Source organism: Roseospira goensis, assembly GCF_014197795.1.
In the GTDB taxonomy this organism is placed as follows: Bacteria; Pseudomonadota; Alphaproteobacteria; order Rhodospirillales; family Rhodospirillaceae; genus Rhodospira; species Rhodospira goensis.
On record NZ_JACIGI010000008.1, the window covers coordinates 56,912 to 113,873 of the forward strand.

51 protein-coding genes (2 of these 51 cut by a window edge) are annotated in these 56,962 nt (G+C 71.8%); 19 read left to right on the forward strand and 32 right to left on the reverse strand.

Annotated features, from left to right (window positions below; all coding sequences use genetic code 11):
• Both GGD88_RS06475 and GGD88_RS06480 read left to right on the forward strand, forming a co-directional pair.
• Positions 1-301, forward strand: partial view of an alpha/beta fold hydrolase gene (locus tag GGD88_RS06475; RefSeq protein ID WP_246423610.1) — the end only. The gene continues 1,040 nt to the left of window position 1, outside the view; only the last 301 of its 1,341 coding nucleotides appear in the window; its start codon lies beyond the left edge, outside the window; it ends in the stop codon at positions 299-301.
• Between the two features lie 200 nt (positions 302-501).
• Positions 502-1,674 carry an acetyl-CoA C-acetyltransferase gene (locus GGD88_RS06480; RefSeq protein ID WP_184433047.1) on the forward strand — a complete coding sequence of 391 codons (1,173 nt, stop codon included), beginning with the start codon at positions 502-504 and terminating at the stop codon, positions 1,672-1,674.
• Between the two features lie 157 nt (positions 1,675-1,831).
• On the opposite strand, the gene lpxB is transcribed toward GGD88_RS06480, so the two are convergent.
• From lpxB to dnaE, 15 genes are all read right to left on the reverse strand, one after another.
• Positions 1,832-3,928 (reverse strand): lipid-A-disaccharide synthase, encoded by a 2,097-nt coding sequence (gene lpxB, locus GGD88_RS19280; protein ID WP_343056296.1) that lies wholly within the window; start codon positions 3,926-3,928, stop codon positions 1,832-1,834.
• 13 nt (positions 3,929-3,941) lie between these two features.
• Positions 3,942-4,748: an acyl-ACP--UDP-N-acetylglucosamine O-acyltransferase gene (gene lpxA / locus GGD88_RS06490; RefSeq protein ID WP_184433050.1), complete on the reverse strand. Its 807-nt coding sequence runs from the start codon at positions 4,746-4,748 to the stop codon at positions 3,942-3,944.
• Between the two features lie 120 nt (positions 4,749-4,868).
• On the reverse strand, positions 4,869-5,339 hold the full coding sequence (fabZ, locus tag GGD88_RS06495) for a 3-hydroxyacyl-ACP dehydratase FabZ (protein WP_184433053.1): 471 nt from the start codon (positions 5,337-5,339) through the stop codon (positions 4,869-4,871).
• 196 nt (positions 5,340-5,535) lie between these two features.
• On the reverse strand, positions 5,536-6,150 hold the full coding sequence (locus tag GGD88_RS06500) for an OmpH/Skp family outer membrane protein (protein WP_184433056.1): 615 nt from the start codon (positions 6,148-6,150) through the stop codon (positions 5,536-5,538).
• A gap of 493 nt (positions 6,151-6,643) precedes the next feature.
• Complete coding sequence (gene bamA / locus GGD88_RS06505; RefSeq protein ID WP_184433059.1) at positions 6,644-8,902, reverse strand: outer membrane protein assembly factor BamA; 2,259 nt, start codon at positions 8,900-8,902, stop codon at positions 6,644-6,646.
• A gap of 113 nt (positions 8,903-9,015) precedes the next feature.
• A complete protein-coding gene (rseP, locus tag GGD88_RS06510; protein ID WP_343056297.1) occupies positions 9,016-10,107 on the reverse strand; it encodes an RIP metalloprotease RseP in 1,092 nt (363 codons plus the stop codon).
• Between the two features lie 114 nt (positions 10,108-10,221).
• Entirely contained in the window at positions 10,222-11,439 is a 1,218-nt protein-coding gene (locus GGD88_RS06515) for a 1-deoxy-D-xylulose-5-phosphate reductoisomerase (RefSeq protein ID WP_184433062.1), read from the reverse strand.
• A 65-nt stretch (positions 11,440-11,504) separates the two neighbouring features.
• The gene (locus tag GGD88_RS06520; RefSeq protein ID WP_184433065.1) at positions 11,505-12,308 is read right to left on the reverse strand and encodes a phosphatidate cytidylyltransferase; all 804 of its coding nucleotides are present in this window, start codon (positions 12,306-12,308) and stop codon (positions 11,505-11,507) included.
• Positions 12,309-12,325: 17 nt separating this feature from the next.
• A complete protein-coding gene (locus GGD88_RS06525) occupies positions 12,326-13,063 on the reverse strand; it encodes an isoprenyl transferase (RefSeq protein ID WP_184433068.1) in 738 nt (245 codons plus the stop codon).
• A 59-nt stretch (positions 13,064-13,122) separates the two neighbouring features.
• Positions 13,123-13,644, reverse strand: coding sequence for a ribosome recycling factor (gene frr, locus GGD88_RS06530; protein WP_221237038.1), 522 nt, complete (start codon positions 13,642-13,644; stop codon positions 13,123-13,125).
• 55 nt (positions 13,645-13,699) lie between these two features.
• Positions 13,700-14,563 carry a UMP kinase gene (gene pyrH, locus GGD88_RS06535; RefSeq protein WP_184433073.1) on the reverse strand — a complete coding sequence of 288 codons (864 nt, stop codon included), beginning with the start codon at positions 14,561-14,563 and terminating at the stop codon, positions 13,700-13,702.
• A gap of 131 nt (positions 14,564-14,694) precedes the next feature.
• The gene (gene tsf, locus GGD88_RS06540) at positions 14,695-15,621 is read right to left on the reverse strand and encodes a translation elongation factor Ts (protein WP_184433075.1); all 927 of its coding nucleotides are present in this window, start codon (positions 15,619-15,621) and stop codon (positions 14,695-14,697) included.
• Between the two features lie 385 nt (positions 15,622-16,006).
• On the reverse strand, positions 16,007-16,855 hold the full coding sequence (gene rpsB, locus GGD88_RS06545; protein ID WP_184433077.1) for a 30S ribosomal protein S2: 849 nt from the start codon (positions 16,853-16,855) through the stop codon (positions 16,007-16,009).
• Between the two features lie 234 nt (positions 16,856-17,089).
• Positions 17,090-18,337, reverse strand: coding sequence for a tetratricopeptide repeat protein (locus GGD88_RS06550; RefSeq protein ID WP_184433080.1), 1,248 nt, complete (start codon positions 18,335-18,337; stop codon positions 17,090-17,092).
• 2 nt (positions 18,338-18,339) lie between these two features.
• Positions 18,340-21,807 (reverse strand): DNA polymerase III subunit alpha, encoded by a 3,468-nt coding sequence (gene dnaE / locus GGD88_RS06555; protein ID WP_184433081.1) that lies wholly within the window; start codon positions 21,805-21,807, stop codon positions 18,340-18,342.
• Between the two features lie 161 nt (positions 21,808-21,968).
• On the opposite strand from dnaE, the gene GGD88_RS06560 reads away from it, so the two are divergent.
• Positions 21,969-23,492, forward strand: coding sequence for a transporter substrate-binding domain-containing protein (locus GGD88_RS06560; protein WP_184433083.1), 1,524 nt, complete (start codon positions 21,969-21,971; stop codon positions 23,490-23,492).
• Between the two features lie 150 nt (positions 23,493-23,642).
• The gene (locus GGD88_RS06565) at positions 23,643-24,083 is read left to right on the forward strand and encodes a hypothetical protein (protein WP_184433086.1); all 441 of its coding nucleotides are present in this window, start codon (positions 23,643-23,645) and stop codon (positions 24,081-24,083) included.
• 35 nt (positions 24,084-24,118) lie between these two features.
• On the opposite strand, the gene GGD88_RS06570 is transcribed toward GGD88_RS06565, so the two are convergent.
• From GGD88_RS06570 to GGD88_RS06590, 5 genes are all read right to left on the reverse strand, one after another.
• Positions 24,119-24,505: a MarR family transcriptional regulator gene (locus GGD88_RS06570; protein WP_221237036.1), complete on the reverse strand. Its 387-nt coding sequence runs from the start codon at positions 24,503-24,505 to the stop codon at positions 24,119-24,121.
• Between the two features lie 191 nt (positions 24,506-24,696).
• Positions 24,697-25,407 (reverse strand): ABC transporter ATP-binding protein, encoded by a 711-nt coding sequence (locus GGD88_RS06575; RefSeq protein WP_184433091.1) that lies wholly within the window; start codon positions 25,405-25,407, stop codon positions 24,697-24,699.
• The gene (locus GGD88_RS06580) at positions 25,404-26,156 is read right to left on the reverse strand and encodes an ABC transporter ATP-binding protein (RefSeq protein WP_343056298.1); all 753 of its coding nucleotides are present in this window, start codon (positions 26,154-26,156) and stop codon (positions 25,404-25,406) included. Before GGD88_RS06580 ends, GGD88_RS06575 begins: the two co-directional genes overlap by 4 nt.
• Before the next feature lie 4 nt (positions 26,157-26,160).
• Positions 26,161-28,032 (reverse strand): ABC transporter permease, encoded by a 1,872-nt coding sequence (locus GGD88_RS06585; protein ID WP_184433094.1) that lies wholly within the window; start codon positions 28,030-28,032, stop codon positions 26,161-26,163.
• A gap of 17 nt (positions 28,033-28,049) precedes the next feature.
• Positions 28,050-29,300, reverse strand: a complete 1,251-nt coding sequence (locus GGD88_RS06590) for an ABC transporter substrate-binding protein (RefSeq protein ID WP_184433096.1) — start codon at positions 29,298-29,300, stop codon at positions 28,050-28,052.
• 280 nt (positions 29,301-29,580) lie between these two features.
• Between GGD88_RS06590 and GGD88_RS06595 the strand changes: the two genes are divergently transcribed.
• Together GGD88_RS06595 and GGD88_RS06600 are read left to right on the forward strand one after the other, a co-directional pair.
• Positions 29,581-31,017, forward strand: coding sequence for a DegQ family serine endoprotease (locus GGD88_RS06595; protein ID WP_184433098.1), 1,437 nt, complete (start codon positions 29,581-29,583; stop codon positions 31,015-31,017).
• Positions 31,014-32,390, forward strand: coding sequence for a replication-associated recombination protein A (locus tag GGD88_RS06600; protein ID WP_184433100.1), 1,377 nt, complete (start codon positions 31,014-31,016; stop codon positions 32,388-32,390). The genes GGD88_RS06595 and GGD88_RS06600 overlap by 4 nt, the downstream gene beginning before the upstream one ends.
• Positions 32,391-32,668: 278 nt before the next feature.
• Here the strand turns inward: GGD88_RS06600 and GGD88_RS06605 are convergent, their stop codons facing one another.
• Entirely contained in the window at positions 32,669-32,815 is a 147-nt protein-coding gene (locus GGD88_RS06605) for a DUF3096 domain-containing protein (protein WP_184433102.1), read from the reverse strand.
• A gap of 81 nt (positions 32,816-32,896) precedes the next feature.
• On the reverse strand, positions 32,897-33,700 hold the full coding sequence (locus GGD88_RS06610; protein ID WP_184433104.1) for an SDR family NAD(P)-dependent oxidoreductase: 804 nt from the start codon (positions 33,698-33,700) through the stop codon (positions 32,897-32,899).
• Positions 33,701-33,784: 84 nt separating this feature from the next.
• On the opposite strand from GGD88_RS06610, the gene GGD88_RS06615 reads away from it, so the two are divergent.
• The 3 genes from GGD88_RS06615 (at position 33,785) to GGD88_RS06625 (ending at position 36,197) form a co-directional block, all read left to right on the forward strand.
• Complete coding sequence (locus GGD88_RS06615) at positions 33,785-34,426, forward strand: SOS response-associated peptidase (protein ID WP_184433106.1); 642 nt, start codon at positions 33,785-33,787, stop codon at positions 34,424-34,426.
• 107 nt (positions 34,427-34,533) lie between these two features.
• Positions 34,534-35,967, forward strand: a complete 1,434-nt coding sequence (tldD, locus tag GGD88_RS06620; RefSeq protein WP_184433108.1) for a metalloprotease TldD — start codon at positions 34,534-34,536, stop codon at positions 35,965-35,967.
• 50 nt (positions 35,968-36,017) lie between these two features.
• Positions 36,018-36,197, forward strand: a complete 180-nt coding sequence (locus GGD88_RS06625) for a hypothetical protein (RefSeq protein WP_184433110.1) — start codon at positions 36,018-36,020, stop codon at positions 36,195-36,197.
• A gap of 142 nt (positions 36,198-36,339) precedes the next feature.
• On the opposite strand, the gene ggt is transcribed toward GGD88_RS06625, so the two are convergent.
• From ggt to GGD88_RS06645, 4 genes are all read right to left on the reverse strand, one after another.
• Positions 36,340-38,118 carry a gamma-glutamyltransferase gene (gene ggt, locus GGD88_RS06630; protein ID WP_184433113.1) on the reverse strand — a complete coding sequence of 593 codons (1,779 nt, stop codon included), beginning with the start codon at positions 38,116-38,118 and terminating at the stop codon, positions 36,340-36,342.
• Between the two features lie 276 nt (positions 38,119-38,394).
• Positions 38,395-40,308 carry an SLC13 family permease gene (locus GGD88_RS06635; protein ID WP_246423611.1) on the reverse strand — a complete coding sequence of 638 codons (1,914 nt, stop codon included), beginning with the start codon at positions 40,306-40,308 and terminating at the stop codon, positions 38,395-38,397.
• A gap of 310 nt (positions 40,309-40,618) precedes the next feature.
• Positions 40,619-41,335, reverse strand: coding sequence for an alanyl-tRNA editing protein (locus GGD88_RS06640; RefSeq protein WP_184433116.1), 717 nt, complete (start codon positions 41,333-41,335; stop codon positions 40,619-40,621).
• Positions 41,336-41,352: 17 nt separating this feature from the next.
• On the reverse strand, positions 41,353-42,369 hold the full coding sequence (locus GGD88_RS06645; RefSeq protein ID WP_184433119.1) for a threonine dehydratase: 1,017 nt from the start codon (positions 42,367-42,369) through the stop codon (positions 41,353-41,355).
• A gap of 178 nt (positions 42,370-42,547) precedes the next feature.
• On the opposite strand from GGD88_RS06645, the gene GGD88_RS06650 reads away from it, so the two are divergent.
• From GGD88_RS06650 to GGD88_RS06670, 5 genes are all read left to right on the forward strand, one after another.
• Entirely contained in the window at positions 42,548-44,008 is a 1,461-nt protein-coding gene (locus tag GGD88_RS06650) for an aminotransferase-like domain-containing protein (RefSeq protein WP_184433123.1), read from the forward strand.
• An 88-nt stretch (positions 44,009-44,096) separates the two neighbouring features.
• Entirely contained in the window at positions 44,097-44,564 is a 468-nt protein-coding gene (locus tag GGD88_RS06655) for a DUF3429 domain-containing protein (RefSeq protein ID WP_184433125.1), read from the forward strand.
• Between the two features lie 7 nt (positions 44,565-44,571).
• Positions 44,572-46,167: a cryptochrome/photolyase family protein gene (locus GGD88_RS06660; RefSeq protein ID WP_184433128.1), complete on the forward strand. Its 1,596-nt coding sequence runs from the start codon at positions 44,572-44,574 to the stop codon at positions 46,165-46,167.
• Positions 46,168-46,342: 175 nt separating this feature from the next.
• Complete coding sequence (locus GGD88_RS19130) at positions 46,343-46,756, forward strand: DUF4168 domain-containing protein (RefSeq protein WP_184433131.1); 414 nt, start codon at positions 46,343-46,345, stop codon at positions 46,754-46,756.
• A gap of 32 nt (positions 46,757-46,788) precedes the next feature.
• Positions 46,789-47,250 carry a hypothetical protein gene (locus tag GGD88_RS06670; RefSeq protein ID WP_184433134.1) on the forward strand — a complete coding sequence of 154 codons (462 nt, stop codon included), beginning with the start codon at positions 46,789-46,791 and terminating at the stop codon, positions 47,248-47,250.
• A gap of 20 nt (positions 47,251-47,270) precedes the next feature.
• Here the strand turns inward: GGD88_RS06670 and GGD88_RS06675 are convergent, their stop codons facing one another.
• The 5 genes from GGD88_RS06675 to GGD88_RS19365 all read right to left on the reverse strand — a co-directional run bounded on the left by GGD88_RS06675 (position 47,271) and on the right by GGD88_RS19365 (position 50,849).
• Positions 47,271-48,299, reverse strand: coding sequence for a sodium:calcium antiporter (locus tag GGD88_RS06675; RefSeq protein WP_184433137.1), 1,029 nt, complete (start codon positions 48,297-48,299; stop codon positions 47,271-47,273).
• Positions 48,300-48,405: 106 nt separating this feature from the next.
• Positions 48,406-49,353 carry an OmpA family protein gene (locus GGD88_RS06680; RefSeq protein WP_184433140.1) on the reverse strand — a complete coding sequence of 316 codons (948 nt, stop codon included), beginning with the start codon at positions 49,351-49,353 and terminating at the stop codon, positions 48,406-48,408.
• Between the two features lie 183 nt (positions 49,354-49,536).
• Positions 49,537-49,776 carry a hypothetical protein gene (locus GGD88_RS06685; protein WP_184433143.1) on the reverse strand — a complete coding sequence of 80 codons (240 nt, stop codon included), beginning with the start codon at positions 49,774-49,776 and terminating at the stop codon, positions 49,537-49,539.
• A gap of 157 nt (positions 49,777-49,933) precedes the next feature.
• On the reverse strand, positions 49,934-50,506 hold the full coding sequence (locus tag GGD88_RS06690; RefSeq protein WP_184433146.1) for a sigma-70 family RNA polymerase sigma factor: 573 nt from the start codon (positions 50,504-50,506) through the stop codon (positions 49,934-49,936).
• A gap of 43 nt (positions 50,507-50,549) precedes the next feature.
• Positions 50,550-50,849 (reverse strand): NepR family anti-sigma factor, encoded by a 300-nt coding sequence (locus GGD88_RS19365; protein ID WP_425502576.1) that lies wholly within the window; start codon positions 50,847-50,849, stop codon positions 50,550-50,552.
• A gap of 372 nt (positions 50,850-51,221) precedes the next feature.
• On the opposite strand from GGD88_RS19365, the gene GGD88_RS06700 reads away from it, so the two are divergent.
• The 5 genes from GGD88_RS06700 (at position 51,222) to GGD88_RS06720 (ending at position 56,387) form a co-directional block, all read left to right on the forward strand.
• Complete coding sequence (locus GGD88_RS06700) at positions 51,222-51,938, forward strand: PRC-barrel domain-containing protein (RefSeq protein ID WP_184433151.1); 717 nt, start codon at positions 51,222-51,224, stop codon at positions 51,936-51,938.
• Between the two features lie 48 nt (positions 51,939-51,986).
• Complete coding sequence (locus GGD88_RS06705; protein WP_184433155.1) at positions 51,987-52,475, forward strand: phosphate-starvation-inducible protein PsiE; 489 nt, start codon at positions 51,987-51,989, stop codon at positions 52,473-52,475.
• A 97-nt stretch (positions 52,476-52,572) separates the two neighbouring features.
• Positions 52,573-53,538 (forward strand): ArgK/MeaB family GTPase, encoded by a 966-nt coding sequence (locus tag GGD88_RS06710; protein ID WP_184433158.1) that lies wholly within the window; start codon positions 52,573-52,575, stop codon positions 53,536-53,538.
• On the forward strand, positions 53,535-55,106 hold the full coding sequence (locus tag GGD88_RS06715; RefSeq protein WP_184433162.1) for a glycosyltransferase family 39 protein: 1,572 nt from the start codon (positions 53,535-53,537) through the stop codon (positions 55,104-55,106). Before GGD88_RS06710 ends, GGD88_RS06715 begins: the two co-directional genes overlap by 4 nt.
• Before the next feature lie 129 nt (positions 55,107-55,235).
• A complete protein-coding gene (locus GGD88_RS06720; RefSeq protein ID WP_184433166.1) occupies positions 55,236-56,387 on the forward strand; it encodes an ATP phosphoribosyltransferase regulatory subunit in 1,152 nt (383 codons plus the stop codon).
• A gap of 7 nt (positions 56,388-56,394) precedes the next feature.
• Here the strand turns inward: GGD88_RS06720 and GGD88_RS06725 are convergent, their stop codons facing one another.
• Positions 56,395-56,962, reverse strand: partial view of a LysR family transcriptional regulator gene (locus GGD88_RS06725; protein WP_184433169.1) — the 3' portion only. Its footprint extends 353 nt past the window's final position; 568 of the gene's 921 nt are visible here — the last part of the coding sequence; its start codon lies beyond the right edge, outside the window; the stop codon is at positions 56,395-56,397.

The window sequence follows — 56,962 nt, forward strand, 5'->3', positions numbered from 1 at the left end:
GGCGCGGGAGACACTGCGCGGCTGGTACGGCGCCAACACCACCGCGCGCGGGCAATGGTGTATCGCCGGCCAGCCGGTGCGGCCCGAATCGGTGACCCTGCCGGCCCTGGTGGTGGTGCCGCAGCGCGACCGCATCGTGCCCAGTGGATCGGCGCGGGCGCTGGCGGCGGCGCTGCCGGCGGCGGAGGTGCGCGAGCCGCCGCTCGGGCACGTCGGCATGATCACCGGCCGGCGGGCGGTGGCACAGGTGCATGATCCTCTCGTGCGATGGGTCTTGCGGACCGCCCGGGCAAAGGCTTAGGTGGAAGATACGGTTTTCCGATCCGCCTCGTACCTCTATAACGATGGTCAAGTGTGGCGCGCGCGACCCATCCTGACGCGGCTCCCGCCGGCTCGCGGTTCGAGGCGGATCGGACGGGGCGGGATGCAGCCGGTCTCGACAGCGGCGCGGAATGTCGCGGGGGCGGGCGCCACCAGGGAGGTCCAAAGGAGACTGAAACCATGTCCGATATTGTGATCGCTGGTGCCGCGCGGACGCCCGTCGGTACCTTCAATGGCTCCTTGTCGTCCGTTCCGGCGCATTACCTCGGTGAGGTGGCGATCCGGGAAGTGCTCAACCGGGCCAAGGTCGAGCCCGGTGAGGTCTCCGAAGTCATCATGGGCCAGATCCTGGCCTCCGGGGCCGGCCAGAACCCGGCCCGCCAGGCGTCCGTCAACGCCGGGATTCCGGTCGAGGTGACCGCCTACGGCATCAACCAGCTTTGCGGCTCCGGGCTGCGCACGGTGGCGCTGGGCTATCAGTCCATCCTGACCGGGGATTGCGACATCGTCGTGGCCGGCGGTCACGAGAGCATGAGCCAGGCGCCCCACCTGGCGCACATGCGGAACGGCACCCGCATGGGCTCGATCGAGTTGCAGGACAGCATGCTGCGCGACGGCCTGATGGACGTGTTCAACGGCTATCACATGGGCATGACGGCCGAGAACATCGCCCAGCGCTGGCAGATCACCCGCGACGAGCAGGACGAGTTCGCGGCGGCCTCGCAGCAGAAGGCCGAGGCCGCGCAGAAGGCCGACCGGTTCCAGGAGGAGATCACCCCGGTCACGATCAAGACCCGCAAGGGCGAGGTCGTGGTCAACAAGGACGAACACCCGACCCACGGCACCACCAAGGAGGGCCTGGGCAAGCTGCGGGCGGCGTTCCGCAAGGATGGCACGGTGACCGCCGGCAACGCCAGCGGCATCAACGACGGCGGGGCTGCCGTGGTGCTGATGACCGATGCCAACGCCGCCAAGCGCGGCGTCACCCCGCTGGCCCGCATCGTCTCCTGGGCCACCTGCGGCGTCGAGCCGGAGATCATGGGCACCGGGCCGATCCCGGCCAGCCGCAAGGCGCTGGAGAAAGCCGGCTGGACCGTCGACGACCTGGACCTGATCGAGGCCAACGAGGCGTTCGCCGCCCAGGCGCTGTCCGTGAACAAGGAACTGGGCTGGGATACCAGCAAGGTGAACGTCAACGGCGGCGCCATCGCGCTGGGCCACCCCATCGGCGCCTCGGGTGCCCGCGTGCTGGTCTCCCTGCTGCACGAGATGCAGAAGCGCGACGCCAAGAAGGGCCTGGTGACGCTGTGCATCGGCGGTGGCATGGGCATTGCCATGTGCGTCGAGCGGTAGGCCACGGCCGCCCGTCCGCAGCGCGCATGATCCGGACCCGGCCGGGGGCGACGTCGCCCCCGGCCGGTGCCTTTTGAGGGGGGAAGCCGGAGGCGCCGTCGGCGTTGGGCGGCCGCTTCGCGCGCGGCACCGCCCCCGCCGGCTTGGCCCCGCGGCTCTATGGCTTCAGGACCCGGGCGATGACCTCGGCGGCCTTGTCGCTGGGCGCAACGCCTTCAGTCCCGACCAGCCGGTGTCGCGCCGCCTTCAAGTCGTCGCGCTGGCGGGTTGCGGCCGCATCGCCGTCGAGGAGCGGCGCCACCGCCGCCGCGAGCGCGGCCGGGGTACAGGCGCCCTGGAGCAACTCGGGCACCACGGCCCGGTCCATCAGGATGTTGACCGGCCCGGCATGGCGTAGCGACGTCAGCGCCCGGAACAGGGCCGCCGACAGCGGGTTGACGCGATAGGCGAGGACGTGCGGGACGTCCGCCATGGCCAGCTCCAGGCTCACCGTCCCGGAGGCTGCCAGGGCGGCGGTGGCGGCGGCGAAGGCGTCGTGCCGGGCGGCGGCGCCACGCACGACCGTGGTCGGCACCGGCCAGTCCGCGATCGCGGCCGTCACCGTGTCGACCACGGTCGCCACCGTCGGCACCACGACGCGCAGGCCCGGCCGCTCGGCGGCCAGACGCGCCACGGCGGCGCGGAACACCGGCAGCAGGCGGCCGACCTCGGTGCGTCGGCTGCCCGGCAGCACCACGAGCACGGGGGCGGCGGAAGGGATGCCGTGCATCGCCCGGAAGCCGGGGCCGTCGCCGGCGTCGGCGCCGGATTCCACCACGGCATGGCCAACGTGGGTACAGGCGAGGCCCAGCGGCGAGAAATAGGCGCATTCGAACGGCCACAGCGTCAGCAGATGGTCGACGCGGGCGGCGACGGCGTGCTTGCGGGTCTCCTTCCACGCCCACACCATCGGGGCCACGTAGTGGACGCGCGGGACGGTGGAGCCGCGCGCCTTCAGCGCCCGGGCGACGCGCCCGGTGAAGCCCCAGGAGTCCACGGTCACGACCACGGCGGGCCGGCTGGCCTCGATGTCGGCCACGGTTTCGGCGATGCGCCGTTTCAGGGCCAGGGCGCGCGGCAGCACCTCGAAGAAGCCCATGATCGCCAGTTCGCGCTGGTCCAGGCGGCTGACCAAGCCTAGTTCGGCCATGGCCTCGCCGCCGATGCCCGCGAACCGCACCCGCCCGTCCAGGCGCCGCCGCAGGGCGGCCATCAGGCGCGCGCTGAGGGCGTCACCAGAGGGCTCGCCGGCGATGACATAGACCAGCGGCCCCGCCTCGTCGTCCGCTGCCGCCGTCTCTGCTCCATCGGCGGCGGGGGGGGCCGCAGCGGGGGCGGCCGGCGGGTCGATCTCGTCGCGGGTCACGCCGACCAGGAACAGCCCCAGCGCATCGGCCTGCGCGGCCATCTCCTCCGGCGCCAGGACCAGCGTGGCGCCCGCCTCGTAGGCGATGCCGCGCAGCCCGGCGGCATGGGCCATGCCAACGGTCTCGGGTCCGAGCGTGGGCAGGTCGGCGCGCCGGTCCTGGCCCGGCTTGCAGCGCTTGACCAGCACACCGCCGGGGCCGTGGCGGCGCAGGCCGGTGCAGCGGTCGAGCAGCGCATCGGTGCCCTCGACGGCCTCGACGCCCAGGACCACCCCCTGTTGCACCACCACGGACTGGCCGACGTCCGCGGCGCCCAGGGCCCCGGCGACGGCCCAGCCTCGGTGGATGTCGGTCCACGCCGCGTCGTCGGGCGCGGTGACGCCCTGCACCCCGGGCGAGCCGAGCGCCTCGCCCAGCAGCGCGTGGACCGGATGCACGCGCAGGCCCTCGGCCTCCATCTGGCGGATGACGGCGCGCAGCAGGCCGTCGTCCCCCAGTGCCCGCATGCCGACACGGGCCACGAAGCGGGTGGTGTAGGCGTCCGGCCATAGACTGGTCAGGCTGGGCCGGCGGACGCCGCCGGCCAGCACCAGGTCGCGCACACCGTGCCGGCGCAGGTAGGCCAGCGCGGCGCCGCCCTGGCCCAGGCGCAGAGTCACGCTGGGCAGGCCGAGCGCGGCATAGGCGGCCGGGTCGCCGTGGTCGCGGATGACGATGACGTGCAGCGGCCGGCCGTCCGCGACACAGCGGGCGGCCACGCGCCGGGGCAGGTCGCCGCGTCCGGCGATCAGCGCCAGTGGCGTGGCGGGGTCCGGGGGCGAGGGCCGCGCCGGGTCGAGCGGGGCCATGGCCGCCGGCCGGTCAGGTGAGGTCGGCGCCGGCCCGGGCCGGCCGGCACAGGCCGCGCGCCGAGGCGCCCCGCACGAAGTCCAGCACCTCCATGACCGGTGCAATGCCCTCGAAGGTGGCCGCGACCTCTTCCGCCTTGTCGGCGATGACGCCGTTGTCCTCGAACAGCATGCGATAGGCCGAACGCAGCGCCTGGATGTCCTCGCGCGAGAAGCCCCGCCGTTTGAGGCCGACCAGATTCAGGCCGTTGAGGCGCGCCCGGTTGCCCATCACGTTGCCGAACGGGATCACGTCGGTCTCGACGCCGGAGACCCCGCCCACCATGGCGTGCCGGCCGACCCGGACGAACTGGTGCACGGCACTGCCGCCGCCCAGGATGGCGTGGTCGCCGATCTGGATGTGCCCGGCCAGCAGCACGTTGTTGGCCAGGATGACGCCGTCGCCGATCTGGCAATCGTGCGCGACGTGGCAGCCGACCATGAACAGGCCGCCGTCGCCAACCTGCGTGAGGCCACCGCCGCCGGCCGTGCCGGGGTTCATGGTCACGTGCTCGCGAATGGTGTTGTCGGCGCCGATGCGCAGCTCGGTGCGTTCGCCGCGGTACTTCAAGTCCTGCGGTGGCAGGCCGAGCGTGGTGAACGGAAAGACCCGGGTGCGCCCCCCGATGCGGGTCCGGCCATCGACGACGACGTGAGAGAGGAGCGTAACGCCGGCCTCCAGGGTGACGTCCGGGCCGACCGTGCAGTAGGGGCCGATCGTGACGTCATCGGCGACGGTGGCGGCGGGGTCGACGAGGGCCGAGGGATGGATGGACGCCATGGGTGAGAACGATCCCGGCAAGGGTGGGGGAGGCGGCCGGCCGGTCCTGCGGCGCGGCGCGCTCGTGGGCGTCGCGCGAGGTGGGTCCGGCCGCGCGGCCGGCGGGGCGCGGCAGCCGCCTCAGTCGTCGAGGATCATGGCCGAGAAGGTCGCGTCCGCCACGACGGTGTCGTTGACGGTGCCCTGGCCGGTGAACTTCCACACGCTGCCGCGGTTGCGCTGCTTGGTGACGCGCAGCAGGAGCTGATCCCCGGGCAGCACGGGCTTGCGGAACCGGGCCTGATCCACGCTCATGAAGTAGACATGCTTGCCTTCGGACTCGTGGCCAAGCGTCGCGACCACCAGGACCGCCGCGGTCTGGGCCATGGCCTCGATGACCAGGACGCCCGGCATCACCGCCATGTTGGGGAAGTGGCCCTGAAAATGAGGCTCGTTGCTGGTGACGTTCTTGACGCCCACGGCACTGTGGTCCAGATGCACATCCACGACCCGGTCCACCATCAGGAACGGGTAGCGATGGGGGATCATATCACGCACACGGTCGGCCTCGATGACCATGCTTTCGTCCTGGACCTTGCCGAAGTCGTCCATCCCGCTCAAACCTTCCTCGTATCCCCCGGTTTGGGTCCGGGGACTGTCCCATGGTTCTCCAGCGCGCGGCCTGTCGAGAACCAGGCCGTGGGCGAGCCGGGCCGCCGGCCCGCCACCGTCCTTCATCGCCGCGCCCACCATATATCAGTCGCCGATCAAGACAAGCCTGCGGCCCCCGCTCCCGCCGCGATCTGCCCTAGTTGGCGCCCGCCTGGCCGCTCGCGGACAGCGTGGACGGATCGGGGAAGTCGATCGACGGTAGGCGTTCGTTGAGCCGGGTCAGCACGGCGTCCGTCATTTCCATGCGCGGATCGAACAGCGGCACCTGGGAGCGGTAGAGCACCAGGTTGATGCCGCGCTCCGCCGCCACCTCGTCGGCGATGGCGGTCACCATCTGCTGGAATTCCGACAGGGCGATCGAAAGGGCGCGCTCCAGCTTGCGGCGGCGCTCGCCCACCCGCTGCTCGAAGGCTGCAACCTTGCCGCGAAAGGCCCGGGCACGCTCTTCCATCTCGGGGGTCGGCGTCTGGTTGGGGCCGATCGCCAGGGTGCGCTGTTCCTCGCGCAGCTTCTGTTCCTCGGCGGCGGTTTCCTTGTTGTAGGTCTCCAGATACGCCTGCCGGTCGCGATCCACCCCCTGCGCGGCGGTGGACTCGCGCTGGATTCGCTGCATGTCGATGATCCCGATGGCCGCGTTCGGAAACGACTCCTGGGCGCGGGCATGGAGCGGCGGCAGCATGGCGGCCAGCGCCAGCGCGATCAGCAGGGCCGCCAGCGGCCGGCGCGGGACAGGAAACGACGGATGCATCATCACCTCGGATCGACGGGGGTTCGACGGGGAGTCAACGGTGTGGGGGTGGGTGTGGGGGTGTCGGGCCGGCGGGACCGCGGCAGCCCGCCGCCGCGGCACTGTAGAGCCGATGGTTCGAAATTGGAACCGCGCGTTACAGCCGATTGCGACAAACCGGACTCGTGGCGCGAGTTCGGTATGTCGCAATAGAGCGGAACGCCCGAATACGGACTCGCATGGTGATTTCGAATTCGGGCGTTCCGCTCTGAAACCAACAGATCGCGCCGATTCACGCTCGAAATCGGCCCCACCCCGGTGGTTCCGACTTCGAGCGATCGGCGCTAATCGGCTGCGACTCTTCCATTTCGCGCGGAGTCACGTGATCAATCTGGACCATGGCGTGATTCAGTTCGATCACGATCTGCTGATCTGCTGTGGGTCCCCGTGCGCGCATGAGCCACGGCGGGACGGTCCAGCCGGGCGGGGGCGGGCGCCGGAGGGATGCGGCCGCGGCTCAGAAGCGGGATCCGAAGCTGATCCGGAACAGCTCTTCCTCGTCGTAGGACTGCTTGAGGATCGGGGTCGCAACCTCGACGTTGACGGGCCCGAGCGGGGAGGACCAGAGGACACCGATGCCGATCGACCCGCGCAGCGCGACGTCGTGGTCCAGGTCCTCGTCCGGGATGCCGTCCGGCTCGCCCGACAGACCCCAGTCGGTGAACACCTTGGCCCCCAGCCCCAACTCCTCAGGCAGGCCGAGGGGGAACCGGACCTCCAGGCTGCCGTCGGCCATCCAGTTGCCGCCGAGGGCATCGTCCGTGGCCGTGTCGCGCGGCGCAGCGCCCGAGGGCGCGAAACCGCGCAGGTTGTTGCCGCCCAGGAAATAGCGGTGGCGGATCGAGACGTCCTCGCCCAGTCCGAGGATGTAGCCCACATGGCCGCGCACCCCGACCACCCATTCGGGACTCCAGTTCATCTCGTCGCCGAGCGGATAGTGGTAGGAGGCGTCCACGTCGGTGCGCAGGAAGCGGGCATCGCCGCCCAGCCCGGCCAGGTCGTTGGCGATCTGGAGGCGGTAGCCTTCGGTCGGGATCAGGCGGGAATCGCGCGTGTCGTAGGTGAGCGAGTGCCCGATCATGGACAGCACCTCGACGCCTTCCTGCTCCTTGATGAACAGGGATGCGTCGTCCTCGACGTCGAAGATGTCCTGGCGTTGCAGCGTGTACTTGAAGTCGTGGCGCCAGCGGCTCGAATAGCGGTAGCCGAAGCGCAGCGAGGCGCCTTGCAGACGCACCTGGTGGGAGCTTTCGTCCTCCAGGTCGCGCTCGATCGCGAACAGGTCGAAGCCGGCGGAGATCGGCCGATCCAGGAAGTACGGTTCGGTGAAGCTCAAATCCAGCTCGGTCCGGCGCTCGGCCCAGCTCAGGCGGGCCGATAGGTCCTGACCCCGGCCCAGGAGGTTGCGCTCCCGCACGCCGACCTCGACCATGGCGCCCAGGTTCGACGACCAGCCGACGCCGAACGACAACTCGCCGGTGGACTGCTCCTCGACCTCGACGTTGATGACCGTGCGGTCGGGCTTGTCGATGACCGGTTCGTTGGTCACCTCGACGGTCTCGAAGAAGCCCAAGTCGCGGATGCGCTGACGCGAGCGGCGCAGCTTGGCGGAGTTGAAGGCGTCGCCCTCGACGAGCTGGATCTCGCGGCGGATGACCTCGTCGAGGGTGCGCACGTTGCCCTCGATCTCGATGCGCTCGACGAACACCCGCGGTCCTTCGCGCACGTCGAAGGTGAGGTTGATGACGTTGGCCTCGCGGTCGCGCTCCACCTGCGGGCGCACATCCACAAAGGCGTAGCCGAGCGCCCCCACGCTCTGGGTGATGTTCTGGACCGTCTCCTCGATGCGCTCGGCATCGTACCAGTCGCCTTCCTCGATCTCCAGGGACGGCCGCAGCAACTCGGGCGTCAGGTCCTCCAGCGAGGTCTGGATGTCGACACTGCCGACGCGGTAGCGGTCGCCCTCGTCCACGGTGAAGGTGATGAAGAAGCTCTCGCGGGCCGGCGTCAGCTCGGCGACGGCCGAGCGCACCTCGAAGTCGGCATAGCCGTTCGACAGGTAGAATCGGCGCAGCAGTTCGCGGTCGAAGGTCAGGCGATCCGGATCGAAGGTGTCGGAGCTGCTGAGCAGGCGGTACCAGCGTTCTTCCTTGGTGGCGATGACCTCGCGCAGGCTGGAGTCGCTGAAGGCCGTGTTGCCCACGAAGGTGATGCGACGCACGTAGGTTGCGGGGCCTTCGTCGATCTCGAACACCAGGTCGACCCGGTTCTGCGGCAGTTCGATGATCTTCGGGTCCACGGCCACGGCGTAGCGGCCGGAGCGGCGGTAGACCTCCAGGATCCGCTTGACGTCCTCCTGGACCTTGGCCCGGGTGTAGACCACGCGGGGGCGGAGTTGCACCTCGCGCGCCAGGGTTTCGTTCTCGATGCGCTTGTTTCCCTCGAAGGCGACCCGGTTGATGATCGGGTTCTCGACCACGACCACGACCAGATCGTTGCCCTCGCGGCGCAGCGATACGTCGGCGAACAGGCCGGTGCCGAACAGCGCCTTCAGCGACTGGTCGATCGCCTCTCTGTCGAACGAATCGCCTTCCGTGACGCGCAGGTAGGTGCGGATGGTGTCGGGTTCGATGCGCTGCGCGCCCTCGACCAGAATGCGTTCAACGACAGGCGTTCCCTGGGCGCGCACCAGTCCGGTGCCGCCGATCAGGGTCATGACGACCACCGCCACCGCAAGCAGCAGCGGGGAGAGACCTGTGCACCGCGCTCTCAACGCATCCCCCCAAAAACTAAGGTGACACCTGAATATATTCTCTTAATTCTCTGGCGTCACCCGTTTATTAGGCGTACGAGATCGTTCCAGGTCACGAACACCATCAGGCCGACGATGAACGCCAGGCCGAGCCGGAAGCCGTATTCCTGGGCGCGTTCCCCCAGGGGTTCCCCCCGGACCGCCTCGATGGCGTAGAACACCAGATGGCCGCCGTCCAGGACCGGGATCGGCAGCAGGTTGATGAGCCCCAGATTGACGGACAGGAACGCGGTGAACAACAGCAAGCTGATGACGCCCAGTTCCGCGACCTGCCCCGACATTTGCGCGATGCGCACCGGACCCCCGAGGTCCTCGGTGCCGCGCTCGCCCGAGATCATCTGTCCAACGGTCACGACCGTTGCCTCGACAAGCTGATAGGCCTGACCGAACGCGGTCCCCACCGCTTCGATCGGCCCCAACTGGACGATGTCCTGTTCGCTGGCGCTGGCGGTGATGCCCAGCACCGCCTGGCGCCGCACCTCGCCGAGCGCGTCCTCCACCTCCTGGATGCGCGGCGTCGCGGTCAGGGTCAGCGTCTCCGCGCCGCGCTCGACCGTCAGGGTGAGGGTGGCGCCGTTGGTCAGGGGAATCCGGTGCTGAAGGTCCTCGAACCGCTGCACCGGCTCGCCATCCACGGCGACGATGCGGTCGCCGGGCTCCAGGCCGGCCTCCGCGGCCGCGCTGTCGGGCTGCACCGACGCCACCACCGGCGGCGTCACAGCCTGACCGATGGCCCCGTAGACCGCCGCGAAGACGGCAATGGCGAACACCAGGTTGGCCGCCGGCCCGGCGAACACGATGGCGATACGCTGCCAGACCGACTTGTGATGGAACGAGACCGCCTTTTCGGCCGGCGTCATGTCCTGCCCGTCGGCGGTGGCGCTGCTGGCGTCGCTGTCGCCGAAAAACTTGACGTAGCCGCCGAGCGGGATGGCCGCGAACTTCCAGCGTGTGCCGTGGCGGTCGTTGAATCCGACCAGCTCGGGGCCGAAGCCGATGGAGAACACGTCGACGCGCACCTTGTTCCAGCGCGCGACCAGGAAGTGTCCCATCTCATGCACGAACACGACGATGGTCAGGACGACCAGAAAGGCAATGACGGTCAACACGGCGATGGGCTCTTTCCTTGGAGCGGCGGTGGAGCGGCGTTTGGCACCCCGCCGCGTGAGCGCCACCCATGATGGCGCCCATGATGGCGCCCATGTATGGCGCAGGACGACGGATCAGGCCGCCAGGGCGCCGATCAGGTCGGTGCAGACGGCGCGCGCCTCGCGGTCGGCCTCCAGCACGTCCTGGAGGCTAGAGAGCGGGCCGCCGCCGGACATGCGGTCGACCGTGCGCGCGACCAGCGACGTGATGTCCAGGAACCCGATGCGGCGCCCCAGGAACGCGGCCACCGCCACCTCGTTGGCGGCATTGAGGATAGTGGGGCCCGCACCGCCGGCCTTCAAGACGTCGCGCACCAGGGCGAGGGCCGGGAACCGGGTGTCGTCCGGGGTCTCGAACTGAAGGGTGCCGATGGTGCCCAGGTCGAGGCGCGCGGTCGGGGCCGCCATGCGCTCCGGCCAACCCAGGGTGAAGGCGATCGGGGTGCGCATGTCGGGGCTGCCGAGCTGGGCCAGCACCGAGCCATCGACGTAGGACACCATGGAGTGGACGACCGACTGCGGATGGATCAGGACCTCGATGCGGTCGGTCGGCATCGCGAAAATGTGGTGGGCCTCGATGAACTCCAGGCCCTTGTTCATCATGGTGGCGGAGTCCACGGAGATCTTGGCGCCCATCGACCAGTTGGGATGGGCCACCGCCTGTTCGGGGGTGACGGAGGCCATGGCCTCGCGCGTCCAGGTGCGGAACGGGCCGCCCGAAGCGGTCAGGATGATGCGGTCGATGCGCGCCTTCTGGTCGAAGTCGAAGACCTGAAAGATGGCATTGTGCTCGCTGTCCACCGGCAGCAGGGTGGCGCCGTGGGTGGCCACCGCGCGCATGAACAGCTCGCCGGCGCAGACCAGGCACTCCTTGTTGGCGAGCGCCACCGTGGCACCGCGGTGCACCGCCTCCAGGGTCGGCTCCAGGCCGGCGGCGCCGACGATGGCGGCCATGACCCAGTCGGCCGGGCGCGCCGCCGCCTCGCGCAGCGCCTCCGGTCCCGCCGCCACCTCGGTGTCGGTGCCCGCCAGGGCGGCCTTGAGGTCGGCGTAGCGGTCCGGATCGGCCACCACGGCCAGACGGGCGGAGAAGCGGCGGGCCTGCTCGGCCAGGGTGTCGACGCGGCCGTTGGCGGTGAGCGCCTCGACCCTGTAGGCGCCGGGGTTGCGGCCGATCAGGTCCAGCGTGTTGGTGCCGATCGAGCCGGTGGACCCCAGGATGGTGACGGGCCGCGGCCCGTCCGCCGCCGCGCGTGCTCCCGGTGCTCGGGGCTCCGGCGCCGGTGCCAGCATGGCCACGTCCGTTCCCGATCCGTCCGCCCCGCGCCTTGCCGGTCCCGGACCCGCCCCAAGCTTGCCTACCACGTCGTGAGTCCCCCTTGCATCAGGAGCACGGCGAGCGCCACAACCGGCGTCGCCGCAATCAGCCCGTCGGCCCGGTCCAGCAGGCCGCCGTGACCGGGAATCAGGTCGCCGCTGTCCTTGACCCGGAACCGGCGTTTGAAGGCCGATTCAAACAGATCCCCCCCTTGCGACACAATGCCGAGCACCAGGCCGAAGGCCAGAACCGCTCCCAGGGCCGACGCCCCCAGGGCCAGCGCCACCAGCGTGCCGGCCACGCCGGCGCTGACGACGCCGCCGATCAGGCCGGCCCAGGTCTTCTTGGGGCTCACGCGTGGCCACAGCCGCGGTCCCCCGATCTGGCGCCCGAAGGCGTAGGCGGCGATGTCCGTGGTCCACACCACGATGAACAGCCACAGGACGGTTTCCCAGCCGGCCTCCAGGCGCACCCAGGCCATGGCGATCGCCGGCAGGCCGATGTACAGGCTGCCCGCCGCCATCCACAGCGGGCGGCTGTGTTCCACCCGCACCCGGTACAGCGCCGGCAGCAGTCCGGCCACCGGGACCAGCAGCGACCAGGCGCCCAGCGGCTCGACCATCAACGGGGCCACCGTGACCACCACGATCAGGATGGCGCCGCGCCGGCCGCGCCGGCCGCAACAGACGGTGCTCCATTCCCAGGCCATGACGGCGGCGCAGCCGGCCACCAGGAGATCGAACCATGGCCAGCCCAGCGCCACGGCGGCCAGCACCAGCGGACCCAGCACCAGCGCCGAGACGATTCTCAACCGAAGGGCATCGCGCCGCGTCGCCTCGCCCATGGGGTCGCAATCCGTGCTCACACCGGCACGGCGCCGAAGCGCCGGTGCCGGCTGCGGTAGTCGGCCAGGGCGGCGGCCAGGTGCTCCTCGGTGAAATCGGGCCAGGCGATGTCCAGGAACACCATTTCGGCATACGCCAGTTGCCACAGCAGGAAGTTGCTGAGGCGCTGCTCGCCGCTGGTGCGGATCAGCACGTCGGGATCGGGCAGGTCCGGCGCGTACAGCGCCCCGGCCAGCGTGTCCTCGTCGATGCGGGCCGGATCGAGCGTCCCTTCGGCGGCGGCGGTGGCCAGCCGGCGCGCGGCCCGCGCCAGTTCGGCGCGGCCGCCATAGTTCAGCGCGACCGTCAACTCCAGGCGCCGATTGTCGGCCGTGCGGGCCTCGGCGTCCTCGATCAGGCGCACGATATCCCCGCTCAGGCGGTCGCGCTCGCCGATGACGCGGAGGCGCACTCCCTCGTCGTCCAACTCCGCCAGTTCGTTGCGCAGGTACAGCCGCAACAGCCCCATCAGGGCCGAGACCTCGTCGGCCGGGCGGCGCCAGTTCTCCGACGAGAAGCCGAACAGCGTCAGATGCGTCACCCCGAGGCGCACGGCGCCGCGCACGCAGGCCCGCACCGCCTCGGCCCCCTTGCGGTGACCGGCGGTGCGCGGCAGGCCCCTGGCCAGCGCCCAGCGGCCATTGCCGTCCATGATGACGGCCACATGAAGCGGCGGCGGCGGGGCGTCGGGCTGGGAGGCAACGAGCTGGGACATGCGGGGTCCAGACGACGGAAACGCGGGGATCGCGACGGGCAGGGCGAGCGGGCGACCGCTCAGACCTGCATGATCTCCTGCTCCTTGTGGTGCAGGGCCTCGTCCACGTGCTTGATGGCGTCGTCGGTCAGGGCCTGCACGTCGGAACTGTTCTTCTTGTGTTCATCCTGTGAGATGTCGCCGTCCTTTTCCATCCGCTTCAGATGGTCCATGCCGTCGCGGCGGACGTTGCGGATCGCCACGCGGGCCTGTTCGGCGTACTTGCCGGCCACCTTGGTCAGCTCGGTACGGCGCTCCTCGTTCAGCGGCGGGATCGGCACCCGGATGGTCTGGCCCTCGCCCGCCGGGTTGAGACCGAGGCCGGCGTCACGGATTGCCTTCTCCACCGCCTTGGCCATGGAGCGGTCCCACACCTGCACGGTCAGCATCCGCGGCTCGGGGACGCTAACGTTCGCCACCTGGTTGAGCGGCATGGTCGATCCGTAGGCCTCGACCACCACCGGCTCCAGCAGGCTGGCGTGGGCGCGGCCGGCGCGCAATCCGGCGAACTCCTTGCGCAGGACTTCCAGCGTGTTGTCCATCCGGTGCTTGAGGTCCTTCTTCAGGGCCGCAGGGTCCGCTGGTTTGTCACTCACGTCAGGTCTCCTCGCGAATGATGGTATACCGCCCGGTGCCGCGCATGATCTCGGCCAGCGCGCCGGCCTGTTGCAGCGAGAACACGAGGATAGGTATCCCATTGTCCCGCGCCAAGGCAATCGCGGAGGTGTCCATGACCTTCAGGTCCTGGCGCAGCACATCGCCGAAGCTGAGGGTGTCGTAGCGGTGGGCGTCGGGATGGGTCTTGGGATCGGCGTCGTAGACGCCGTCCACCTGCGTGGCCTTCAGCAACGCATCGCAGTTCATCTCGACCGCGCGCAGGGCCGCCGCCGTGTCGGTGGTGAAGAAGGGGTTGCCGGTGCCGGCGGCGAAGATCACCACGCGGCCCTTCTCCATGTGGCGGATGGCGCGCCGGCGCACGTAGGGTTCGCAGATGGCGGCCATCGGGATCGCGGACTGAACCCGGGTCGGGACGCCGATCTTCTCCAGGAAGTTCTGCACCGCCAGCGCGTTCATGACGGTGGCGAGCATGCCCATGTAGTCGGCGCTGGTGCGGTCCATCCCGTTGGCCGCCTGCGACAGCCCGCGAAAGATGTTGCCGCCGCCGATGACGAGGCACAGCTCCAGGCCGGCGGCGTGAACTTCCTTGATCTCCTGGGCGAGGCGCTGCACCACCTCGAGGTCGAGGCCGTAGTTCTGGCCGCCCATCAGGCCCTCGCCGGAGAGCTTCAGGAGCACCCGGCGCAGGCGCGCCGGCTGCGGCGGGGCGGACAGGCTCGCGGCGGGGCGTGCCGAGGCGTCGGTCTCCGCCGTGTTGGTCTCCGTGGGGGCCTCCGCCGGGGTGTCCGGGGCGGACGCCACCGACCGTGCGTCCGTGCTGGCCAGGGCTTCGGGCTTCGCCATCACACCGTCCTTCCCGTTGTGGGGCGGGCGGCGCCGCCGACCGGTTGGGGCGCGCCCGCACCGCGCGCGCCGGGGGCGCGCCGTCGCAGTCGGACGGGGGCGCGGGTGCGCGCCCCCGCGTCTCCCGGAGCCTACTTGTTGAGCTGCTGCGCCACCTCGGCGGCGAAGTCCTTGTCTTCCTTCTCGATGCCTTCGCCAAGGTTGAAGCGGACGAAGCCGGCGAGCGTGACCGGGGCGCCCATGTCCTTGCCGGCCGCCTCGACCACTTTGCCGACCTTGCTCTCGTTGTCCATGACGTAGGTCTGGTCGAGCAGGCAGACTTCCTCGTAGAACTTGCGCAGGCGCCCCTCGACCATCTTTTCAATGATGTTCTCGGGCTTGCCGGACTCGCGCGCCTGCTCGGTGAGAACGGCGCGCTCGCGGTCGAGTGCCGCGGTGTCCACCTCGTCGCGGGTCAGGTACTGCGGGGCCGCGGCGGCGACGTGCATGGCGATGCTCTTGCCCAGCTCGGCCAGCTTGGCCGCATCGCCGGCGGACTCCAGCGCCACCAGCACGCCGATGCGGCCCAGGCCCGGGCGCACCGCGTTGTGCACGTAGCCGGCGACGATGCCCTGGCCCACCTCCAGGCGCGCGGCGCGGCGCAGGTTCATGTTCTCGCCGATGGTGGCGACCTGGTGGGTCAGCTCCTCCTCGACCGTGCGGTCGGTGCCCGGATAGGGCTTGCCCTTGAGCGCCTCGATGTCGGCCCCCTCGGTCAACGCCAGCTTGGCCAGGGTCTCGACGAGATCCTGGAAGGTCTCGTTGCGGGCGACGAAGTCGGTCTCGGCGTTCAGCTCCAGGGCGGCGCCGCGGGTGCCGTCGGTGGTCACCGCGACCAGGCCCTCGGCGGCGACGCGGCCGGCCTTCTTGGCGGCGGCGGCGAGGCCCTTCTTGCGCAGCCAGTCCACGGCCGCGTCGAGGTCGCCGTCGGTTTCCTTCAGCGCCTTCTTGCAGTCCATCATGCCCGCGCCGGTCTTTTCGCGCAGGTCCTTGACCAGGGAGGCGGTGATCTCGGCCATGACTAGTCCTCTTCGTTGGCGATGATCCGGTCGGTGCCGCCTCCGGCGCGGCACCGCCTGTCGTATCTCCGATGTCGCCGGCCTGGCGATCGGTCTCTTAGCGCGGATCGCGATCAATCGGAACCACGATGTGGTTCGGATTGATCGCGTGACTCCGCGCGACCTATATGATTCTCAGCCGATTTTTGCGGCAAACTGAAATCGCGCCGCGAGTCCGGTTTGTCGCAATCGGCTGTAGCTGTCGCCGGGGCGGCGACCCCTCTCGTCTCCTGTCGCCGGCGTGGCGACGGGATCGGGCAGGTCCGGGCGCGGGGACGCCCCTCAAACACCTAAAACAATGGCGGCAACCGTGGTCGCCGCCATCGTCGGTGCCGGCCCGGCGGGCTCAGCCGGCGGCGGTTTCGCCGGCCTGCGTCTCACCGGCGGGAGCGGTCGTTTCCGCTCCGGCCTCGGCGGGGGCCTCGCCCGTCGCCTCCGCGTCGTCCTCGACGGCGGGTTCGGACACCTGCTCCATGGCGCCCACGTCCACGCCGGCGGCGGTCATCTCAGCGTGGATGCCGTCCAGAGCGGCGCCGCTGATCAGCTCGCAATAGGTCTGGATGGCGCGGATGGCGTCATCGTTGCCGGGGATCGGGAACGACACGCCGTCCGGGTCGCTGTTGCTGTCCAGCACCGCGACGACCGGGATGCCGAGCTTGTTGGCCTCGTTGACGGCGAGGTCTTCCTTGACCGTGTCGATGATGAAGAGGATGTCGGGCAGCCCGCCCATCTCCTTGATGCCGCCCAGGGCCAGGTCCAGCTTGTCCTTCTCGCGGTTGAGGTTCAGCAGTTCCTTCTTGGTCAGCGCCGACAGCTCACCCGAGTCCAGCTTGTCCTCCAGTTCCCGCAGGCGCCGGATGGAGTGCGAGATGGTCTTCCAGTTCGTCAGCATGCCGCCGAGCCAGCGGTGGTTGACGTAATACTGGCCGCAACGCCGCGCGCCGTCCGCCACGATCTCCTGCGCCTGGCGCTTGGTGCCCACGAACAGCACGCGGCCGCCGCCGGCGACCACCTCGCGCACCGCCTGCATGGCGCGGTGCATCAGCGGGACGGTCTGCTGGAGGTCGATGATGTGCACGTTGTCGCGCACCCCGAACAGGTACGGGGCCATCTTGGGGTTCCAGCGACGGGTGTTGTGTCCGAAGTGGCAGCCGGCCTCGATGAGCTGGCGCATGGTGAAGCTGGGCATCGTCATGAGACGCGAATCCTCGGTCTTTTCCGGTTGGGCCGCCGCGGGACATGAGCCGGTCCAGCGGGCCGCCCAGGGGCGGCGCCGCCATGCCGACACCGGAACGACCCGCTGACCCCTTCCGTCGTGGACGGAACGGTGCCCGGGCCGCGCTCCCGCGTGTGGGTTGGTGGGCGGGTTCTAACGTCTCACAGGGCGCTTGACAAGGCCCTACGGGCTGGTGTCGCGGGGCCACGGTCCTCACGCGAGGCGGATCACCGCCTGCTTGGAAAACGGGCTGACGCCGAGGATCTCGGGGCGCCAGCCATGGTGCGCGACGGCCTTCTGGAAGGCCCGATACTCGTCGGCGCGCCAGTCCGGGTTCATCAGGTATTCGTCGAACGCCAGCACGCTGCCCGGCCGCAGCCGCGGCGCCAGCAGCGTCAGCACGTCGCGGGTCGACTCGTACAGGTCGCAGTCGATGTTGGCGAATCGCACCGCTGCGCCCGGGTGCGCCGCCAGCACACCGGGCAGGGTGTCCGCGAACAGCCCGGCATGCAGGGTGACGTCCGGGGGCATGGCCGGCAGCACGCCGCCGGTGGAGTACAGGCCGGGCGCGTGGCCGTACCAGGCGCGGGGCAGACCGGTGAAGGTATCGAACCCGTGCACGTGCTGGCCCGCGCGGGCGGCGATGGCGCGCAGGGAGTGGCCGAAGCGCACCCCGAACTCCAGCACCAGCCCGGGTTCGTGCGCGTGCTCCAGGGCAAAGGCGAGGCCGCCGATGGTGCTGCCCAGCAGGCGTGCGCCGTCCTCGACCAGCCATGGGCGCATGGTCTGGGCGCTGTCCAGCAGCGCGGCGGCCGATGCCCCCAGTTCCGCCACCACGGCCAGCGCGGCGTCCGCGGCGTCCGTCGCGCCGCGCGCCGCCCGCAGCATGGCCAGCGCGATCCACGCCAGCGCGTGGTCCGGGGCCAGCGTCACGGCCTCGGTCACCGCGCGTTCGGCCACCGCCGGGCCGACACGGTCCAGCAGCAGGGCATGCTGGTTGTACAGCACCTCGGCGCGGGCGCGGCCCGTCGCGTGGTCCAGCGCGCGGTCGAACAGCGCCAGCGCCGCCGTGGCCTGGTCCAGGTCGGTGAGCGTGTTGCCCAGGTTGTTGAGGGCCGCCACCTCGTCCGGGGCGCGGGCCAGCGCGTGGCGATAGTGCGTCTCGGCCCGTTCCAGGTCGCCCAGGTCCTGGTGGAGGGTGCCCAGGTTGATGCGCGCCGGCACGGCGTCGGGTGCCACGCGGCAGGCCCGGTCGAGCAGGGCCAGGGCCGCGTCCACCTCGCCGCGTTGGTAATGCGCCAGACCGAGCAGGTTCAGGGCGTCCGCTTCGGCGGGGTCGGCCGCCAGCGCGGCCCGGTAGCCGTCCGTCGCGGCCGGCAGGTCGCCCGCCGCATGGGCCGCCAAAGCGCGGTCGAGGCGGTCCGCCGCCGTCGCCGCTCTGTCCAGCGCCGGCCGGGACACCGTCACACCTCCCGCACGTCGAGCACGCCCGGCACGTCCCGCAACGCCATCAGCGTGTCGGCGGTCAGGCGGTGACGCCGGTCCAACTCCAGTTCCACCTCGCGGTCGGGCGTGCGCGGGACCACGAACACCTTTTTCTGGCCCTGCGGGTCGGCGGCCAGGATCTCGCGCACGCGGGCCAGCGGTCCGGGCTCGCTGACGTAGATCTTGAGTTGCTCGACGGTGCGGGCCACCGCGGCGTCGAGGGCGTCCACGGACTGCACCATCAGGCGCAGTTCGTCGTCCCCCTCCTGGCGCACGTCCACGGACATCAGCAGCGGCTGTTGGCTGTCCAGCAACTCCCGCGACGCCGCCAGCACCTCGGAGAACACCACCGCCTCGACCGTCCCGGTGGCGTCCGACAGTTCCACGAAGGCGTAGCGGTTGCCGGTCTTGCCGGTGCGCTCCTTGCGGGCGCCGGCGATGACGGCGATGCGCACCGACCCGCGCCCGCTGTGGCGGATGTGGCGGGCCAGGTCGCCCAGGGGGACGACGGACAGGCGCTCCAGGCCCTTGCCGTAGCTGTCCAGGGGATGGGCCGACAGATAGAAGCCGAGCGCCTCGCGCTCCATGCGCAGGCGCTCCATCGGCGCCCAGTCCGAGCGGTTGGGCAGCGGCAGCGCCGGGGTTTCGTCGGCGCCGCCGAACAGGCTGACCTGGTTCGAGGTGCGGGCCTCAGCGGCGGCCTGGGCGTGGCGCAGGATGGTGTCGATGGCCTCGAACACCTGGGCCCGGTTCGGGTTGAGGCTGTCCAGCGCGCCCGCCTTCACCAGGTTCTCCAGCAGCCGCTTGTTGACCGCGCGGGCGTCCAGGCGGTGCGCGAAATCGGCCAGATCCTGGAACGGGCCACCGCGCGCGCGCTCCTCGATCAGCGCCGCCATCGCCGCCTCGCCGACGTTCTTGATCGCCGCCAGGGCGTAGCGCACAGCCCCGCCCTCGACCGAGAACGCCACCTCGGAGCGGTTGACGTCCGGCCCCAGCAGGGTGATGCCCAGGCGGGTCAGCTCGGTCTTGAAGGCGCCCAGCTTGTCGGTGTTGTGCATGTCGTAGGTCATGGTCGCGGCCATGAACTCGACCGGGAAGTTGGCCTTCATGTAGGCGGTCTGGTAGGCCACCAGGGCATAGGCGGCGGCGTGCGACTTGTTGAAGCCGTAGCCGGCGAACTTGGCGATCTGGTCGAAGATCTCGGAGGCATTGGCGGCCGTGATCCCACGCGCTTCCGCGCCCTGGCAGAACATGGCGCGCTGCTTGTCCATTTCCGCCTGGATCTTCTTGCCCATGGCCCGGCGCAACAGGTCGGCGCCGCCTAGGCTGTAGCCCGCCAGCACCTGCGCGGCCTGCATGACCTGCTCCTGATAGATCATGATGCCGTAGGTCTCGCGCAGGATCGGCTCGAGCTTCTCGTGCATGTAGTGCACCGGCTCCAGGCCCTGCTTGCGCTTGATGTAGCTGGGGATGTTGTCCATCGGTCCGGGCCGGTACAGGGCCACGACGGCGATGATGTCCTCCAGCGTATCCGGTTTCATGTTGCGCAGCACGTCGCGCATGCCGGTGCTTTCCAACTGGAACACGCCGGCGGTCTCGCCGCGCCCCAGCATGTCGTAGCTCGGCCGGTCGTCCAGCGGCAGCGCCGACAGGTCGGGGGTGATGCCGCGCGGCGCCAACAGGGCCACGGCCCGGTTGAGCACCGTCAGGGTCTTGAGGCCGAGGAAGTCGAACTTCACCAGCCCGGCCTGTTCGACCCATTTCATATTGTATTGGGTCACCGGCATGTCGGCGTGCGGATCGCGGTACAGCGCGACCAGGTCCGACAGCGGGCGGTCGCCGATCACCACGCCGGCGGCATGGGTCGAGGCGTGGCTGTACAGGCCCTCCAGCTTGACGCCGATGTCGAGCATGCGCGCCACCTGCTCGTTCTCGCGCTGCAACTCCTGCAGGCGCGGCTCGCCCTGGATGGCCTGGGGCAGGGTGACCGGATTGGCCGGGTTGTTCGGCACCATCTTGCAGATCTTGTCGACGAAGCCGAGCGGCATCTGCAACACCCGCCCGACCGAGCGCAGCACGGCGCGGGCCTGGAGTTTCCCGAAGGTGATGATCTGCGCCACCTTGTCGGCGCCGTAGGTCTCCTGGACGTAGTGGATGACCTCGCCGCGACGGTCCTGGCAGAAGTCGATGTCGAAGTCCGGCATCGACACGCGCTCGGGGTTCAGAAAGCGTTCGAACAGCAGGTTGAATCGGATCGGGTCCAGGTCGGTGATGGTCAGCGCCCAGGCCACCACCGAGCCGGCGCCGGAGCCGCGCCCCGGTCCCACCGGGATATCGTGTTCCTTGGCCCACTGGATGAAGTCGGCGACGATCAGGAAGTAGCCGGGAAAGCCCATGGACTCGATGGTGCCGAGTTCGTAGTCCAGCCGCTCCCGGTAGGGCGTCGCCGCCGCGGCGCGGGCGGCCTCGTCCATCTCGGCATCGAAGACATGCTTGGCGAGGCGGGCGTCCAGGCCCTCGCGCGCAAGGTCACGGAGCGCCTCGGCTTCGGTGCGGTCGCCGGCGCGGCGGGCGTGCGGCAGGATGGGCTTGCGCTTCTCCGCCATCACCGCGCAGCGCCGCGCGATGACCAGGGTGTTGTCGCAGGCTTCCGGCAGGTCCCGGAACAGCTCGCGCATGTCGGGCGCGCTTTTGAAATGGTGCTCCGGCGTCAGGCGGCGGCGGTCGGCCTCGTCGACGAAGGTCTTCTCGGCCATGCAGATGAGGACGTCGTGGGCCTCGTACATGTCGCGGGACGGGAAGAACGGCTCGTTGGTGGCCACCAGGGGCAGGTCCTGGGCATAGGCCAGGTCGATCAGGGCCGGTTCGATACGGTCTTCCGCGGCCATGCCGTGGCGCTGGATCTCCACGTAGCAGCGACCCTCGAACGCCGCCGCCAGCCGGGCCAGCATCGCCGCCGCCTCGTCGGGGCGCTCCTCGCTCAGCAGCCGTCCGACCGGCCCGCCGACGCCGCCGGTCAGCAGGAGCAGGCCGGCGTTGCGCGCCTCCAGGTCCTCCACCCCGACCTGCGGCTTCTCGCCCGAGGGTGTCTCCAGAAACGCCGCGCTGACCAGCGCCTGCAGGTTGGCGAGCCCGGCCTCGCTCTGGGCCAGCAGCACCACGGCGTCCGGCTCGGGGCGGCGCAGATCGCGCATCCCGGCGCCGCGCCGGCGCGGCTCGTCACTGTTGCGGACCGCGACCTGGCATCCCACGATCGGCTGCACGCCGGCGTCGGCGCAGGCAACGGAGAACTCCAGCGCGCCGAAAAGGTTGCCCGTGTCCGTGATCGCCACCGCCGGCATGTCCTGGGCCGTGCATAGCCGGACCAGATCCTTGACCTGGATTGCCCCCTCGGACATGGAATAGGCGGTATGAACGCGCAGATGGACGAAATCGGCATGCGGCATGGGAGACCTTCGTGGGATGGCCCGCGGCGGCCCGGCCGGACCGGGGGGCGAGGGAGCGCATGGTAGCGGACGAGGGCGCGCGTGTCGCGCATCCGGCGCGTCGGACGCGGCGGGTCCGGTGTGCCGGGCGATCGGTCCCGGCGCCGGTGACGCGGGTCCTCGTGCTCCTGGTCGCCGGAGCCGTCTCCGGCGCCGCCTGGGCCGCGACCGACGAGCCGGCCGAGGCGGCCGGCGCGGACCGCCCGGCCGACCCGCCGCTGACCCTGTGCACCGCGCCCTGGCCGCCGTTTGTGGAGACCGTGCCGCCGCCGCGCCCGCCGTCCGACAAGCCCGATCCCGATGCGCTCGGCTTCCGCGAGACGGCGGCCGGGCTGCCGGGCCGCGCCCTGGCTTCGGGCGTGCCGGCGGCCGGGGACGACCACGGGCCGGTGCGCCCCCCGCCGCTGCCGGAGGCCCTCGCCGACGCGGAGGCCGCCGGCCCGGCCGCGCCGGCCAACGTGTCCGATCCGACACCCGAGACCGCCCGGTCCGCGCCCGTGCCGCAGGACACCCGGCTGCCGGTGCTGGCCGTCACGCCGCTGTCGGAGGTGGAGGTTGTGCCACCACCGGCCCCGGTCGAGAAGCGGGCGGGTCGGATCGCGCAGACTCTGGCCGCGGCCCGGCGCGGCCTCGCCGGCGCGGGGGCGGACTCGGCGGAGCCCGACGCCCCGGTTCCGATGGACGGACCGCTGGCGGATGACACCGCCGCGGAGGCCGAGACGGACCCCGAGATCGCCCCCACCACCGAGACCGGCGCCGGCCCCGTCGATCCGCCGGATCCGGCCGAGACCGAGGCGCCCGCAGCCACAGTGGCTGCGGCCGACGCGAATCAGGATCCCGGCCGGGAGCCGGAACCGGAACCGGGACCGGGGACGGGGACGGGGACGGGAGGCGAGGGCGACCTGGCCCCGTCGGCGGCGCCCGAGGCGGATTCAGAGGCCACCACCGGCCGCGACGGGCGCCCGACCCTGCGGTCGTTGCAGATGCCCACGGCGCGCGCCCTGATGCCGCAGGGTCGGGCCGGCGGTCCGCTGGCCGAGGTGGTGCAGGCAGCGTGCCGGGAAGCCGGCCTCGACTGCCGCATCGCCCTGGTGCCGTGGATGCGGCCGCGCAGTCACCTGGAGGCCGGCACCTGCGACGCCGTGTTCCCCGTCGAGGACACCGCCGAGAGCCGCCCCTACATGACGTTTTCCGATCCCCTGGTGGAGAGCGAGTTGGCGTTCTTCACCATGAACACCGGGATCCGATCGGTCTCCGACCTCACGGAGTACATCGTGCTGGCGCGCGGCCCCTCCCAGGCGGCGCGCCACGCCGAGGCGGCGGTCGGCCCCCTGTACCGGACCGCGCTGGTGCTGGGGCCCGATCTGGACAGCCTGATCCGCCGCCTGAGCGCCCTCGATCCCGCCGATCGCGTCGCCCTGTATGGCAACTACCACGTGGTGACGCGGGCCATGGACGATCTCGACGTGCCCATCCCGGCCCTGAACGTGGTGCGTCACCGCGGCCAGGTGTTCCGCGTCGGGTTTGCGCGCAACCGCGTGCCGGGTCCGGTGCGGGAGGCGTTCGACGACGGGCTGGCGCGCATCCGCCAGACCCGCGAGTGGCAGGAGATCCTGGAGATCGGGGCGCTGGCGCCACTGAATTGACGCCCGGCGGGAGCGGCGCAATGCACCGCTGCCGTGGATCCGATTGCGCCCTGTCAATGACACACATTCTCAAACTCGGCTATCCATGGCTGCGCCGGGGTCGGTTCCCCGGGGGCGACCTGTCACGGACATCGGGTGAAGAGAATGCTGATGCGCAGAGGGCTTGTTGGGCTGGTCATGGGAGGGCTGGCGTGGGCCGTGCTGGCGCTGCCGGCGTATGCGGCGGGTGGCGCGACCGTGACGCTGCGGTGCGCTGATGCCGCCGACGACCCCGTGGACCTGCGCGCCTGCTTCGCCGATTCCCGGCTCGAGATCAGCCGCGAGGGCACCAAGACCGCCTATACGGCCGCCGATCTGGCGTCCCTGGGCGCGGTGTCGGACGGGGTCCTGACCCTCGCCATGCCGCACAATTTCTCGGTGCGGGCGCGCAACAGCGGTGAGGGCCTGACGCTGGCGCTCACGGTGACGGCGCCGGGCGGTCGCGTTGTGCACACCGCCGAAGCGGGCCGGCTGGGCGTGGTGCAGTTCTACCACTGCGGACCGTCGGTCGATCCGCAGTGCCGCGAGTACAATTACTCCGAACCCCAATGACGGTGCCCAGGTGATCGGCTTCCAGGTGTTCAGCTTTACGTGATCTTCTGCAACAGGCTCATCAGGTCGTGACGCTCCTCGGGTGACAGCGGCGCCAGGGTCTCCTCGCATGCCGTGGCCGCGCAGGTCTTGGCCCGTTGCAGCACGGTGCGGCCGGTGTCGGTCAATCCGATCACGGTCATGCGCCGATCCTCGGGCACGCGGCGCTTCTCGACCATGCCGCGGCCCTGCAACCGCCCGACCACACCCTTGACGGTGGCGACATCCATCGCCGTGAGGCGTCCGAGACGGTTCTGGGAGGTCTCGCCGACCTCCTCCAGCTTGGCCAGGGTCGCGAACTGCATCGCGGTCAAGTCCTCCACCATCATGCTGGAGAACAGACCAAGATGGCGCTGATACGCGCGCCGGAGCAGAAATCCCACCTGACCGTCCAGTTGAAATGGCTGCACCATCGGCCCGCCGCCCTCAGTATGGTACACAAGTGCCGTCGCCGCGTCTGAAAGACGGGGCGCGAACCTGTGCAAACATATCGGGTCACGGTTCGGAAGGAAAGCCTCGGCACGCAAAAGGAAGGCGATGACGTGCCCCAGATCAGCCGGCGACCACGCCTCTCTCAAATCGCGAGATACCTGTCCTTCACGTCCTTTGCGCCGTCGAACGTCGCCATCGTGCCCTCGAACCGCAGCCGTCCCTTTTCAAGAATGCACACCCGGTCAACAACGGAACGCGCGAAATGCAGGTTCTGTTCCGAGACGATCAAGGTGAGGCCCTCGGCCTTCATGGTCCGCAGCACCGCCGCCATTTGCGCCACGATGCGCGGCGCCAGGCCCTCGGCGGGCTCGTCGAGCAGGATCACAGAGGGGTTGCCCATCAGGGTGCGGGCGATGGTCAACATCTGCTGTTCGCCGCCCGACATCTGCCCGGCCCGGCGGTGGCGCAGGTCGGCCAGATTGGGGAACAGGTCGAACAGCGCCGCCGGGGTCCAGGCCGGCACCCCGGGGCGCGGCGGCTGGCGTCCGACGGCCAGGTTCTCGGCGACCGTCAGGTCGGAGAAGATGCGCCGGTCCTCCGGCACGTAGCCCAGGCCGAGGCGGGCGATGCGGTGCGCGGGCAGGCCGGCGATCGGGACCCCGTCCAGGATGACGTCGCCCGTGACGGCCGGCACAAGGCCCATGAGGCTGGCGAGCGTGGTCGTCTTGCCGGCCCCGTTGCGGCCCAGCAGGGCGAGGACCTCACCGCCGGCGACGGACAGCGTGACGTCGAACAGGATGTGGGCGCGGCCGTACCAGGCGTTGAGGCCGCGCACGACAAGCTTGGCGGTCATGCGCCGTCCTCCTCCCCCAGATAGAGGGCGCGCACGGCGGGGTCCGTCCGGACCGCGTCCGGCGGCCCCTCCGCCACCAGCCGGCCGCGGTCCAGGACCAGGATGCGGTCGGCATGGCGGAACACCACGTCCATGTCGTGCTCGGTGAACAGCACCGCCAGCGCGCGCGCGGCCGCCACCTCGGTGGTCAGCGCCATCAGCCGGGTCCGCTCGGCCGGGGCCATGCCGGCGGTGGGCTCGTCCATCAGCAGCAGGCGCGGCGCGTTGGCGAGGGCGACGGCCAGTTCCAGCCGCTTCAGGTCGCCGTAGGCCAGCATGCCGCAGGCCCGTTCAGCCTGGTCGCCCATTCCCACCAGGTCCAGCAGGTCCCAGGCCTCGTCGCGGTACAGGCGGTCGGCGCGCGACCACGGCCGCCAGGCGCGGCGGTGATACGAGATCAGGGCGGTCTGGACGTTCTCGATCACCGTCATCGACCCGAAGGTGGCGGTGACCTGGAACGTGCGCCCGACGCCCAGGCGCCAGATGCGGCGCGGGGGCAGGCCGGTGACCTCGCGCCCGAACAGGCGGATGGTGCCGGCATCGGGGCGGCGCTGGCCGCTCAGCATGTCGAACAGGGTGCTCTTGCCGGCGCCGTTGGGACCGATCAGCGCCAGCCGCTCGGTGGCGCCGAGGCTGAAGCCGACGCCGTCGACCGCGCGCACGCCGCCATACGCCTTGCACAGGTCGCGCACCTCCAGCGCCGCGGTCACGGGGTCAGCCCTCCGCATCCGGGCGTTCGGCCCGCAACGGCGCCACACGCCGGCGCCAGATGCCGACGATGCCTTCGGGGAACGCGATCACCAGGGCGACGATGAAGCCGCCCAGCACCAGTTGCCACAGTTCGGTCTCGCTCGACATGTGGATGGACAGCGCCTTGAACACCCCGGCGCCGACCAGCGGTCCGGCCACCGTCTGGATGCCGCCCAGCAGCACCATGACCAGCCCGTCGATGGACACCGGGATCGACAGCACCTCCGGGAACACGCTGCCCTTCAGGTAGGCATAGAGCGCCCCGGCCAGACCCGCGAACCCGCCGGCCAGGGTGAAACACAGCCACTGCGTCCGCAGCCGGTCCAGCCCGATCGCCCCGGCGCGGCGCACGCTGTCCCGGCACGCCCGCACGGCGTAGCCGAAGGGCGAGAAGATCAGATGCCGGACGGCGGTCAGCGCGGCCGCGCACAGCGCCAGGGTCAGCAGGTAGAACAGGGCCGGGTCGGCGGCCCACGGGCTGGGCCAGACCCCGAGAATGCCGTTGTCGCCGCCGGTGACCGGGGTCCACTGGAACGCCACCGACCAGATGATCTGCGCGAAGGCCAGGGTCAGCATCGCCAGGTACACCCCCGACAGGCGCACGCAGAACCACCCGAACAGCGCCGCCCCGGCCAGCGCCAGCAGTGGCCCGGCCAGCAGCCCCAGGCTCATGGGGGCTTCCAGGAAGCGCACCAGCAGCGCGGCGCCGTACGCCCCCAGCCCGAAGTAGGCGGCGTGACCGAACGAGACCATGCCGCCCACCCCCATCATCAGGTGCAGGCTGGCGGCGAACAGGGCGAAGATCAGGATCTCGCTCAGCACCGACAGGGTGTAGTCGCCGGCGAACAGGGGCAGCGCCGCCAGCGCCCCGACCAGGGCCAGCACGGCCCCGCCGGCGGCGCGGCCCAGCGGTCGCCACGGCGTCTGCGCCAGCCCGGGCGCCGGGCGCGGCGCCTCTTCGGCCCGGCCCAGCAGGCCGTGGGGGCGCAGCACCAGCACCACCGCCATGACCAGGAACAGCAGCACCAGCGAGATCTTGGGGAACAAGAGGATCCCGAAGGCGTTCAGCTCGGCCACGATCACGGCGGCCAGGAAGGCGCCGGGCACGCTGCCCAGGCCGCCGATCACCACGATGACGAAGGCCTCGACGATGATCTGCATGTCGAGCGCGTGGTGCACGGCCTCGCGCGGGATCTGGACCGCCCCGCCCAGCGCCGCCAGGAACGCCCCCAGGGTGAACACCCCGGTGAACAGCCGCGCCTGGTTGACCCCCAGGGCGGCCACCATGGCGCGGTCCTGGGTCGCCGCCCGCACCAGCACGCCCCAGCGCGTGCGGTGCAGCAAGAGCCACAGCAGCCCCAGCACCGCCGGCCCCAGCGCGATCAGCACCAGGTCGTAGGCCGGGAACGGCTGGCCCAGGATGGACACCGCGCCCTCCAGCCCGGGGGCGCGCGGTCCCAGCAGGTCCTCGGGTCCCCAGATCAGGGTGACGATGTCCTCGACCATCAGCGCCAGGCCGAAGGTCGCCAGCAGCGGGAACAGCTCGGGGGCGCCGTAGATGCGGCGCAGGATGAGGATCTCGACCAGCGCGCCGACCACGGCCACCACCGCCGCCGCCGCCAGCAGTCCGCCCCAGAACCCCAGCACGGCGCCGAGCGGGCCGCTCCAGGCGGTGGTGAGGGTATAGGCGACGTAGGCCCCCAGCATGAAGAACGAGCCGTGCGCGAAGTTCACGATCCGGGTGACGCCGAAGATGATCGACAGCCCGCTGGCCACCAGGAACAGCGACGACGCGCTGGCCAGGCCGGTCAGGGCCTGGATGACGAAGAACTCCATACCAGAGGTGTCCTGTTCTATTCAGGGCGGCGCGCCGCGGCTTCCTCCTCGGGCGGCAACACGGCGGCGCCGTCCACATAACGGATATCGACCATCACCCCCCGGCCGTCGCGCACCGCGGTGCGGCCGACGAAGGCGCCCATGGTGGACTGATGGTCGGCGGCGCGGAAGGTAATGCGGCCGAACGGCGTCTCTACGGCGATGCCACGCGCGGCCTTGATGAGGGCGTCGGTGTCGGTCGAGCCGGCTTTCTCGATCACCGCCGCGACCGCCTTCATGGCGTTGTAGCCGACCACCGAGCCCAGGCGCGGATAGTCGTCCCAGCGCGCCCGGTACGCCTCCAGGAAGGCGTCATGCTCCGGCGTGTCGATGGCGTACCAGGGGTAGCCGGTGACGATCCAGCCCTCGGGGGCCTCGGCGCCCAGCGGGTCCAGGTACTCGGGCTCGCCGGTCAGCAGGCTGACCACGGCGCGGCCCTCGAACAGCCCGCGCGTCGTGCCCTCGCGGACGAACCGGGCCACGTCGGGGCCGAAGGTGACGTTGAAGATGGCGTCCGGCTCGGCGCGCAGCAGGGCCTGCACCGTGGCGCCGGCGTCGATCTTGCCCTGCGGCGGCCACTGCTCGTCGACCCACTCCACGTCGGGGCGCAGGGCGGACAGCGCCGCCTTGAACGCCGCCACCGCCGAGGTGCCGTACTCGTAGTTGGGGGCGATGGTGGCCCAGCGCGTGGCGTCGAGTTTGGCGGCCTCCTCGGCCAGCATGTTGGCCTGCATGGAAGTGCTGGGGCGCAGCCGGAAGGTGTAGTCGTTGCCCTTCGACCAGACGAGCGCGTCGGTCAGCGGTTCGGCGGCCATGAAGAACACCCGCCGCTGCTTGGCGTAGTCCGAGACTGCCAGGCCGATATGCGAGAAGAAGGTGCCCATCAGGAGGTCCACGCCCTCGCGGGTGACCAGCTCGTTCGCGGCGGTGACCGCGTCGCCCGGGTTGCCGGCGTCGTCGCGGTCGATGACCGCCAGCGGCCGGCCCAGGACGCCGCCGGCGGCGTTGATCTCCTCCAGCGCCAGGGTCCAGCCGTTGCGGTAGGGCAGGGTGAAGGCGGGCAGCCGGGTGTAGCTGTTGATCTCGCCCACCCGAATCGGCTCCTGTGCGGCGGCCGGCGGCGCGGTCGCGAGACCAGCGACGGTGAGGGTGGCGAGGGCGGCGAGGGCGACGAGGGCCGGGGCGGCGGTGGTCAGCGCGCGGCGGCTGAGGCGGCGGGTCCGGACCATGGCGGCATCTCCTGGGACGGGGCCTGGGGCAGGGGCGGCGCCGGTCGAGCGGCGCCCGGCACCGGCGATGTGCGGCCCACTTGATCGGAAGCGCGTGCCGCGCGCAAGCCCCCCGAACCGCGGGGGGTTTTGCGCCCACCGATGCGCCGCGGGGGGCGGCCGGCCGGGACGCGCGATTGCCGCACCGGCGGGCGCGTCCTAGATCTGGGGCGCGCACCGGAGTCGCGGACCGTTGCGTCCCGTCCGCTGCGTCGATCTCCGTCCTGCCCAGAGAGGGCCCATGCCGTTGTCCCGCTCCGCTCCCCCGGTCCTGGCCGCCGGCCTCGCCCTGCTGGTCGCCCTGGTGCTGGCGCTGGCCCTGCCGCCGGCCGCGCAGGCCCAGCAGGTGCCGCAGTCCCGCGCGGAGATCGCGCTGTCGTTTGCGCCGGTGGTGGAGCGGGCCGCGCCCGCCGTGGTCAACATCTACAGCCGCCGGGTGGTGCGCGACCGGCGCGTGCCGCCGCTGTTCGACGATCCCTTCTTTCGCCATTTCTTCGGCCGCGATTTCGGGCCGGCGCGGCCGCGCGAGCGGGTCGAGAACGCGCTGGGCTCGGGCGTGATCGTGCGCACCGACGGCGTCATCCTGACCAACCGCCATGTCATCGAGGGCGCCGACGAGATCACCGTGGTGCTCAACGACCGGCGCGAGTTCGACGCCCGCGTGCTGGGCGAGGACGAACGGTCCGATCTGGCGGTGCTGACCATCGACACGGGGGGCGAGTCGCTGCCGGCCCTGCCGCTGGGGGATTCCGAGGCGCTCCAGGTGGGCGATCTGGTGCTGGCCATCGGCAACCCGTTCGGCGTCGGTCAGACGGTGACGATGGGGATCGTTTCGGCGCTGGCGCGGACCACGGTGGGCATCAGCGACTACCGCTCCTTCATCCAGACCGACGCCGCCATCAACCCCGGCAATTCCGGCGGCGCGCTGGTCGACATGGCCGGCCGCCTGGTCGGCATCAACACCGCCATCTACAGCCAGGACGGCGGCAGCGTCGGCATCGGCTTCGCGGTGCCCGCGACCATGGCGCGGATGGTGGTCGACAGCCTGCTGGCCGGGGGGACCGTCACCCGGCCGTGGCTGGGCATCGACGGCCAGACCGTCACCGGCGACATCGCCCGCTCGCTGGGACTGTCCCGGCCGGTGGGCGTGCTGGTCACCGAGGCGCTGTCGCAGGGGCCGGCACGGGCCGCCGGCCTGCGGCGGGGCGACGTGATCCTGGCCTACAACGGCCGCGCGGTCGACGGCGAGGAGGTGCTGCGCTATCGCATCGGCACCAGCCCGGTGGGCGGGACCGCGACCCTGCGGGTCTGGCGCGACGGGGACACGCGCGATATCAGGGTCGACCTGCGCCCGCCGCCCGAGGACCCGCCGCGCACCCCCACCCGCCTGCGCGGCCGTCATCCCCTGAACGACGTGACCGTCGCTAACCTCAACCCGGCGCTGGCCGAGGAGATGCGCCTGCCGCATGGCCAGGGGTCGGTGGTGGTGCTGGATCTCGGCCGCACCAGTGTGGCCGGCCGCTTCGGGCTCCGGCCCGGCGACGTCATCCGGGCCGTCAACGGCCGCGAGCCCACCGACGTGCGCGACCTGGACCGTCTGATGCGGCGCACCGGGCCGCCGTGGCGGCTGGAGATCCTGCGCGAGGGACGGCCCGCCCGGGTCGTCATCGGCGGATGAGCGATCTGTTCGGCGAGGCGGCGCCGGCCGCCACCGCGACCGATCGGGCGCCGGCCCCGGCGCCGGCGGACGATCCCTCGCGCCCGCTGGCCGACCGGCTGCGGCCGCGCACCGTGGCGGACGTGGTGGGCCAGGATCACCTGCTCGGTGCCGATGGCCCGCTGCGCCAGATGCTGGACGCCGGGCGGCTGGCGTCGCTGGTGTTCTGGGGGCCGCCCGGCTGCGGCAAGACCACCATCGCCCGGCTGCTGGCGGATCACGTCGATCTGCACTTCGAGCCGCTGTCGGCGGTGTTCTCCGGGGTGGCCGACCTGCGCAAGGTGTTCCACGCCGCGCGCGACCGGCGCGCCCGCCAGGGGCGCGGCACTCTCTTGTTCGTCGACGAGATCCACCGCTTCAACCGCGCCCAGCAGGACGGCTTCCTGCCCTATGTGGAGGACGGCACGGTCGTGCTGGTGGGGGCCACCACCGAGAACCCCAGTTTCGAACTGAACGCGGCGCTGCTGTCGCGGATGCGGGTGTTCGTGCTGCGCCGGCTGGACGACGCCGGCCTGGAGCGGCTGCTGGCGCGCGCCGAGGCGGCAATGGGGGCGTCCTTGCCGCTGACCGATGCCGCGCGGACCAGCCTGCGGGCGATGGCGGACGGCGACGGCCGCTACCTGCTGACCCTGGCCGAGGCGCTGTTCGCGCTGGCCCAGGCCGCGCCCGGCGGCCCGGCGGGCATGGCGCCGCTGGACCCGGAGGGACTGGCGCAGGTGGCGCAGCGCCGGGCACCGGTCTACGACAAGGACCGGGAGGAGCACTACAATCTCATTTCTGCGCTGCACAAGTCGCTGCGCGGCTCCGATACCGACGCGGCGCTGTACTGGTTCGCCCGCATGCTGCACGGCGGCGAGGATCCGGCCTACATCCTGCGCCGGCTGACCCGCTTCGCGGTCGAGGACGTCGGTCTGGCCGATCCGGCGGCGGTCGAGCAGGCGATCGCGGCGTGGGAGACCTACGACCGCCTGGGCAGCCCGGAGGGCGACCTCGCCATCGCCCAGCTCGTCGTCTACCTGGGCACGGCGCCCAAGAGCAACGCTGCCTACGTGGCGTTCAAGGGGGCCCAGAAGGCGGCGCGCCAGACCGGCAGCCTGATGCCGCCGATGCACATCCTCAATGCGCCCACCACGTTGATGAAGGACCTGGGCTACAGCGCCGGCTACCGGTACGACCACGACGCGGAGGACGGGTTCTCGGGCCAGGACTACTTCCCCGAGGGCATGGCGCGGGTGCGCTTTTACGACCCGCCGGAGCGCGGCTTCGAGCGCGAGGTGCGCAAGCGCCTGGCCTACTGGGACAAGCTGCGGGCGAAGCGGCAGGGCGAGGGGTAGGTCGCCCGTGGTCCCACGCGGGAGCGTGGGACCGAGAAAGGGGACTCAGAAGGAGGGGCTCTCGCGCCCACGCTCCTGCGTGGGCGCCGGTCTGGCCCGGGGTCCCACGCGGGAGCGTGGGACCGAGAAAGGGGACCCAGAAAGAGGGGTCTCGCGCCCACGCTCCTGCGTGGGCGCCGGTCTGGCGCGGGGTCCCACGCGGGAGCGTGGGACCGAGAAAGGGGTGGCTCGCGCTCCCGCTCCTGCGTGGGCGCCCGACCGACGCTGAGGGGTGTGGCTCAGAGGTTGAGGATTCCGAGGCCGAGCAGTCCCACCAGGATCAGGTAGCCGGCGACGATGTAGTTCAGCAGCTTGGGGACGATCAGGATCGCGACGCCGGCGGCGATGGCGAGGATGGGCTCCAGGCTGGCAATGGTGATGGTCATGGGGGGTGGGCTCCTCTTGCTGTTGGGCCGGTGATGACACCGCGTCCCCTAAACGCGGGAGCCGGCCGCGCCGTTCCGCCCCTACAGCAGGCGTTGGCCGCCGTCCACGAACACCTCGTTGCCGGTGACGTAGCTGAAATCGGCATCGCACAGCCGGAACACGACCCCGGCCACGTCGGCCACCGTGCCCATGCGGTCCAGCGGGATACGCGGGATCAGGGCCTCGTATTCCTCGCTGATCATCTCGGTGGCGATCTCGCCGGGCGCGACTGCGTTCACCCGCACGCCGAGTTGCGCGAACTCCGCCGCCATCTCCCGCGTCAGGCCGGACAGGCCGGCCTTGGAGGTCGAATAGGCCGAGCCGGCGAACGGGTGCACGTAGTGGCCGGCGATGGAGGTGATGTTGATCACCGTCCCCTTGCCGCGCGACAGCTTGACGCTCATGGCCCGGGCCAGGCGCAGCGGGGCGAAGAAGTTCAGCTCGAACACCTCGTGCCAGCCGTCGATGGACCCGTTGAGGATCCCCAGGCGTTCCTTGTACGGCGTCTTGGGCGACACACCGGCGTTGTTGATGAGCGCGTGCAGGGGTTCGTCGCCCAGGGCCTCGATGGCGCTGGCGGCGAAGGCATCCAGGCTGTCCGCGTCGCCCAGGTCGGCGACGAAGTGGTGCGTCCACAACGGATCGCGGCGGCAGTGGGCCGGCACGTCGCGCCGGGCGCAGGTGATGACCCGCCAACCCTCGGCCATGAAGCGGGCGGCGATGGCGTGGCCGATGCCCTGGCTGGCGCCGGTGATCAACACCGAGCGGCCGGTGTGGTGCGGGGCGATCTTTTCGGCGGCGGTGTGGTCCACGGGGCAGGCGAGGGAATCGTGCGGGTCGGTCATCGGCGGTGTCCTCGGGACCGGGGCCGGGGCGGGCGCCGGCGGGCGGTCTTGCGGGTGGGGGCGGGGCGTCCCATTCTACCCGGCATGTGCGCGCGTTTCGAACTCAATGTGGCGCCGGCCGATCTCCTGGCGCGGTTCGGCCTGACGGCGCCGCCGGAAGACGATGCGGTCACCGGGGCCGCGCTGGACCGGCTGCCCCGGGCCGAGATCCGGCCGACCGACCGGGTGCCGGTGATCGGGCCGCGCCGGGTGCCGGTGGCGCTGTCCTGGGGGGTCCGGGTGGACTGGGACCCCAAGCCGCTCATCAATGCCCGCGCCGAGACGCTGGCCGCGAAGCCCACCTTCCGTCCGTTCGTCGGCAACCGCTGCCTGGTGCCGGCGACCGCCTTCTTCGAGTGGACCGACCCGCCCGCAGGCGCCCCGCGGGGACGCAAGCGGCGTCATCGCATCGGCCGCGACGACGCCCCGCTGTACGCCATGGCCGGGCTGGTAGACGACCGGGGCAGGTTCACCGTCATCACCCGCCCGGCGACCGACCGGATGGCGGCGCTGCATCATCGCATGCCGGCGATTCTGGCCGGTCCGGATGCGGAGGTGGCGTGGCTGGACCCGGCACGGCCGTTCGCGGACGTGCAGGGCCTGCTGACCGACTGGGACGGACCACTGGTGATCACCGACGATGGGGCGCCGGAGGGGGCGGCGGGTCAGGCCGACCTGTTCGCATGATCTGCCGGTCGCCCCGGCTTGAATTGGCGCCGGGGCGTCGAATCTAGTAGGACAGTGGCGGCCGGTCCTGTGCCGCCTGTCTGTCCGTTCCGTGGAGAGTGCCGTCCATGCCCCATGATGCCCAGGCCGAAGCCCTGTTCTTTGACCGCGCCGGCCTTGACCGGACCCGCGTGACCGCCCTGGTGGACGAGGCCCTGGCGGGCTGCGACGACGGCGCCCTGTTCCTCGAATACAAGCAGTCGGAGAGCTTCGCGCTGGACGACGGCCGCATCCGCAGCGCCTCGTTCGACACTGCCCAGGGTTTCGGGCTGCACGCCGAGCAGGGCGAGACCGTCGGCTTCGCCCACGCGACACTGCTGGACGAGCAGGCCATCGCCCGCGCCGCCGAGACCGTCAAGGCGGTGCGCACCGGCTCGGGCGGGACGTTGGCGCTGCCGCCGCAGCGCACCAACCGGCACCTGTACACGAACGACAACCCCATCGACGGTCCGGGCATGGACCGCAAGGTGGCGGTGCTGTCGGCCATCGACGCCTACGCCCGCGCCAAGGATCCACGCGTGGCCCAGGTCATGGCCAGCCTCACGGGTTCCTGGCAGGCGGTCACCATCCTGCGCGCCGGCGGGGTGGCGGTCTCCGACATCCGCCCGCTGGTGCGCCTGAACGTGGCCGTGGTCACCCGCCAGGGCGAGCGCATGGAGAGCGGCAGTTACGGCTGCGGCGGCCGCATGGGCTATGAAACCTTCGTGACCGAGGAACGCTGGCAGGCGGCGGTGGACGAGGCGCTGCGCCAGGCCCTGGTGAACCTGGAGAGCATCGACGCGCCGGCCGGCGAGATGCCGGTGGTGCTCGGCCCCGGCTGGCCCGGGGTGATGCTGCACGAAGCGGTCGGCCACGGCCTGGAGGGCGACTTCAACCGAAAGAAGACGTCGGCGTTCGCCGGCCGCATCGGCGAGCGCGTGGCCGCACCCGGCGTCACCGTGGTGGACGACGGCACGCTGCCGGACCGGCGCGGGTCGCTGTCGGTCGACGACGAGGGCACGCCGAGCGGGCGCACCGTGCTGATCGAGGACGGCATCCTGAAGGGGTACATGCAGGACCGTATGAACGCGCGTCTGATGGGGGGGGCGCCCACCGGCAATGGCCGCCGCCAGTCGCACGCCCACCCGGTGCTGCCGCGCATGACCAATACCACCATGGAACCGGGGGACAAGGACCCGGAGGAGATCCTCCGTTCGGTCAAGAATGGCCTCTATGCCGTCAACTTCGGCGGCGGGCAGGTGGACATCACGTCGGGCAAGTTCGTGTTCTCGGCCTCCGAGGCCTACCTGATCGAGGACGGCAAGGTCGGTCCGGCGGTGAAGGGCGCCACCCTGATCGGCCACGGCCCGGAAGCCATGACCCGCGTCTCGATGCTCGGCACCGACCTGGCCCTGGATCCCGGCATCGGCACCTGTGGTAAGGACGGCCAGGGGGTGCCGGTCGGTGTGGGGCAGCCGACGATGCTGATCGACCGCCTCACCGTGGGCGGCACCAGCGCGTAGCGCATGACGCCCAAGCGGACGACCCGGGAGCCGCGGGAGCCGATGATTCGATGATGCTGGAGACCGCGGAAGCCCAGACCATGCAGGTGCTGGTTCTGGTCGCCCTGGCGCTGTTCATCGGCGTGCAGGCCTTTCCCATCGGTCCGGTGTGGCGGCGGCGCGGCCTGATCCTCGGTGCCGTCTGCCTGGCCGTGGCGGTCGTGTTCACCGTGGTGGCCTGGTACACCTGATCCCAAGCTGCGATAAGCGCATCTCGACGAGCGCATCTCGACGAGCGCATCTCATCGCAGCTTGAGTCTCGCGTCACGAGGCGTGACGGCCGGTCGGTGTTGCCTTCCTGCAATGAGGTCCAGCCCATTGCAGGCAGGGTCCCTATCCCCCCAGGGCGACGCCCTCGCGGCGCGGGTCGGCGCCCCCCACAAGCGTGCCGTCCGGCATGATCTGGATGGCGTGCAGGCCCGACTCCAGCGGCCGGATCACCACCTCGTGGCCCAGGCCCTCCAGCCGGCGCGCCAGCCCGGTGACGGCGGTGCCGCGCTCCAGCTCGGTCGGGCCGTTGCGGTTGACCACATGGCCCATCGACACCGCCGCCTGCGGGTCCAGGCCCCAGTCCAGGATCCCGACCAGCGCGTTGGCGACGTAGTTGATGATGCGCGACCCGCCGGGCGAGCCGATCAGCAGCACCGGATCCCCATCCCGGAACACGATGGTCGGGGACATGGAGGAGCGCGGCCGCTTGCCGCCCTCGACCCGGTTGGCGACCGGGCGGCCGTCGACCTCGGGGTCGCGCGCGAAGTCGGTCAGCTCGTTGTTGAGCAGGAAGCCGCGCGCCATCACCCGGCTGCCGAAGCCGGTCTCGATGGTCGTGGTCATCGACAGCATGTTGCCGTACGCGTCCACGATGGCGAAGTGGCTGGTGCCCGGGCGCTCCGGCTGGGTGTCCGGCGCGCGTCCCTCGGCGTCGTCCCACGGCGGATGGCCCGGCTCGGCACGGGTCATGGCGCGCACCGGGTCGATCAGCGCGGCGCGCCGGGCCAGATAGTCCCGGTCCAGCAGGCCGGCGGTGGGCATCGCGACGTAGTCCGAATCGGCCATGTACAGCCCGCGGTCGGCGTAGGCCAGCCTGGCGGCCTCGGCGTACAGGTGCCAGGCTCGCGCCGACGGCCCCATCGCAGGCAGGTCGAAGCCCTCCAGCAGGCCCAGGATCTGGCCCACCGTCAGCCCGCCGGAGGTGGGCGGCCCCATGCCGCAGACGTCGTAGCCCCGGTAGACGAGGCAGACCGGCGCGCGCTCGACCACCGTATAGGCCGCCAGATCCTCCAGCGTCAGAATGCCTGGGTTGATGTCGGTCTTGACCGCGGCGACGATGTCGGCGGCGATCTCTCCGGTGTAGAACGGGGCCGAGCCTTCGGCCGCGATCCGGCGCAGGGTATCGGCGAAGGCCGGGTTGGTCAGCACCGTGCCGGCGACCTTGGGCGACCCGTCGGGCTCGAAGAAGTAGGCCCGCGCGGCCTCGAAACGGTCCAGCTCGCGGGCCTGCGCGGCGGCGATCGACTCGGCGAGGCGGGGCGAGATGACGAAGCCCTGTTCGGCGGTGTCGATGGCCGGTTGCAGCAGGTCGGCCCAGGGTTGGCTGCCGTAACGGCCGTGCAGGGTCTCCAGCAGCTTCAGGGTGCCGGGCACGCCGACCGAGCGGCCGCCCACGACGGCCTCCCACCAGCCCAGCGGCTCCCCGGCCTCGTCCAGCCAATAGGTTTCGTCCGCCGCCAGGGGCGCCCGCTCGCGGCCGTCCAGGGTGATCAGGCGCTGTTCGGCGGCATCCCAGTACAGCGCGAAGGCGCCGCCGCCGATGCCCGACGACTGCGGTTCCACGAGGTTCAGCATGGTCTGGACCGCCACGGCGGCGTCGGCCGCGGTGCCGCCGGCGGCCAGCACGGCGCGGCCGGCCTCGGCGGCCAGCGGGTTCGCGGCGGCCACCATGTACGGGCCGGGCAGGGCCGGCCCCGCGTCGGCGGCGGGCGCCTCCGTCACGGCCGGCTCGGTCGCGGCGGGCGGGGTGGCGCGGCCGGCGACGAACGTGAACCAGACCACGCCGGCGGCCACGAACCCGCCGAGCACTAGCAGGCTGGTGCGGTTCTTGATCTCCATCATCTCACTCCCTGTGGGGATCGTTGCGTCCCCTTTCCGTTAGGAACCACAGGGCATATGGGGATGACGGGTCAGATCGGCAGGCCACCCGAGGACAGCGCCATGAGAATTTTCGACAGCAGCACGGCGCCGAGAATGATGTAGCCGGACGGGGTGAGGGTATCCATGCGGCACCTCCTGGACAGGGGATGGATCGGGTCGGGACACGGCCGGCCGACCCGGACCGGTCCAGGAATGTTACCGCGCCGGTATCCGGGTCGCCAGCACGTCGGCGCGCCGTCACAGGCTCCAGTACCAGGGCGCGAACAGGCTGAAGGCGGCCCAGATGGCCAGCAGGAGCGGCAGCCCGGCGCGGGTGTAGTCGCTGAAGGTGTAGTGCCCCGGACCCATGATCAGCAGGTTTGTCTGGTAGCCCACGGGCGAGGCGAACGAGCAGTTGGCCGCCAGCACCGTGGTGATGGCGAAGATGTGCGGCTCCACCCCCAGCTTGGCCGCCAGGTTGATGCCGATGGGCGTGAACAGCACCGCGCAGGCGTTGTTGGTCAGCACATTGGTGAAGCCGGCCACGATCAGGAAGAACAGCGACAGGATCACCGCCGGCCCCAGGTCCGCGAACAGCCCGACCGCGGCGGTGGCGACGAAGGCCGCCCCTCCGGTGGCCTCCAGCGCCTGCCCGAGGGCCAGCGCGGCCACCACCACCAGCAGGATCTTGCGGTCCAGCGCGCGCGTGGCCTGGCGCAGGTTGAGCGCGCGAATGGCGATCATCAGGGTGGCGGCGACGATGGCCGCGACCACGATCGGCACCAGGCCGAGCGCCGCCAGCCCGACCGCCACGGCGAAGATGCCGGCGGCCTGTCCGGCGTGATGGCGCCGGGGCAGGGTCCCCGTGGTCCCTGACAGCACCACCAGATCGCGCTCGCGCCCGAGGGCGTCGATGTCGGCCTGCCGGCCCATGATGAGCAGGTTGTCGCCGGCCTCCAGGCGGATCTGGGTCATGCTGGCGCGGATCATGCGGGCGCGGCGCTGGATGCCGATGACCAGGCAGCGATAGCGTTGCCGGAAGGCGAGCTGTTGCAGGTTGGGGCCGATCAGGCGCGACGACGGCGTGATCATGGCCTCGACCATCACCTGTTCGGTCTGGCGCCCGCGGTCGCCGTTGCCGGCGTCCTTGTCCTTGCCCTCACGGCGCGGGGCGTCGGTCGCCGCGCCGTCGCCCTCGCGCAGGCGGTCACGGGCGCGGTCCTCCTCGCCCGGGCGGCGCGGCGGATACAGCAGGCCCGGGTTGCGTCCGGCCAGTTCGGTCAGGGCGCTGCGGGTGGCGGCGATGACCAGGGTGTCGCCGGCGCGGATGGGGAAGTCGTCGAACGGCGGCAACTCGGCGTGCTCGCCGCGCTGGATCATGCGCACGGTGATGTCGGGCAGCGACTTGAAGGTGCCCGCCACCGCCTTCTCGCCGACAAGGTGGGAATCCGACGGCACCACGATTTGCGAGATGTACTGCTTGCCGTGGTGGGTGATGCGGCTGGCCATGCTGGCCCGCTCGGGCAGCAGCCGGGGCAGCACCAGGACCACGTAGGCCATGCCGAGGCTCGCCATCACCAGGCCGGGGGCGGTGATCTCGAAGAAGCCGAGCGGCTCCTGGCCGAGGTCGATGAGGGCGCTGGAGACCAGCAGGTTGGTCGACGAGCCGATCAGCGTGGTCATGCCCCCCAGGATGGCGGCATAGCTGAGCGGCATCATGACCCGGCTGGGGTTGACCTTCAGGCGCATCGCCATGGCCTGGAGGATGGGGATGAAGATCACCACCACCGGGGTGTTGTTCAGGAACGCCGACAGGCCCAGCACGATCACCAGGATCAGGACCACCGAGGCGCCGGCCGATAAGCGCGGATGCGCGGCCCAGTGGGCGACGCTGTCCAGGGCCCCGGTGCGGATCAGGCCCTCGCCCACCACCAGCAGCGCCATGACCGTGAGCAGCGCCGGGTTGGAGAACCCGGCCAGCAGGTCGGCCGCGGTGATCAGCCGCGTGCCGTCGGGGCCGACCGCGGGGAAGACGTGGAACACCACCAGCAGCACGGCGAGCGTGCCCAGGGAGGTCATCTCCAGCGAGACCCACTCGGTCACGTAGAGCGTCACCACCCCGGCGGTCAGCGCCAGCGTCAGCCACATGAGGACGTCGATCGGAAGCGCCAAGATGCCTGCCGTCCTGTCTCCGTCATGGCGGTCCCGGTCGCCCCGGTCGCCCCGGTCGTCGGCTGTGCAGTCCGACGCCGGGTGCGGGCCGCGGGGCCGCACACGGAGGCCGATCATAGGCACCCCGGGCCGGTCTCGCCAAGAGGGGGCCGCGCGGTCGAGGGTGACTCCTGCATCGCCTGCTGGTCACGGACCGGCCGGGCCCCCGCGCCATCGGGGTCGGCCGCTGAACCGCTTCGACGGTCAGGGGGACTCACCGAGCCCAGCGCCACCGCGCTCTTCCGAAGCCGGCACGGCGCCCGCGCGGGGGTCAGGCCGGGTCAGCGAAGGCGAGGTTGATGCGCCGGTTGTGCTTGCCCTTCTTCTCGATCTTAGTGACCACGACCGGCCCGATCTCGCCGGTGCGGGCCACGTGCGTGCCGCCGCAGGGTTGTAGGTCGATGCCTTCAACCTCCAAGAGCCGCACCCGGCCGCCGCCCCGGGGCGGCTGCACGGACATGGTGCGCACCAGCTCGGGCTGGGCGTCCAGCTCGGCGTCCGTGATCCAGCGCATGGAGACCGGGGCGTTGCGGGCGATCATGTCGTTGAGGGCGGCGGTGATCTCCTGCTTGTCCAAGGTCTTCTCCGGCAGGTCGAAGTCGAGCCGGCCCTTGCCGTCGCCCACGCCGCCGCCGGTCACACCGCCGGCCACCAGCGCGCTGAGCAGGTGCAGGCAGGTGTGCATGCGCATCAGGCGGTGCCGGCGGTCCCAGTCGAGGGCGGCGGTGACCCGTGTCCCGGGGGCGGGCAGGGCGGTGCCCTCGGCGGGGATGTGCAGGATGGCCCCGCTGTCCGGGTCCTTGCAGGTGTCGGAGATGGCGATGGGGGGACCGTCGCCCGGGGTCAGACGGCCGCTGTCGCCGGGCTGGCCACCGCCCATGGGGTAGAACACCGTGCGGTCGAGCCGGATGCCCTCCGGGCCGGCGGCGACCACCGTGGCCTCGCAGGACTTCAGGTACGAGTCGGTGCGGAACAGCTCTTCGGTCATCGTCGATTGCTCCTCCCTTACGGTGTCGCCCGCGACAGCACGTCCGCGAACAGCGCCCGGTCGGCATTGCCGCCGGACAGGATCAGCCCGACCCGCTTGCCGGCCAGCCCGAGAGCATCACGGTAGCGCCGCAGGGCGGCCAGGGGCGCCGCCCCGGCGCCCTCGGCCACATTGTGCGTGGCGGTGAAGTAGAGCCCCATGGCGGCGCGGATCTCGTCGTCGGTCACGGTCAGCACGTCCTCGGCGCCGCCCAGGATGGCCTCCAGCGCGTCCGGGTGGGGCACCCGCACGGCGATGCCGTCGGCGATGGTGTCGGCGCTGTCGCAGGACACCGGGGTACCGGCCAGGAACGAGCGGCGGTAGGCGTCCACTGTCTCCGACACCACGCCGTAGATGCGCGTGCTCAGGCCCAGGGCGTTGCGGGCCGAGATCAGCCCGCAGATGCCGGAGCCCATGCCGATGGGCACGAACACCGCGTCGAGATCGGGGGCGGCGGTGAACAGTTCCAGGCCGTAGGTGCCGACCCCGGCCACCAGCCAAGGGTGGAAGGATGGCACCGGATGCAGGCCCTGCTCGGCGGCCCGCGCGCGGGCGTGCTCCGACGCCGCCACGAAGTCGTCGCCGTGCTCGATCAGGGTGGCGCCGTAGGCCCGCATGGCGGCGTTCTTCTCCGGGTTGTTGCCGTGCGGGACCACGATGGTCGCCGACAGCCCGACCCGCCGCGCCGCCAGCGCGATGCTCTGCCCGAAGTTGCCACGGGTGGCGCAGACCACGCCGGTCAGGCCGGGCCGTTCGGCCTTCAGGTGGGTGGTATAGACCAGGCCGCCGCGCACCTTGAAGGCGCCGGTCGGGTTGTGGTTCTCGTGCTTGACCGACACCGAACACCCGGTCGCCGCGTCCAGAAGCGGCCAAGAATGCTGGGCCGTCGGTGCCAGCAGGTCGGCCAGCATGTCGCGGGCCGCCTCCAGGCCAGCACGGCCGACCAGGGCACCGGTGGAGCGGGCGAGCGGGTGACGGACGAGCGCGGCGGTCATGGCGGGGCCTCTCCGGTCAGGTCGGGCGCGGGCCGGGGCGCCCGCGATCCGAAGTGTACAATGTGACGGGCTGCGGCGGTGTCTCTAACATTGTCATCCGGACAAATGATTTTCTTGACCGTGTCATGCTGTCAATGTCTTTATTGTCCTACATACAATGACCCCATGGGAGCCGCCGTTGACCGACTCCAGTTGGCGTCCGCCGGTCCTGGCGCCGGACCGGCCCGTCTACCGCGCCATCGCCGAGGCCCTGGCGGCTGACATCGCCGCGGGCCGGCTGGCGGTCGGTGCCCGTCTGCCCACCCACCGCGCCCTGGCCGAGTCGCTTGGGGTCACCGTGACCACCGTCACACGGGCCTATGCCGAAGCCGCCCGGCGCGGCCTGGTGGATGGCACGGTCGGTCGCGGCACCTTCGTGCGGGCCGCCGCCGCGCCCGACTCGGATCCCGTGTCCGAGTCCGAGCCCGAGACCGCGACCGGCGAAATCGCCCTGCGCATTCCGCCGCCGCCGGCCGGCGGCGTCGATGCCGCGCGCCGCCCCGTGGACCTGGGGCCCAACCTGCCCGCGCCGGTCGGCGCCGAGGCGCTGCTGGCCGAGACCCTGGCGACGCTGGGCGCCGATCCGGCGGGACTGGCGCCGTTCCTGGGCTACCAGCCCGACCTGGGCGCGCCCTCTCACCGCGCCGCCGGTGCCGCCTGGATCGCCCGCGCCGGCCTGCCCGAGGATCCGGCGTCGGTGGCGGTGACGGCGGGTGTACAGCACGGCATCGCCTGCGCCCTGATGACCCTGGTGCGGCCGGGCGAGCCCCTGCTGTGCGGGGCGGTGACCTATCCGGGGTTGCGCCTGCTGGCCGACCGCCACGGGGCGCGCCTGATCGGGGTGGCGCTGGACGAGGACGGCCTGGTGCCGGAGGCGCTGGACGAGGCCGCCCGGCGCCACGGTGCCCGCGCGGTGTTCTGTGTCCCGACGTTGCAGAACCCCACCGGGGTTGTGGTGTCGGCGCGGCGGCGCGAGGCCCTGGCCGCGGTGGCGGCGCGGCGGGGTTTGACCGTGATCGAGGACGACGTCTACGGGCTGCTGCCGGCGCGGCGCCCGCCCCCCATCGCGGCCCTGATCCCCGAGCGTACGGTGTTCCTGACCGGGACCGCCAAGGCGCTGGCCCCCGGCCTGCGGGTCGGCTTTGCACGGGTGCCGCCGGGCCTGCGGGCCAGCTTCGGCGCCACCCTCAGGGCGACGATGTGGATGGCACCGGCGCTGATGGTCGAGGTGGCGGCGCGTTGGATCGCCGACGGCCGCGCCGAGACGCTGTTGGCGGCGCAGCGCCGCGCGGTGGCGGCGCGCCAGGCGATCGCCGCCGACACGCTGGCCGGCCTGGGCTGGCACGGTCCGGAGGGGGCCATCCACCTCTGGGTGCGCCTGCCAGCCCCGTGGCGCGCCGAGGCCCTGCGCGATGCGCTGGCCGAGCGCGGGGTCCTGGTCCTGCCAGCGGCCACCTTCCATGTGGGAGAGCAGGCGCCGCCGGAGGCGGTGCGCCTGTGCCTGGGGGCGGAACCCGATCCGGAGCGGTTGCGTGGTGCCCTGGCCCTGGTCCGCGAGGTGATCGAGACCGGCCCCGCCGCCACCACGACGGGGCCGTGAGGGCGGCCGTCGATGGCTTACCACTCCGGCGGAAATCCGGTAGGGTGCGGGCAGTGTGCGCCCGTCCGATCGGAGGATGAACATCGCCATGCGCCGAGGCCCGCCGATTCCCCCCGCCGTCGTCTGGCTCGGCGGCACCGGTCTGCTGCCCTTCCTGGCCGGCACCACCCTGGCCTGGGTCGGGGACGGGGCGGCGGCGGAGACGGGCCGCTTCGCGGTGCTCACCTACGGCGCGGTGATCCTGTCCTTCCTGGGCGGCATCGTCTGGGGCGTGGCCGCCGCCGAGACGCATCGTCTGGACCGCGACGGCAGCGTCGAGCTGTTCGCGCTCAGCGTGCTGCCGCCCCTGGTCGGCTGGTCGGCGCTGTTCCTGCACGGGCCGCACGGATTCACCCTGCTGGGGCTGGCGTTCCTGGGCCAGCTCGCGCTCGACAAGCGCATGCGGGATCTGAACCTGGTTCCGCCCTGGTGGATCGGGCTGCGGCTGGTCCTGACCACCGGCGTCATTCTGTGCCTGGCGCTGACCGCCGCGGCCGAGCTGGGCAACGGGGTTTAGCCCGCCGATGGCCGGGAGCGGGGCCGGCGGTGTGCTGCGCCCGGTGCTGGGGGACCAACTGACCCGCGGCCTGGCCAGCCTGCGCGACCTGGATGCGGCGCGCGACACGGTGCTGATGGCCGAGGTGATGGCCGAGTGCACCTATGTGCCGCACCACCCCCGCAAGATCGTGCTGGTGCTCGCGGCCATGCGCCAATTCGCCGCCGCCCTGGCGGCGGAGGGCGTGCGGGTGCGCTATGTCACGCTCGATGATCCGGACAACACGGGAACACTGACCGGCGAGGTGTCGCGGGCCGCCGCCGCCCTGGCCCCGGCGCGCGTCGTCGCGACCGAACCCGGCGAGTGGCGGGTGCAGGAGGCCATGCAGGGGTGGGGCGAGGCCGCGGGCTGCCCGGTCGACATCCGCGCCGATACCCGCTTCATCGCGGCGCGGGACGACTTCGCGCGCTGGGCGCACGGCCGCAAGACGCTGCGCATGGAGCTGTTCTACCGTCAGATGCGGCGACGCACCGGCCTGCTGATGACCGCCGACGGCGCGCCGGAGGGCGGGCGGTGGAATCTGGACGCCGAGAACCGCAAGCCGCCACCGCCCGGCGCGCGGGCGTTCCCGCTGCCCCCGTCGTTTCCGCCGGACGAGACCACCCGCGCGGTCATGGACCTGGTGGCGGCCCGCTTCGGGACCCACTTCGGCGACATGGCCGGGTTCGACCTACCGGTGACCGCGGCCCAGGCCGAGACCGCCCTGGAGCGTTTCATTGCCGCGCGGCTGCCGCGCTTCGGCGACCTCCAGGACGCGATGGTCGACGACGCGCCCTACCTGTTCCATGCCGTCCTCAGTCCGGCGCTCAACATCGGCCTGCTCGATCCCCTCGACGTGTGCCGGCGGGCGGAGGCGGCGTGGCACGCCGGGGCGGCCCCCCTGAATGCGGTCGAGGGCTTCATCCGCCAGATCCTGGGCTGGCGCGAGTACGTGCGCGGGCTGTACTGGCACAAGATGCCGGGCTACCGGGACACCAACGCGCTCGACGCCCGCCGCCCGCTGCCGGCCTTCTTCTGGACCGGCGAGACGCCGATGCGCTGCCTCGCCCAGGCCATCGGCCAGACCCGGCGGCTGGCCTACGCCCACCACATCCAGCGCCTGATGGTGATCGGCAACTTCGCGCTCTTGGCCGGGCTCGACCCGACGGCCGTCAATGCCTGGTACATGGTCGTCTACGCCGATGCCTTCGAATGGGTCGAACTGCCCAACACCCACGGCATGGCGCTGTTCGCCGACGGCGGGGTGGTCGCGTCCAAGCCCTACGCCGCCAGCGCCAAGTACATCCAGCGCATGTCCACCTATTGCGACGGATGCCGCTACGATCCCGGGCGGCGCAGCGGCCCGGGGGCCTGTCCCTACAACGTCCTGTACTGGACGTTCCTGGAGCGGCACCGCGACCGCTTCGCCCGCAATCCGCGCATGGCGATGATCTACCGCACGCTCGACCGGCTGGACCCCGCCGAACGTGTCGCGATGGCGGAGCAGGCGGCCGCGTTTCTGGACGGGCTGGACCGCGATGCCTGGCCGGCGGCACCGGGCGGACAGGACCGCCTGCCGCTATGACCCCGGCCCTCTGACTCCGGTTGCCGTGTCCGCTCCGGCGTGTCCCCAGCGGTCAAAAAATCTTGGTGACGGCCTGGAACCTGGGAGCGCCTCGCGTGTTGGGGGGATGTGGTGTCTGTGTGCCCAGACTCCCACCGCACACCCGTTTGGTTCCGCAGCAAGGAGAAACCGGACCGTGACGACCCTCATTTCCGCGCCCCGTCGCCCCGCCCGTTTCGCCGCCCTGGCCGGCGCCGTCGGCCTCGCCGTGACCGCCCTTGCGGGCGCGCCGCACCCCGCGATCGCCCAGTCGGGCGGCGCGCAACCGCAGGCCACCGCTCCGGCGACCGACGTTTCCACACAGGAGGTGCAGCAGATCGCGCAGATCTCCGCCGACTTGATGCAGCTCAACGAGTCGGTGCGCGGTCAGATGGCCGAGGCCGGCACCGACGCCGAACGCGCCAGCATCCGCCAGCAGGCCCAGACCGAGGCCGTGGAGACCATCCGCGAGAATGGCCTGTCGGTGGACCGCTACAACGCCATCGTGGCCGCCGCCCGTCAGGACGAGGCGCTGATGGAGCGCATCCGCAAGACCATCCAGGGCCTGTGAGTCCATCGCCGAGTCCGAGGGAGGGGCGGCCCATGACCTGCATGACCTCCATGCGTTCGTTGGTGTCTTCGCGCCCCGCGTGGCATCCGGCCTCCGGCCGGGTGCGCGCGCCGGCGGCCCGGGGCCGGCTGGGACGTCTGGTCCTGGCGGCCGGCGCCGTGGTCGGGATGGCGCTTCCGGCGGCGGCCCAGTCGCCGCCGGACACGGATGCCCCCACGGCCTGCGCCAAGCCGTTGTGGCCGATGTGCGCCAGCGACACGCTGGCCTTTGACGATTCGCTGGCGGGCCAGCGCTGCGCGCAGGACCTGCGCCGCTATATCGCCGATGCCGAACGCTATCGGGACTGCCTGGCCGCCCAGGTCGAGGCGGTGCGCACGCAGATCGAGGAGGCCCGCACGCTGGAGACCTGCCTGGGGCAGGGCGACGGCGGTCCGTGCGCCGACGACGTGCGGCCCGACGGCGCAGACGGGCAGGCCGGGCAAACCGGGCAATAGGGGGGCGCCGCGCGTCCCCCTCAGCGGACCGTCTGCACCGTCACGGCAAGGGCGTACAGGCCGAGGATGCCGACGCTCTCGAAGCCGATGCCGGCGATCCCCCGGCGTTCGCGCACGATCAGGCCAAGCAGCAGCACGGCCGTCATCGCCAGTCCCACCACCAGCCAGAACACGGCGTCGCTGTCGATGGCGTGATACAGCGACCCGGGCCGGTAGGCCACGTCCGAGGCCGTCAGGAACAGCACGTCGAAGCAGTTGCCGCCGATGATGCCGCCCACGGCGAGTTGCAGGGCGCCGCGCCGCACCGCCGCCAGCGTGGTGATGAGTTCGGGCAGCGAGGTGGTGACGGCGGTCAGCAACGCGCCCACCGCCGTCTCCGACACCCCGACGGCGTCCGACAGCCGACCGCCGGTCTTGGAGATCACCCAGCCGGCCAGCCCCATCGCCAGCGCCAGCACCGCGAACCGGGCCAGCAGGGCGCCGATGCCGGCGGACCCGGCCTGCGCCGTCTCGGGCGCGTCGACGCGGGTGTCGCGCGTGGCCACCGGGCGCCACATCGGCGCCTCGCGCACCTTGGCGGTGGCCCGCACCCCCAGCACGTACACCACCGCCAGCACCGGCGAGACCGGGTGGATGCCCCAGAGGGCCACCTCCGGGCCGGTGATCGCCAGCAGCGGCAGGCTCAGCAACAGGCACAGCAGCGCGGCCTGCACCACGCTCGACAGGTCGGCGGCGGCGTGCTCCATGTTGACGCGCCGGAACAGCAAGTCGGCCAGGGCCAGGAACGCGGTCTGGGCGGCGATGCCGCCAACCCCGTTGGCGAAGGCCAGCGCGGGACGGTCGTCGAGGGCCGCCGTGATCGACACCACCGTGCCCGACAGCGACGTCGCCAGGCCCAGCAGCACGCCCCCGACCACCGCCTCGCCCAGGCCGGTGCGGTCGCCGAGCTGGTCGGCCAGCCCGGTCATGCGCACGCCGCAGACCGCGACCACGCCCGCTGCAAGCACGAACAGCGCCACCACCAGCGGCAGCGAGAGGGTCGAGACCATGCAGTCCTCCGCGCCGGACACACGTCACCCCGGCGCGGGCCGCAGCGGGTGGCGGCCTGCACCGGGGTGATCCACCGTCACGAACGTATCGGGATCGGCCCCATGTCTACCACAGTGTCGATTCCAGAACCGGCAGCTCGCCGTCGCGGGCCACGATGACGGCCGGGCCGTCGCGGCCGACCGCGCGCACCACGACGCGCCGGTTGCGCGGCTCGCGCACGCCATCCCCGGTGGCGACGGCCGGAGCGGTCTCCCCTTCGGCTTGCAGCGCCAGGGTGTCGATCTCCTCGACGGTCAGACCCATGTCCGTGAGGGCGTCCGCGACCGCGACGGCGCGGCGCTCGGACAGGCGCCGGTTGTAGTCCGTCGGACCGGCGCGGTCGGCGTGGCCGACCACCTGCATGGCGACCGCGGCCGGATCATCCAGCTCGGCCTCCAGGTCGCCGAGGATCGTCCGGGCCTCCGGCGTCAGGGTGGCCTGGTCGAACCCGAAGTAGACCACGGCTTCGGCCACGATGTCGGCGTCGGTCGCCTCGCCCAGGGCGGCCAACACCGTCATGGCGTCCCGGAACTGGGCGCGGCAGGCCTGAATGTGATCCTCCTGATGCCCCTCCTGGGCCTGCTCGACCCAGCAGTCGTAGCTGACCAGGGCATAGGCGCTCGCCTTCGGGGCCACCTCGGGGCCGTCGCTGGACAGCACGGCCATCAGCGCGGCGCGCGCCTGATCAAGCCGGGCACGGCGGACGGGATCGGCGATGCCCTGTTCGCTGGCGACTTCGGGGCGCACGGCCTGACCGTGGCCGAGCGCCGTGGCCTTCTCGGCGAAGTACTCGGCGTCGTACCAATCCTCCATGGCGTCCGCCTCGAACAGGCTGAACTGGCTGTAGTAGCGGATCGCCTGTTCGGTGAAGGTGGTGGCATCGGCGGGGATGTCGACGGCGCGCATGGCCTTGACGTCGTCGAAGCCGCCGAACAGCGCCTGCGCCGGCGTGGCGAGGCCGATCCCGAGTGCGGCGGCCGCGGCCAGGGTCACGGTCGATCGGAAGCGGGTCATGCGGTTCTCCTCCTGTCGGCAGGCCCGCACCTCTGCCGCGCCGCGCGGCCCGGCATGGCCCCGCGCCGATGGATCGCGGCGGGCGGAAGAGGGGGGTGTCGTCGAGGGCATTCGGTGCGGGATGGGGTGGCGCACCGGCGGCTTGTGGGATCCCGGGGGCCCGGGATCCCGCCCGCGGGGGTGTTAGCGCGGCTCGCGCAGTTCTTCCTTGAGGAAGCCGGCGGCGGCGCCGGCGGCCCCGCCGATCGCGGCCCCGGCGGCCGGCACGCCGCCGGTGATGGCCGCGCCCGCCGCGCCAGCGCCGGCCCCGATGGCCCCGCCGCTGAGCGTGCTTTGCTGCTGGGCGGTCATGTTGGAGCAGGCGCCCAGGGCCAGAGGTGCGGCGACGGCCAGGGCGGCGGCCAGAGAGGTCCGGTACGGCATCGGTCTGACTCCCGTGTCGTCTCGTCGAAGGGGGACCGGTCGATGCCCGCCGACAGGTGTCGCGGCCCGGCGGCGGACATGTGCGACCGAGGATGTGATGTGGGAGGGAACGCGACAGGCGCGCCGGCGTTCCCGGCGCCGGTCGCAGCCGGCGCCGTCAGGAGGCGGCCAGCCCAAGCTGGCGGTCGATGTCCGCCATCACGCCGTCGCCGGCCGAGGGCTCTCCGGCCGGCGCGCGCGGGTCCGGGATCGCGTCCTGGTCGAGGCGATCCTTCACGTCGCGGCGCCCGCGCGAGACCCGGCTCTTGATGGTACCGGGCGCGCATCCGGCGATCTCGGCCGCCTGCTCGTACTCGAAGCCGCAGGCCCCGACGAGGACCATGGCCTCGCGCTGTTCCGCCGGCAAGCGGGCGAAGGCGCGCTTGAAGTCGTCCATTTCCAGGCTGGCCTGTTGGCCGCTGGGCTCGCCGGCCTGAAGCATGGCGTCCTCGTCCGCCTTCTCCGTCTTGCGCCACTTGCGCCGGAACTCGGAGTAGAAGGCGTTGCGCAGGATGGTGAACACCCAGCCCCGGAAGTTGGTGCCGGGCTGGTAGCTGTCCCGGTTGGCCAGCGCCCGGGTCGCGGCTTCCTGGGCCAGGTCGTCCGCCAGGGCCCGGTCGTTGGTCAGCGAATGAGCGAAGGCCCGCATGTGCGGCAGGGCCTGGATCAGCTCCTGATCGAAGGACGGCATGGGTTGCCTCCTGGCTTGGCGCGGATCCGCCGAGGGATCCGCGTCATGAGGTTTCGCCCCCCTGGTCCCCGTTGCGATGGGTCAGCTTGTGCAACAGGGAGCGGAACGTGTCCGGCAGAGGTTCGCGCGCGATCTCGCTGTAGGCGCGGCGGACATGGGTTGCGACCCAGTGTTCGTCGCGATGCTCCGGCTCCAGGGACGCCGCCGGTCGTGAAACCGGCACCTCCCGGGCCGGGGCGTCCTCTTCGGCACGGCGGGACGCGGTGTCTCGCTCCGGGCGTTGCCGCCCGTTGCCACCGCCGGGGGCGCGCGGAAGGGTTCGTTCCGCTGGGTTCTGCCACATGGCTGCGCTCCGCGTTCGCGTTTGACCGACGTTGCGGGGCGGCGCAGGGCCCGGAGCTTGGCCTTCGGGCCGGTGTTCTCGGGCCGGTGTTCTCGGGCCGGTGTTCTCGCGGCCGCCCCGTCTGCCTCCGGTCGAGGCTGTGACCCGCTGGCACGGGCCACGTCTCCGGTAACGCGGGCCGATGTGGTCCGTTCCGTTCTGTGTCTTGCGCCCCCAGAGATGGGCCCCTGTCCGCCGGTGTGAAAGGGGGGTCCTTCGTCCGAAGGAGGACCCCGACCGGACCCGGGCGGAACCCGAGGGCCGCTGCCGCGTTTCTGTGGCCGAAGCGGATCGAGCCCGGTTCGCTGCGGATCGTGAAATCAGGAGGTGGCCATGGTGCGCTCGACAACGCCCGCTGTGCTCTGCGTCGGTGTCCAGGGGGTGCGGCCGTCCGCTCTGCTGTCCCTGGCGCTGGCGATGGTCCTGGCGGTGGCTGGTTTCGGTGTCATGCCCGGGGGCGTGGACGCGCGGGCCTCGGGTCCGGATCTGGAGACCTGGGACACCACCGCCCTGACCGACGACAGGCGGCTGTCCCGCGTGCTGGGCGGTGCGGTCCTCAGTCGGGGCGGCGACCGGGTCGGCACCGTCCACGACATCACCATCGGCGCGGCGGGGCGGCTGGAGACCGTCGTCGTCCGCGTACCGGTGCCGGGCGAGGACCCGCGCTTCTTCGAGGTCGCCTGGGGCACGGCGGAGGTCGATCCGGCCCGGGGGGCGGTGGTCCTCGGCCTCGATGGCGACACCCTGGCCGCGCGCACCAAGCTGGAGACGGATGTCATCGCCGAGACCGCAGACTGGAACGCGAAGGACCTGCTGGCGCTGCATGTCCGGCTCGCGGGGGCCGACGTCAGTGGCCAGGTGGACGATCTGCTGTTCGACCCCGCCGGCCGCCTGAGCGCCTACGTGGTGGACCTGGAGGGCACGCCGGACCTGTACGCGCTGCCCTGGGCCGCCGGCGCCCTGGAGCGCGGGGACCGCGTGGTGACCTTCCCCTTCGCGCGGGGGGCCGTCGTCGCGATCGTGCCGTGGGGGGCCGCCGACGGGCGCTGACCCGGGCGGTCGAGGCAATCAGGAGCCGGAGGAGAGGAGACGCCGTTCATGGCCTTCGCCCGCGCCATGACCGTGATCGAACGGGGTGTGCTGGCCCTCGTGGTGGTGCTCACCCTGGCCGCGATCGGCCTGGAGATGGCGGCGGTGTACGCGCAGCGCACCGTCGCCCTTGCCGACATTCTGCTGCTGTTCCTGTACGCCGAGGTCCTGAGCATGGTGAAGGTGTACTATGCGCGCGAGCGGTCGGCGTTCCTCTATCCGATCCTGATCGCGATGACGGCGCTGTCGCGGCTCATCGTGCTCCAGGGCAAGGAGATGGACCCGAAGTCCATCCTGTTCGAGTCCGTGGCCATCCTGATCCTGGCCGGGGCGCTGGTGCTGATGCGCTCGCCGGTGCTGCGTGGCCTGGTGGACCGCGGCCTGGGGGACCGTCCCACGGGCGCACCCCACATGCGGGACGGAACGCCGGAGGCCGACCGTGGGGCGGCCGGCGGGCCCGCCGCCGAGAGCGCCGCCGACGCCGACGGGGCGCGTTGACGCGGCTTCCGCCGGTAGCCTACACACGCGGGCAGCGCCCCAGGCTGAGCGACCCGGGGGTCAGCCCCGAGATCAGGAGTGAGGAGGCCGCCGCGTCATGTCCGATCCCACCCCCCTTGCGGCCGCCGGCGCCGCGCTCGATGCCTACACGCTGGAGGGTATCGCCGCCGGCGGGAAGGTGGCGCTGGCCCGCGCCCTGGCGCAGATGGAGAGCGACCCGGACGGCACGCCCACGGCCGACCTGCTGAGCGCCGCCTATGCCGCGCCGCGCGCGCATGTGCTGGGCATCACCGGGCCGCCCGGCGTGGGCAAGTCCACCTTGCTGAACGCACTGATCGCGACCTGGCGCAAGCAGGGGCGCACGGTCGGCGTGATCGCCGTCGATCCGTCGTCGCGGCGCTCCGGCGGCGCGTTGCTGGGCGACCGCACCCGGCTGAAGAACGACCCAGAGGACCAGGGCGTGTTCGTGCGGTCGATGGCGGCGCGCGACCATCTGGGTGGGCTGGCCGGGTTGACCACGGCGGCGATGGTGCTGATGCGCGCGCTCTACGACGTGGTGCTGGTGGAGTCCGTCGGCGTCGGCCAGTCCGAGACCGAGATCGTGGGGGTCGCCGACACCGTGCTGTTCTGCGTCCAGCCCGGCTCCGGCGACAGCCTCCAGTTCATGAAGGCCGGGATCGCCGAGATCCCCCACATCATCGCGGTCACCAAGGCCGACATGGCGGTGGCGGCCGAGCGTGCCCGGGCCGACGTGACCGGCGCGCTCAGCCTGGGCGAGCACTGGAGCGACTGGGAGGTGCCGGTCCTCAAGCTTTCGGCCAGCCGCCACCAGGGCATTGATGATCTGGTCGCGACCATCGACGCCCACGCCGCCCACCTGGACGCCGACAACCGCCGCCGCGGTGCCCGCCATGCCCAGGCCGAATCCTGGCTGGTGGAGTTTGTGCGCGAACGCTTCGGGCGCGAGGGCCTGCGCCGGGCCGGCGATCTGACGCTGGCGGACGGCGAGTCCCCGTTCGCGCGCCTGGCCCGGATCGCCGAAGACCTCGGTTGCGCGCCATGACCACACCGCCGGGACCGGTCGGCGGGCCGCTCGCCCGTGCACCGGTCCGGTGGGGCCTGGGTCTGGCGCTGCTGCTGCTCCACGTTGCGCTGACCGTCGGGCTGTCGACCGGCCTGGCGCGCGACGAGCTGGAAAGCATGCTGTTCGCGCAGGGCTGGGCCTGGGGCTACGACCCGGAACAACCGCCGCTCTACAACTGGCTCCAGATGGCGCTGGTCGAGATCACCGGGCCGTCGCTGGCAGGCTCGATCCTGCTGCGCTGGGCGGTGATCGCGGGCGGCGTGCTGGCGCTGTATGACGCCGTCCGCCGCATGGCGCGGGGGGACGGCGCGCTGGCCGCCGGGGCGGTGACCGGCATGGCCGGCACCGCGCTGTTCGGCTTCGAGGGCGCGCGCCACTTCACCCACACCACGCTGCTGTTGACCACGCTGGCGCTGCTGCTGTGGGCCATGGTGCGCGTGGTCGAGCGGCCGACGGCGCCCCGTTATCTGCTTCTGGGGGCGACGCTGGCGGCGGCGCTGCTGGCCAAGTACACGGTGGCGGTGTTCGCGCTGGCCCTGCTGGCCGGGGCTCTGGCCGATCCGGCGACCCGCGCCCGGGTGCTGGACCGGCGTCTTCTGTGGGCCGGGGTGGTGCCGCTGCTGGTGCTGCCGGGCCATCTGCTGTGGCGGATCGGGCAGGACATGAGCCTGGCCGACCGCGTCGCCACCATCACCGATCGGGGCGCCGAGACCTGGACAACGACCGTCCCGAGCCTGTTGCGCACGGTGGTGGCGGATCCGCTGGCGGCGATGGCGCCGCCGCTGCTGCTCCTGGCCCTGCTTGTGCTGCCCCTGCGTCTCCGGCAAGCGCCGTCGCCGTCGCCGTCGCCGGCGGCGCCGCGCTGGGACCGGGTGTTGCTGGTCTACGTGGGGGCGGCCATGGCGCTGACCTTCGCGATCGTGCTGGCGGTCGGGGGCGAGCGGCTGCGCTACCACTACATGATGCCGGCCGCCCTGGTGATGCCGGCGATTCCGCTGCTGTGGGCGCAGGCGCGCGGTCTGCGCCTCGCGCCGTGGCGCCGCAGCGCCCTGGGCTGGGGACTGGCCGGGCTGGCGGTGCTGTTCGCCGTCGGCGGTGCCATTGATCGGGTGTGGATCGAGCCGGCGCGCTGCGACCGCTGCCTGCCGCTGCTGCCGACGGAACGGGCGGCGGCGGCGGTGCGGACGGCCGGATTCAGGGACGGGACCATCGTTGCGGCGACCCTGGACTGGGGCGCCAACCTGCGGCTGGCGTTTCCGGAGGCCCGCATGGTCGCCCGGCACTACCCCGACTGGACGCCGCCGCGCGCCCCGGGCGAGGGCGCCTGCCTGATCCTGCTGTCGCGGCGCGAGGCGGCGGCGGTCCGGTCGGGCCTGCTGGACCCCGCGCCGATCGCGGCGACCCTGGCCGCCATGCTGGACGCCGCCCCGCCGGACGACTGGCTGGCGCGATTGTCGGTCCATGACCTGCCCCTGAGCCGGGCGCCCGAGCGCACCGTGCCGTTCGGGTTCGTGCTGCTCCCGGAGGGGCTCGGGACCTGTCGGTGAGGGCCTGCGGGTTGCCGGCGCGGGGCGAAAGGGGCTACACACCCGGGGCGGACGCCGCCGGCGGCGCCCGCCGGATTCCCCCGGATGCCCCCGGATTCCTCCGGATTCTCCTGACCCGACGGACCGACCATGACCGAGTCCCTGCATCCCGCCCTGCTGCCCAACGGCCTCAGCGACGGCCTGCCGCCCCGCGCCGAGCGCGAGGCCGATACCGTCGACCACCTGATGACCTTCGTCCGTGGGCACGGCTATCGGCGGGTCAAGCCGCCGCTGATCGAGTTCGAGGACGGCCTGCTGGGCGGGGCCGGCGCGGCGCTGGGGCGCGATACCTTCCGTGTCATGGACCCGGTCTCGCAGCGCATGATGGGGGTCCGCCCGGACTTCACGGTGCAGATCGGCCGCATCGCCACCACCCGCCTGCGCCGCGAGCCGCGCCCGCTGCGGCTGTGCTACGCCGGCCAGGTGCTGCGGGTGCGCGGCACCCAGCTCCGGCCGGAGCGCCAGTTCACGCAGGCCGGCGCGGAGCTGATCGGGGCCGACGGCCCGGCCGCCGAGGCCGAGGTGATCGTCCTGGCGGCGGAGGCGCTGGCCGCCGCGGGGGTGACGTCGGCGACCATCGACCTGAACCTGCCGACCCTGCTCGACGTCCTGTTCGACGCCCATGGCGTGGCGGCCGACGATCGGCCGGGCCTGCGGGCGGCGGTGGATCACAAGGACGTCGCGGCGGTGCGCGAGCGGGCCGACCCGGCCCTGGGGGCCTGCCTGGTGGCGCTGATCGGCGCCACCGGACCGGCGGCGGAGGCGCTGGCCGAGATCGCCGCCGTGGCGCTGCCGTCCGAGGCGGCGGCCCGGGTGGCGGCGCTGGCCGATCTGGCGGCGCGCATCGAGGCGGCGCATCCCGGCCTGACCCTGACGGTGGACGTTCTGGAGGGGCGCGGGTTCGAGTACTACACCGGGGTCGGTTTCTCGGTGTTCGCGCCCGGCGCCCGCGGCGAGCTGGCGCGCGGCGGCCGCTATCGCGCCGGGCCGCCGGAGATGGGTGAGCCGGCGGTGGGATTCACGTTGATGATGGACGCCGTGCTGGACGCGGTGCCCGAAGCGGTGCCGGCGCCGCGCGTGCTGGCGCCCGCAGGGCACGACCGCGCCCTTGCCCAGCGGCTGCGGGACGACGGCTGGGTGGTGCTGTCGGCGCTGGACGCGGCGGCCGATCCGACGGCGGAGGCGGTGCGGCTGGGGTGCGGCTATGTCCTCGGTGGCGGCGGTCCTGAGGCGGTCGGGTAGCGGCGCGCTACACCCGCGGCAAGAAGGCGCCGTCCAGACCGATGACGAAGTCCCGGAACACCGTCGCCGCCGGGGTCAGCATCTCGTCGGCCAGATGGATCAGGAACCAGTGGCGCATCACCGGCAGTCCGGGCACCGCCAGGGCCACCAGCTTGCCCTCGGCCAACTCGGTGTGAACGGTGTGCGCCGATAGCAGGGCGATGCCCAGGCCCGCCATGACGGCCTGCTTGATGGTCTCGTTGGAGGCCATCTCGACCACCCGGTAGGCGCGGCCGTTGCCGAGCCGGTCCAGTTCGCGGATCATGAGGGTGCGCGTACCCGACCCTGCCTCGCGGGCCAGGAAGGTTTCCTGCAGCAGGATGTCCGCCGGGACCGACTCGAGGCCGGCCAGGCGATGGCCCGGGGGCGCGATCATCACATAGGGATGCGGCCCCAGGCGGCGGGCGACCACATCCAGGGCCTCCGGCGGGCGGCCCATCACCGCGATGTCGATGTCGCGCGCGCCCAGCGCCTCGACGATGTCGTCGCGGTTGCCAATGGTCAGGTGCAGGGTGATGCCCGGGGCCGCCGCGTTG

Coding starts and splice junctions, on each gene's coding strand:
- tsf (WP_184433075.1), bottom strand. CDS start 15,621: ATGGCCGAGATCACCGCCTCCCTGGTCAAGGACCTGCGCGAAAAGACC.
- GGD88_RS06715 (WP_184433162.1), top strand. CDS start 53,535: ATGACCACACCGCCGGGACCGGTCGGCGGGCCGCTCGCCCGTGCACCG.
- GGD88_RS06705 (WP_184433155.1), top strand. CDS start 51,987: ATGGCCTTCGCCCGCGCCATGACCGTGATCGAACGGGGTGTGCTGGCC.
- GGD88_RS06710 (WP_184433158.1), top strand. CDS start 52,573: ATGTCCGATCCCACCCCCCTTGCGGCCGCCGGCGCCGCGCTCGATGCC.
- GGD88_RS06590 (WP_184433096.1), bottom strand. CDS start 29,300: ATGGTCCGGACCCGCCGCCTCAGCCGCCGCGCGCTGACCACCGCCGCC.
- frr (WP_221237038.1), bottom strand. CDS start 13,644: ATGGACAACACGCTGGAAGTCCTGCGCAAGGAGTTCGCCGGATTGCGC.
- bamA (WP_184433059.1), bottom strand. CDS start 8,902: ATGACCCTGATCGGCGGCACCGGACTGGTGCGCGCCCAGGGAACGCCT.
- GGD88_RS06685 (WP_184433143.1), bottom strand. CDS start 49,776: ATGCCGTACCGGACCTCTCTGGCCGCCGCCCTGGCCGTCGCCGCACCT.
- GGD88_RS06600 (WP_184433100.1), top strand. CDS start 31,014: ATGAGCGATCTGTTCGGCGAGGCGGCGCCGGCCGCCACCGCGACCGAT.
- lpxB (WP_343056296.1), bottom strand. CDS start 3,928: ATGGCCCCGCTCGACCCGGCGCGGCCCTCGCCCCCGGACCCCGCCACG.
- GGD88_RS06575 (WP_184433091.1), bottom strand. CDS start 25,407: ATGACCGCCAAGCTTGTCGTGCGCGGCCTCAACGCCTGGTACGGCCGC.
- GGD88_RS06640 (WP_184433116.1), bottom strand. CDS start 41,335: ATGACCGAAGAGCTGTTCCGCACCGACTCGTACCTGAAGTCCTGCGAG.
- GGD88_RS06500 (WP_184433056.1), bottom strand. CDS start 6,150: ATGATGCATCCGTCGTTTCCTGTCCCGCGCCGGCCGCTGGCGGCCCTG.
- GGD88_RS06680 (WP_184433140.1), bottom strand. CDS start 49,353: ATGACCCGCTTCCGATCGACCGTGACCCTGGCCGCGGCCGCCGCACTC.
- GGD88_RS06585 (WP_184433094.1), bottom strand. CDS start 28,032: ATGGAGTTCTTCGTCATCCAGGCCCTGACCGGCCTGGCCAGCGCGTCG.
- GGD88_RS06525 (WP_184433068.1), bottom strand. CDS start 13,063: ATGTCCCAGCTCGTTGCCTCCCAGCCCGACGCCCCGCCGCCGCCGCTT.
- GGD88_RS06655 (WP_184433125.1), top strand. CDS start 44,097: ATGCGCCGAGGCCCGCCGATTCCCCCCGCCGTCGTCTGGCTCGGCGGC.
- GGD88_RS06615 (WP_184433106.1), top strand. CDS start 33,785: ATGTGCGCGCGTTTCGAACTCAATGTGGCGCCGGCCGATCTCCTGGCG.
- GGD88_RS06670 (WP_184433134.1), top strand. CDS start 46,789: ATGACCTGCATGACCTCCATGCGTTCGTTGGTGTCTTCGCGCCCCGCG.
- GGD88_RS06675 (WP_184433137.1), bottom strand. CDS start 48,299: ATGGTCTCGACCCTCTCGCTGCCGCTGGTGGTGGCGCTGTTCGTGCTT.
- GGD88_RS06565 (WP_184433086.1), top strand. CDS start 23,643: ATGCGCAGAGGGCTTGTTGGGCTGGTCATGGGAGGGCTGGCGTGGGCC.
- GGD88_RS06595 (WP_184433098.1), top strand. CDS start 29,581: ATGCCGTTGTCCCGCTCCGCTCCCCCGGTCCTGGCCGCCGGCCTCGCC.
- GGD88_RS06700 (WP_184433151.1), top strand. CDS start 51,222: ATGGTGCGCTCGACAACGCCCGCTGTGCTCTGCGTCGGTGTCCAGGGG.
- pyrH (WP_184433073.1), bottom strand. CDS start 14,563: ATGGCGAAGCCCGAAGCCCTGGCCAGCACGGACGCACGGTCGGTGGCG.
- tldD (WP_184433108.1), top strand. CDS start 34,534: ATGCCCCATGATGCCCAGGCCGAAGCCCTGTTCTTTGACCGCGCCGGC.
- GGD88_RS06610 (WP_184433104.1), bottom strand. CDS start 33,700: ATGACCGACCCGCACGATTCCCTCGCCTGCCCCGTGGACCACACCGCC.
- GGD88_RS06720 (WP_184433166.1), top strand. CDS start 55,236: ATGACCGAGTCCCTGCATCCCGCCCTGCTGCCCAACGGCCTCAGCGAC.
- GGD88_RS06520 (WP_184433065.1), bottom strand. CDS start 12,308: ATGGGCGAGGCGACGCGGCGCGATGCCCTTCGGTTGAGAATCGTCTCG.
- GGD88_RS06690 (WP_184433146.1), bottom strand. CDS start 50,506: ATGCCGTCCTTCGATCAGGAGCTGATCCAGGCCCTGCCGCACATGCGG.
- GGD88_RS06480 (WP_184433047.1), top strand. CDS start 502: ATGTCCGATATTGTGATCGCTGGTGCCGCGCGGACGCCCGTCGGTACC.
- GGD88_RS06660 (WP_184433128.1), top strand. CDS start 44,572: ATGGCCGGGAGCGGGGCCGGCGGTGTGCTGCGCCCGGTGCTGGGGGAC.
- GGD88_RS19365 (WP_425502576.1), bottom strand. CDS start 50,849: ATGTGGCAGAACCCAGCGGAACGAACCCTTCCGCGCGCCCCCGGCGGT.
- lpxA (WP_184433050.1), bottom strand. CDS start 4,748: ATGGCGTCCATCCATCCCTCGGCCCTCGTCGACCCCGCCGCCACCGTC.
- ggt (WP_184433113.1), bottom strand. CDS start 38,118: ATGATGGAGATCAAGAACCGCACCAGCCTGCTAGTGCTCGGCGGGTTC.
- GGD88_RS06625 (WP_184433110.1), top strand. CDS start 36,018: ATGATGCTGGAGACCGCGGAAGCCCAGACCATGCAGGTGCTGGTTCTG.
- GGD88_RS06645 (WP_184433119.1), bottom strand. CDS start 42,369: ATGACCGCCGCGCTCGTCCGTCACCCGCTCGCCCGCTCCACCGGTGCC.
- GGD88_RS06515 (WP_184433062.1), bottom strand. CDS start 11,439: ATGCTGGCACCGGCGCCGGAGCCCCGAGCACCGGGAGCACGCGCGGCG.
- fabZ (WP_184433053.1), bottom strand. CDS start 5,339: ATGGACGACTTCGGCAAGGTCCAGGACGAAAGCATGGTCATCGAGGCC.
- dnaE (WP_184433081.1), bottom strand. CDS start 21,807: ATGCCGCATGCCGATTTCGTCCATCTGCGCGTTCATACCGCCTATTCC.
- rpsB (WP_184433077.1), bottom strand. CDS start 16,855: ATGACGATGCCCAGCTTCACCATGCGCCAGCTCATCGAGGCCGGCTGC.
- GGD88_RS06605 (WP_184433102.1), bottom strand. CDS start 32,815: ATGACCATCACCATTGCCAGCCTGGAGCCCATCCTCGCCATCGCCGCC.